Here is a 57,671-nt window from a genome sequence, read left to right as displayed (position 1 = left end):
ATTTGACAAATCTGGCCTCACTACCATCGCCGGACAGGCTTTGCGCTTACTCGACTAAATTCCTTTCTTTAATAGTTTAAGTCAGTTGAAAAATAGTTTTGACTGATCGGTCTATACTGTGTATATTTAAACCGACTGGTTTATACCAGCCTGATTTCTGCTAACCCACTGGAGAGCTATTATGACTGAATTTACTTTACATACCGAAGACAGCGCGCCTGAAGCCAGCAAACCATTGCTTGCTCACTCGAAGAAATCATTCGGGATGTTACCGGGTCTACACGCGGTCATGGCCGAAGCGCCCGGGCTTCTGGAAGGCTACAAAACAGTTCACGATCTTTTTTTGAACTCCAGCTTTGACAAGGATGAAATTACCGTGGTCTGGCAGACGGTCAACGTAGAACATGCCTGTCACTACTGCGTTCCCGCCCATACCGGCATTGCCAAAAGCATGGGTGTTAGCGATGACATTTCGAATGCGCTACGTAATAAAACGCCGTTGCCCAATGCCCACTTGGAGGCTTTGCGCACCTTTACCCTAAGTGTGGTGCGCAACCGTGGCAATGTGGATGATAAGGTAGTGCAGGCGTTTCTGGACGCCGGCTTCAGCAAACGCCAGATTCTGGAGGTGATTCTTGGCGTCTCACAGAAAGTGATGTCGAACTACACCAACCACCTTGCCCGCACGCCGGTTGATGATGTATTCGCCAAGTATGTCTGGTCCCCGGTTGATAGCGCAGCAGCATAAACATCCATCGGCGGCCGATGACGGTCGCCGCACTACGCATAAAAGGAGACATTCCCGAAGGTAGGGGTCAGGCGTAAGAGTCATTTTTATATTTTACCTAGTAAATTTTATACAAAAAACTAACCTACTGATTATATAATCCTTTACTCATAAAGGGCGCTGCCCTTTTTTTGATAAATATGCGTTGTTTACAATACTGGAGGGTGTGTGCCTGATAACAAAAAAATAAATTGGGATCATTATATTGCCGCAATATGGCGGAGTAATCGTAAAGCGCTCAAACCAATTTCAGATGTAGACCTAATTGACTTTAACGTCTTGGTTGGCGTTGAAAAACAAATTGAAAGTGTATGTTTAAATACAGAACGATTTTTAGCAGGTAATCCGGCTAATCATTGTCTACTTTGGGGAGCAAGAGGTATGGGAAAATCCTCATTAATAAAAGGTTTGCTCAACAAATACCACCAACAAGGCTTGCGTGTTATTGAAATACCAAAAGATGATCTTGTCAATATCATAGATATTACCGACGACATTCGTGGTATTGCCAAAAAGTTTATTGTTTTCTGTGATGACCTTTCATTTGAAGACGGCGACAATAGTTATAGAGCATTAAAAACAAGCTTGGAAGGTTCTCTTGAAAAACCACCAGAAAATGTTTTGATTTATGCCACATCAAATCGCAGGCATTTCTTACCAGAAAAAATGAGTGATAATTTATTACGAACTCATATTGATGGTGAAATTCATGAGTCTGATACAGTTGAAGAGAAGCTTTCTCTAGCAGACCGTTTTGGCTTAACGATATCGTTTTATGCTGTGTCACAAGATACTTATTTAAAAATGGTTGACACTTACTTTATAGGTGTCAATGTTGATAGAGAGAGGCTACATAAACAAGCTATTTCTTTTGCAACACAAAAAGGGATTAGAAGTGGCCGAGTCGCGAAGCAATTTTATCAAGATTATGACTATTTAGTCAGCCCTGAATAACAGGACATCCAATTGAAATAAAAGGAAATAGTTTATATCAACGGTGAACAAAACGACCAGAAATGTTAAAACAGTCGCTTAATTTCTGGTCGAAAAGTTGAAAATGTTACTGTCTACCAATACAGCTCATCAAACTAATTTATTTGGTACCGACCTGATTCAGCAGTTGAATTTACTGGACCCACTACTTCAACTCGCTGCCGTGATTCCCTGGTCTGCTTTTGAACAAGAATTTGCACAATATTACACCCCTGATGTAGGCCGCCCGGCTAAACCGATTCGATTAATGGTCGGATAACAGCTACTGAAATACGATGAAAAGGTCGTGGTGCAATTCAAACGCAATTCTTACTATCAGGCCTTTTGTGGACAAACAGAATTCAGTCTTGATTTACCTTGCGATAGTACGGAACTGGTTTACTTCAGGAAGCGGATTGGAAAAGGAGGAGTTGAGAAAATCTTTCAGGTCAGTGTCGGTTTGCATGGGAACAAGGCGTTAGAGGAAATGGTTAACATTGACACCACCGTACAAGAAAAAAACATCACCTATCCAACCGATGCAAAACTGGCCATCAAAATCATCAACCGCCTGACCTTTTGCGTGTTCAAATCATTGGGCGAGTAATAGCTGTATATATGCTTAATATCTTTAGCCATGATCTTTAATTTCCTATATAAATGGAGTCAGGGGTGAATGGCACTTACTTAAGATATAAGCTACTGAAAATATTAAAAAAGGCAGGTTCGATGATAAACTGATTGCGACAAAACAACTTAGCCATCACCGAGAAACCTGCCTTAATGTTTATTAATAACAAATTTTTACGCTGCCAACAACAAAGAATAAAAAAATGTGCAGAAAAGACAGATTCGTATCAATTTTTTAACCTGCTCACCTGCCCTGAACTGCTATCAAGAATTGACACCTTATTACCTGAACATCGAGAGCGACTTTATCCGCCCACAGAAACACTTTCAATTTTTTTAGCACAAGCCTTGAGTGAAGATCGCTCCTGTCAAAAAGCGGTCAATGATGCAGCAATAAAACGTATCATTGGTGGCCTTGCACCTGTTAGTACCTCTACGGGTGGTTATTGTCGAGCAAGACAGCGTTTGCCATTAGCAATGGTTTCTGACCTAGTTTGCCAGACAGGTGAGCTCATTAACTGTCAAATCCCTGAGCAATGGCGCTGGCATGGAAGGCGTGTACATTTAATTGATGGAACCACTGTAACAATGCCCGACACCGTTGAAAATCAGGCAGTATATCCTCAGCAGAGTGGTCAAAAACCAGGACTTGGTTTTCCAATTTGTCGGTTGGTTGGCGTTATCTGCCTTTCAAGTGGGGCCGTTTTAAATGCGTCGATAGGACGGTTCAATGGAAAAGGCTCAGATGAGCAAAGTTTGCTTCGTAATATTATAGACACCTTTGATACGGGAGACCTTGTTCTTGGCGATGCTTTTTATGGTACCTATTTTTTGTTAGCTTCACTGCGTGAAAAAGGCATTGATGCCGTCTTTGAGCAAATGGGCGCGCGTAAACGGGTAACTGACTTTAGGAAAGGCAAACGAATAGGCACCAGAGATCACTTAATCGAACTAACCAAACCAAAGATCAAACCAGACTGGATGACACAAGCGCACTATGATGTTGCACCGAAAACGTTACTTATCCGTGAGTTAAGCACTCATGGCAAGATACTCATAACAACATTGCTATGCCCTAAAGAAGCATCGAAACCAGAACTCAAGGTTTTGTATAAAAAACGCTGGCAGATTGAAGTTGATTTCCGGAATATAAAAACGACGATGGGCATGGAAACGCTCAGCTGTAAAACACCCGAAATGAGTGAAAAGGAGATATGGGTCTATTTTCTGGCCTATAATCTGATTCGACTATTGATGGCTCAAACGGCTTTATTAGTCGATATATTACCACGCCAGCTTAGCTTTAAGCATACACTACAATTGTGGTTGGCATGGACTCAACAGACGGCTCTTACTGGTACAGGAGTCATTGAAGAATCATTATTTGTATTAATTGCTCAGCAGCGGGTTGGAAATCGTTCTGGTCGAATAGAGCCTCGTGCAGTAAAAAGAAGACCAAAGCCTTTTTCCTTGTTAATGAAACCTAGAGAAGAAGCAAGAGCAGTGATTAGAAAGAATGGACACCCGAAGAAAATAAAGTAACTCACTATGATTTATGTGTTTTATTCTTAAGTAAGTGCCATTCGAGTCAGGGGTAAAATTAAATTTTACCCCTGACCTCAGTTATTCGCCCCCAGTTATTTCGGAGTAATAATGTTTTTGTTGAAATTGAGCGAGAGCTGACGATTCTCATTTGTAGCTTATTTGTCAATAAATTCGCAATTCGGGACCTGACCCTCTGCTTTCTCAATTCGGGACCTGACCCTCTGCTTTCTCTCTGCTTTCTTGACCCTCTGCTTTCTCCTCTGCTTTCTTTCAGCTCGCGGTTCAATACATACGGAAACCCGGCGGTACCGGCGTCATTGCCGATGCCGTCGTCCTAGGCGCCTGGATCGGCGCTTCCTTCTAGAAATCAAAGGGGTGTGCGGCCCGAGCAAGGTCGATAATTCCAGCGGGTGAAAGTCTCTCTCTGGCAAGGTAGGTCAACCACCAGATAGTTAACATCGGGCAGGCGGAGGAAACTCCAAATGTTAAGCACGATGGGCACAAGCCAGCAGGCCGTATGCGAAAGTTGAAATGATTTAGCCTCGAAATGATTTTACGTAAGCAGGACGACAGAGTTCCCCTTCTGAAGTCCCCATTCTATGACGCGCATGACAAGTATCATAGAGCTGCTTCGGGGTTGTAAGCATGGCATGCTGAAAGGCAGGGGGCAGGTCTTTGATATATGATAATCTACGTAGGTAATCAAAGATCAAAGACCTGACCCTCTGTGCTTCAGATTTAACCGGTTACCGTTCAATAGCAGGTTTAGGTAACTGAATTTTATATCCTGCTCAAATTATCAATCAATGCCAGCAATTCCGATTTTGCTGATGTCTGATGCGAATATATCGCATAAACCTGGCGACTGATTTCAGGGTCAACAAGATAGCGATAATTGATGTCGCTTGCATCCTTGGGCAAAGTATATTCCGGCATTAATGCAACGCCGATACCCGCCTTCACCATACGCAAAATCCATTCTTCGCTGTTACTGCGGTAAGCTGCATAAAGATTAATTTCCTGGTTTTGACAAATACCTTTCAAATCTTCTCTTAATTCACAATTTAGCCTGTCTAAATAAGGCACTGACTGTATGGCTTTCAGATCGATTTTTTGCAATTGATTAAAGCGATGTGCCGTGTTGAAAGCGATCACATAGCGTTCTTCATAGAGCCATGTCGATTGGTACGGTAGTGCCGGTGTTTGTGTCGGTGCACTGATCACGAGATCAAGCATTCCTGAATCCAGTTGCTTTAATAAATCCGCTTCGCTATCGATAATTAATTCCAATTCGATATTCGGGAAGTCTTGCTGATACTCTGCCAAACAAGGACATAGGCGTTGTGCACCTATGGTTGTCATCAGGCCGATGCGCAAGGGAATGGTATTAAAGCGGGTAAAACGGATAGCTTCCGCTTTGGTTGCCTGAAGGTCTTTATACGTTTTTCTGAGCTTAGGTTCAACCATACGACCTAACGGCGTTAACTGGCAACCGGCGTGCGTGCGCGTAAACAATGCCCCGCCGATTTCATCTTCCAGTTTCTTTATGGCCTGCGTCAACGACGGTTGCGAGACATAAGTACGTTGCGCGGCATGTGTGATAGTGCCTTGATCGCAGACGGCCAAAAAATAGCGGATTTGCTGCATTTCCATGAGAATAGCCCTGATAGGTATAGATAAAACCTATTGTTCCATAGAAAGTTAGTATGATACAAACGCTAATTTTCTATATAAACTAGCCACTCACTAAAAAAACCATTTGAGAAAACTATGAAAACAGCAAAATTGATTGTGATGTACCCAACGCCTGCTGATGTCGAAATATTTGAGCAACGCTATGAGCAGGAGCATGTGCCGATGGCGGTAGAAAAACTGGCCGGAAAAACCCGCTTTGTCGCGTCGCTGATTAAGTCCAGCGTAGGACAGGAACAAGCACCTTTCCATCGCATAGCCGAAGTTTACTTTCCGTCTATGCAGGACTTGGAAACCTGTTTAAATTCGCCGGGCGGACAGGAAACCGCACAGCATGCCGTAACTATTTCGACCGGCGGTGCGCCATTGTTTTTAACCGCGGAAGTTGAAAGTTTCGATTTCTAATGCAATGGTGGTTTAACAAGCCAAGGGTGGGCACCATCGTGGCCACCCTATTTTAATCTCGCTTTTGGGTCGTCGACAGACCTTCAATCAGAAAGATACACCTTTATTGGCAATTGGATTAGCTCTGATTTTTATTTGCAGATAATCTGATTTGAAAAATTCGATGTTTGCAGTTTCTAGCGATGATGTTTTCAGTTCGCTACCATTATTGCCGCACTTGAGTCGGGTGATTTCCACGTACTTCCTGACACGATGTCGCCTGGCAGCACTAATACCACTACTTACCCTGACGCACAGACTGATGGTAGTCCGCGATAGGGGCATAGTTCAACGGCTTGTTCATCAAGCCCATTATAGTTATGACAAAACCAATAGGACATTCACACATGAAAATCATTAACGCAAAAACGCACGGCATTCTAGATTACGCAATAGTCGCCATATTTGCTTTGGCACCAACTATCTTGAATCTTAGTGAAGGCCCGATGTTGCTTGCATATTTGCTAGCTATAGTACATTTATCAATGACCTTGCTTACCGACTTCTCGATGGGCGTAGCAAAGATTATTCCCTTAAAACTGCATGGAACCATAGAGTTTATCGTCGGTATCGCCATTCCAATAGCCCCCTTTGTACTGGGCTTTGAAGGTGTAGCGCTATATTTCTACCTGATCACCGGAATCGCCATCTTTATTATAGGTAATATGACGGATTATCAAGAGCAATCGTAAAGCGTTCAATGAAACGCACGCAGTAATCGTGGTCGACGGGGCAGGAGTTTGATAAGCTTGTTTCCAGACCTGTTGATATCAGCCATATCGACTCCGGATAGGTTCGCTGCTGGAGAGGGCACCTGACCCTTTGTGTGCTTAGTTAAAGGTTTCATCACCGTTATTTTTAAATTATGATTAGAATTGTTATTTTATTGGCCTTTTTAGCAGCCTTTGCACCCGTTTCAACGGATATGTATTTACCTGCCATTCCCGATCTTGAGGCGAGTTGGCATGAACCTTTGACGTATATTAATTTGGCATTGTCTGGTTTTTTTGTTGCCTTTTGCTTATCCATATTAATGTTCGGTCCGCTATCCGATCATTTCGGTCGAAAAAAACCATTGTTAGTCGGGATTGCCATCTATTGTGTCGCAAGCATTCTTTGCGCTACTGCAAATGATTTAGATCATTTTGTTATCTATCGAATGTTGCAGGGATTTGGTGCCGGCAGTGCTTCAGCAATTAGTCTGGCGATTGCAAAAGACCGCTTTACAGATGCTGTTCAACGAGGCCAAGTGCTTTCGTATATCGCTGTTATCATGGCGATAGCACCCATGGCAGCGCCAACAATGGGCGCGGTATTATTACAAGTTTCTGACTGGCGAATGATTTTTATTGTTCAATTTCTTTTTGGCCTATTTTTATGGTGCATGGTGGCCGCAATGAAAGAAAGCCTTTTAACAAAAGAAGCCATTTCTACGGGTGAAGTGATATCTCGATATTTTTCCTTTTTATCGAAAAGAATATTTCTTTCTTATTGCGTGATCTCTAGTCTTTTATTGGCGCCACTGTTTGCATTTATTGCGGTTTCTTCCACGATTTATCAGGAAACGATGAAACTGGGAGCGGTAGAATATGGATTACTCTTTGCCTTCAACGCCTTATCAATTATGTTGGGTAATTTAGTGTATTTGAAATTGCAGAAAAAGATGGGAGATAGAAAACTTATCATATTAGCGATAACGGTCGCCATGACGGGTGCCTGTATTCAATTGTTACTTTCATCATTTCATCATATTCTGGCATTTGCTTTGCCGATGTTTATTATTACCTTTGGTGTGGGCATCGGTCGGGCGCCGTCAGTTAACTCTGCGCTGGAACAAATTAATCAGCATACAGGTATTGCATCATCGATTATTGTGTTTAGTAATTTTTTTATTGCCAGTATCGCGATGTTAATCGCATCCATTGAAATGGAAAATCGAATCGCATTAATTGCCATTCTTGCACTTTGTGCAAGTAGTGTGAATGCAATGCTCATGTTTGGCCTGCATTGTTATCGTATTGCCCAGAAAATTTAATCGTGCTCAAGATAGATACGAATAAATAACAACTATCGCCATGTACTGACACTATTGTTATTAAAAGGAAAACAGCTTAGCTTACCTGTCAAGCGAACGTGTCATTCTATTATTTTGGTAACGAAAGGTGGGGGGCAGAAGGTAGGAGTCAGGTCTTTGATCTATGGTCTATGATAATCTACGCAGGTAACCATAGATCAAAGACTTGACCCTTCTGTGCTTCTGTGCTGAAAGACTTGCCCCCTCTGTGCTGCAAACGTCAACCACTGAACTTGATAAGGAGATAACCATGTCTAAACCCAAAGTTCTTATCTTTGATGTAAACGAAACTTTGCTCGATCTCACTCCATTGAAAATCTCTGTTGGCAAAGCGCTCGGCGGACGAGAAGATCTGCTGCCGCTCTGGTTTTCAACGATGCTGCACTACTCGCTTGTGGAAACCTTAAGCGGAAACTATCACAGCTTCGGAGAAATCGGCACCGCCGCTCTAAAGATGGTGGCGGAAACGCAAGGTATTGAACTCGAGTACCAAGACGCCAAGGTCGCAGTTGTCACACCGCTTCGATCGCTGCCGCCACATCACGACGTTGCTGTTGGGCTGAAAATGCTTTCCGAAGCCGGTTTTCGGATCGTAAGTTTGACCAACTCGTCCGCCGAGGCGGCTGAAACTCAATTAAGAAACGCGGGGCTAACTGACCTGTTTGAAAAACGGTTCAGCAATGAGAGTGTCAAGAAGTACAAGCCCCATCCGGACACTTACCGCATGGTTATCGATGATCTCAGCGTAAGACCGGAAGAAGTCTTGATGATTGCCGCACATGCCTGGGATTTAGCGGGAGCCAAGAACGTTGGGCTTCAAACGGCCTTTATCGCGCGACCGGGCACGGCGTTATACCCGAATGTTGCAAAGCCAGACTATGTCGTGAACGATCTGCCAGAACTCGTGAAACGTCTGCGGGAAACGGATTAAATAATATTAACCTCGGAGCAGCAATTGGAAGTCCACTTGAACGCAGCCCTCGAAGCCAGGTGCAAGTCTCATGAACTGATTGTTGAGGTGGTCTTACAGACATTTATCTTCTGCGGCTTTTCTGCCTCAGTTAGGTATGAAGGTGATCAACTGAGTGTTCGCTGAACGCGGCATCACTAGGGCAATCGGCACAGAACAATAGGTCATGATAACAAAAGGTAGAGGTCAAAGGTAGGGGTCAGGTCTTTGATCTATGATTACCTACGTAGATCATCATAGATCAAAGACCTGACCCCTTGTGTGTGTGACCCCTTGTGTGTGCTGTATATATATCCAATGACCGGCAAACCGGGTGTACCTATCCCGGATGGGTGGGCTGAAATACCTGGTGCTGCTGGCTGCACACCACAGTCGTGTTCATATCGAGACAATTTCGATGAATTTCAGGCGCTTGGTGTTACGATTTATGGAGTAAGCGCACAACCGACTCTTGACCAAGTAGAGGCAGCGAAAAGGTTGAACCTTCCGTATGAATTGTTGAGCGACTCCGAGCTAAAATTCGCGAGCTCCCTCAATCTACCAATTTTCGAAGTTGCCGAGCTTAAGTTGCTCAAACGAGTTACCCTAATTTGCTCTGACGGTGTGATCAAAAAGCTGTTCTATCCAGTTTTTCCCCCAGATAAGAATGCCTTCAATGTTATTGAATGGCTGAAATATCATGCGCATAACGAGCAAATCCAGCCGACGCCAAAAAACGGCGCGGCTGATTAGAACGTGTGTGTCGGGCATGGCACAGAACTAGAGAGGTGCAAGTCCTCTTGCCAGGTATTTGTGAAGCCGAAGGCTAGCGAAAGGACAAGGTTAATATCGTGAGGTATTGGCTGAAGGAAGTACAACGCAAAGTTGCGGGGTGACGAACAGGAACTGGATATAAGGTGTGACGTATTCGAGACCAGTGGGCACGTGACCATGAAGTCTTCCACTCACGCAAGGGATACGTTTTATAAATCCAGCATCTACGCAACGAAAGCTCTGTGCCTTACCCCGAGAGATCTGTTATATGTGCAAGGAAAGCACTGAAATCAAAGCAATTTGATTTGATCGTATAACAGAAGTCAGCAGAAGACATAGTAGGTGGTTCCTTCCTTGTACCACTGAAGGTCAGAACATTATTGGAGAATGAATAAGATGAAGTATTACGCCGTTTTCACAGACCAGTGGACGCAATCTTTCAATTAGAAAGGCAAACCGTAATGGGAAAAGCTTATACTCATAGCTCCAGCGAAGAACTATCATTGATGGCGCAAGTATTAGAAAGAAACAATCTACTGCAAGCGCTAAAACAAGTTGTCCGTAACAAAGGTGTTGCTGGTGTTGATGGAATGACAGTAGAAGAACTGCCTGACTATCTTACACAGCACTGGCCAGACATCAAAGCCAGACTGGAGACAGGAATATACAGTCCACAGCCTGTACTGCGAATAGAAATTCCCAAAGCAAACGGCAAGAAGCGAAAATTGGGTATCCCGACGGTCATAGACCGAATGATACAACAAGCCATCGCCCAAATTCTTAGCCAGCGATGGGAGCTGCAATTCCATCCCAACAGCTATGGGTTTCGTCCACTGCGGAGTGCCCAACAAGCGGTATGCACTGCACAAAGCGAAATAAACAATGGCAAGCAATGGGTGGTTGATCTTGATCTTGAATCCTTCTTTGACCGTGTGAATCATGATAGACTCATGAATACATTAAAGAGCGAGATCAAAGACAAAACACTGTTGCGATTGATCAATAGCTACCTCAAAGCAGGCATTGAAATTAATGGACAGTATGAGAAAACAACAGAAGGCGTTCCACAAGGAAGCCCGTTATCTCCATTACTAGCCAATATAGTGCTGAATGAGTTAGATTGGGAGCTGGAAAAGCGAGGCCACATCTTTGTTCGCTATGCCGATGATTGTCAAATCTATGTAAGCAGTCAGCGAGCAGGTGAACGGGTAAAACAGAGTATAACGTACTTTATAGAACATACCTTAAGACTCAAGGTCAATGAAAGCAAAAGTGCGGTAGATCGCCCATGGAAACGAAAGTTTCTGGGTTTTACCTTTAGCCCACGCCGAGGACATAAATTGAAAGTCTCCGAAGCAGCATTGGAGAAGCTCAAATATACGGTGAGAGGGCTATGTCGTCGAACACGAGGAAAATCACAAATCAAATTATTGCGGAGCTAAGAAAGTCCCTGCTTGGTTGGAAAGCATATTTTGGTATAGCCGAAGTAAAGAGTCCGCTACGTGATATAGATAAATGGATAAGACGGAAGTTACGGTGTTATTTATACAAACAGTGGGGTAGGTCAGGCTACCGAAAGCTCAGGAAACTAGGTGTCAAACGGCAATTGGCTTGGAACACTGCTAAATCAGCGCATGGCCCTTGGCGATTGAGTAATAGTCCAGCTTTGACTTACGGCTTGTCGAATAAATACTTTACAAACTTGGGGCTACCTTCATTGGTAGCATGATATGAAACGTAATAATGAACCGCCATGGTACGTGATCCGTATGCCTGGTGGTGTGGGAGGAGAGGTGCTGTGAAGCATCTCCCTATCCCGATTATATTTCATTGGAATTTTTAAAGATCCATTTTTGACGGTAGTCCTTTGGAGACAAATCGTATTGCTGTTTGAAAACCCGGCTAAAATGAGACAAATCGTTAAATCCCCAACGAAAAGCAATATCAGAAATTCGGTCTCCAATATTGGTAGGGTCAAGTAAATCATTGCGACAATTTTCAAGCCTACGTCTCCAGATATAACGCATCAATGAAGTCTCTTCCTTTTTAAAGAATGTATTAATATATCGAGAAGACAGCCCAATATCGTTGGCTACTATAGTGGGGTTTATATCTGAATTGGAGAGGTTCGCCTCGATATATACTTTGACCCTTTTAAGGGTAAGAGAGTGACTATTGGATAGGTTGAATTTTTCTGGACGTATTGTTGCTAAAGTTAAAGTTAACAGGTCGAGTGAAGAGTCAGACAATGCGGAAAACTCAGATATAGATAACTGGTTTGTCTGGTTTAAAGTGGAACGAATGAAATTTGTTGCAATGGCACCTGTTCCAGAATTTCCAGGAATACGTATTGCAGTACAGTGTTCAACCCCCGAAAATCTGTCTCTAAGTATGGCGCGTGGAATAGAAATTATCAGTTTTTCAAAACTTTTAGAACAACTGATTTGATGTGCTAGCGTCGCATCATATATTGACATATCCCCCGGCTGTAAAAAGACTTCTTTTCCATTTTGCTGTAAACGGTAATCACCGGAAACAAGAACAACCAAAAAATAGGCATCTTGACTGTACAAATTGGGTTCGTGAGCTTTTCGCTTAAGCCCTATTGCATTAGATCGAACGGAGGACAGCCGAAGATCTTTCCATGGATAAATAGTGACTTCGTTAAATAAGTTGTCATTAATAGCGGGTGGGGTAATTTCAACTTTGGCATATTCTCGATTAATAAATTCATGTAACCTGTCTCGCCTTTCATTTACCGGAAAATCATGAGTCGTGTATTTAACGCCTAGCGTTGATGCTAAATTTTCCTTTGCTTGAGAGTGTTTTAAATGGTCTGTTTTCATTGCTTGGATGCTCAAACAAAATTTATCTGTCTGGCAATGATAGGAGCAATCTAACTTGAGGTAAACAAAAACATAACCGTATCAATCAAATAATCGTTCCGTTACAGACGAGCAGTGCAGAGTCAATCATTATATAGTTTGACTTGGCGAAATTGATAGCGTGATGCTTTGTGTATTTTTGATAAAAAAAGGAAATAAAATGAACCAAGATTCAAGACATTCAGGAAATGTACTTTTACTAAGAGGGGCTGCACTATGGTTGCTGATGGCTTTATTTTTGGCATGGTGTTTAGTCGGTACCAGCTTAGGCGTACCATTTATGACGATGATATTTAAAGGCTTTCATCGGTTACTGCAAGCGCATATTGACTTTTTGTTAATGAGTGCCCTTATTTTCGGTGTTTACTCAGCAAAAGTACCTCTACCCTGGCATGTGAGCTGGTCAATGGTTATCGGTGCATTTACCAATTCAAGTATGTTTTTATTTATGTCTATGTTCCCGATATTACTCGATGCCAAGGCAGATAATTTTGCTCCTGAAGGGATTTTCCCCATGTTTTTTCATTTTTATTTATTTACCAGTATTAGCGTTACAACTTATGGCTTTGGCATGGCAGCTATTATTATTTTCCGGTCAACATTTGCTACGTCTCAGAAAAATTTAATATCGGAGGACTTATGAGTGAAATATACGGTAAACAACATAAAAATATGCAGGATAAATTTGATACAAAACAATTAGCTGACTCTGTCGGTGAAAACATTGTTCAATCTGAGATTAGCGATGAGAACAAAGTTTTTATTGAATCACGAGACATGTTTTTTCTGACTACGGTTGATCACCGTGGCTATCCTACATGCTCCTATAAAGGAGGTAACCCTGGATTTGTGAAGGTCATAGACAGCAAGACACTGGCGTTTCCAAGTTATGATGGAAATGGAATGTTTCTGTCAATGGGAAATATTACTGCCTGTAACAAAATCGGAATGCTATTTATCAATTTCGAGGTACCGCATCGTGTTCGTGTGCATGGAACAGCAACCGTAAGTAGTGATGATGCCTTAATCGCAGATTTTCATGAGGCAGAGCTAATTGTGCGTGTCAATATCACTGAGATTTTTGAGAATTGTCCACGTTATATCCATAAATACAAACGGTTAGAAACTTCAAAATATATTCCTCAGGCTGAATGCAAAACGCCCGCAGCACAATGGAAACGTATTGATGTATTGCAAGATGCATTACCCAAACGAGATCAGACAATTGCTGATGAATCAGGGGGAACCATTACACCTGAGGAATATGGAGAGTTAGTAAAGAAAGGTAATGCTTGATAAGTTACTCGTTAATAAGGAGAGCAATTTTTATTCATGGTTTGCTTAAAATTAAAAATTAAAAAAATTATTAAATATAATTGCAGGAAAATGGTTGGAAGCTCTAGTCTAAAAAAATATAACGAACAAGGTTAGATTGTGATCGCGAAGCGGTGTGACTGGCATGATAGTCAGCTAGCTGGTGGAAGTCCAGCCTTTGCCCTGTGAGAAGGGAAAAAGTAGGCGAAAGCAAGGGTGTCCAAAGAAACTCCCGGTAGCTACCCAACAGGGAAACACGGTTATTGGGAGCCAATGCGGAATCTGAAGGAAGCTCTAGCCAAATCGATCACCTAAACGAAAGTGAACCTTCGTAAGGCGGCAACAAGGGGATAAGGTGCCCGCGGCCACCGAAGTCCAATATTCTCACCGTAACGTGTTGTTGTATTTGTAGTGGTCTAATAATCCTGTACTAAACGATAGGAGTTTATAATAACCCCTTAATCAAAGATGCAGACCAATGAGTAAACGAAAAAGTTATACAACAGAATTTAAACATGAAGCGGCCAGTCTGGTATTAGATCAGGCATATTCCATAAATGATGCTTGCGAAGCTATGGGCGTTGGAACTACAGCAATGCGCCGTTGGGTCACTCAATTAAAAGAAGAGCGTCATGGTGTTACGCCAAAAGGAAGCCGAGCGATTACTTCTGATCAGCAAAAGATTCAAGATTTGGAAAGTCAGATAAAGAAACTAAAGAGGGAGAAAGAGATTTTAAAAAAGGCTTCAGCTCTCTTAATATCGGACGTGTATCAATTTTAATGCTAATTGATGAGTTAAGAGAGCAATACAAACAATGCGAATTATTGCAAACATTTGAGATGAGTCGTAGTAGTTACAACTACCACCGTAAGCATGCAAACAAGGCAGATCCTGAGCGAGACAGGTTAAAATCCAAGGTTATTGCGTTACATGAAGCGAGCCGCAGTTCAGCGGGGAGTCGTACCCTTTCTGCTCAATTAAAACAGCAAGGTGAATCTGTTGGACGCTTCAAAACACGGAGTTTAATGCAAGAAGCGGAGCTGACAAGTAAACAGCCAGGCGCACATCGTTACAAGGTGGCTGAAAAGCCATCAAACATAGCGGATAACCACTTAAACCGTGAATTTTCTACCGAACTGGCTAATCAAGTTTGGTGTGGTGATGTCACCTATATTTGGTCGGGTACAGGCTGGATATATTTAGCATTGGTGATTGATTTAAATGCGCGCCGTATCGTGGGGTGGGCTTGCTCAACTAGTCCTGACTCAGTATTGACTACACGAGCGTTAAAATTAGCTTATGCGGCTAGAGGAGAGCCCAAGAACTTGATGTTTCATTCTGATCAGGGGTGCCATTACACCAGTAAGGTATTCCAGCAGCAATTGTCGGAATATGAGATCAAGCAAAGCATGAGTCGGCGTGGTAACTGTTGGGATAATGCACCGATGGAGCGTTGTTTTAGAAGCTTTAAATCTGAATGGATGCCTAAGACTTTTTATTCATCTTATGAACAGGCAGAGAAAGATATTATGCAATACATCAAGTATTACAATAGTTTCCGTGTACATAGTGAAACTTCTCATTATCCACGGGAAAATATTAAAAAGTTGCTTTACAATATATTCTATGAACTCGCCTAAACCTGAATTACCAGAGATAAACAAAGAAGATCGCACACCGCTAGTCGATGTGTTATTGGAAATGCTTGCCTGGCAACAAAAGCAGATTGATGAGTTAGCACAAGAGATACTCAAGCTTAAAGGCGAAACCACAAAGCCTAAAATCAAACCGAGTACAATGGATAAGGAGGGTGCCCCAGGAAGTGATGACTCCTCATCAAAAAGGAAAAAAGGCCCAAGGCGCAGTAAAAAAGGCAACCTCAAAATAGATGAAACCCAAATTATTCAGCCGGATGAAATCCCAGAGGGTTCACGCTTTAAAGGGTATCAGGATCGTGTTATTCAGGATATTACCTTTCAAACTCATAACATTCGTTATCGTTTAGCAGAATATATAACGCCAGAGGGTCTTACGATTTTAGGTCAGCTTCCCGAAGACATTCAGGGAGGTAGCTTTGGTAAAAGCCTTATTGCCTTTATTCTCTATCAATACCATCACCAACATGTCACACAGCCATTACTACTGGAACAAATTCGTGATTTAGGCGTCGATATTTCGAGCGGTAAGCTCAGTTATATACTAACAGAAGATCTGGACGACTTTCATGCCGAAAAAGATGAATTACTGAAGACGGGATTATCCGTTTCTAAATATATTCATACAGATGATACTGGCGCACGGCATAAAGGGCAAAATGGCTATTGCACACATATTGGCAATGATTTTTTTGCCTGGTTCAGTAGTACAGAAAGTAAAAGCAGAATCAATTTTTTAAACTGTCTATCACAAGGCAAAACAACGCTTTATACATTGAACACAGGTGCCATTGAATACATGGCACAAAATAAGCTGTCTGTTGTAATCTTGGCGACACTGGAAAATATCAGTGTCTGCATTAACACGGCACCTGACTGGTGCGAATGGCTGGATCAGCAAGGCATCGTTAAACCTCGGCACAGAAAAATAGTCACGGAAGGTGCTTTGATGGGAGGGCTGCTAGACCAAGGCATTTCCTCTGACTTTTCAATTATCAGTGATGATGCAGGGCAGTTTAACGTCTTTGATCATGCCTTGTGCTGGATCCATGCCGAACGAGTGATTAATCGCCTGATTCCTTTAAATGACAGCCATACCAAGGCAGTAGATGACGCACGCGACCAGCTTTGGTCGATTTACCATGACCTGAAAGCTTATAAACTTAATCCTGTTACCGAACAGGCGAGCAGTATCAGGCAGCGCTTTCAAATCCTATGCAGTACCAAAACCTGTTACGAAACGCTTAACCAGGCCCTCGGGCGAATGGGGAAAAATCAACATGAACTCCTCCGTGTACTCGACAAACCCTACCTCCCACTTCATAACAATTTAAGCGAACGGGATATAAGGGATTACGTCAAGAAACGAAAAATCAGCGGGAGTACACGAAGTGATGCAGGGCGGAAAGCCCGTGATACTTTTGCCAGTCTCAAGAAGACCTGCCGAAAGCACGGCATGTCATTTTGGGGTTATTTAAAAAGTCGCTTACTGAAGTTAGAAGGGATTCCTCCGTTATCGGAAGTCATTCGTGCGGCCGCTGCCAGTGGATAATGAGAAGTTACTACATAGTTATAACAATTATTTAACCCCAATCCAAGCGGAGAAAGAAGCCGCTTAAAAAACCGATCGTTATGTACGAATTTACTTGACCACTACACACGAAGGTAGGTAGATCGAGAGATAGTTGACTATCTTACCCAGTGAAGAGCCGTCGGCTTTGGGTCGGAGTAACTGCGACTCCTTAAGCCCTAAGCGCTACAGTAATGCAGACGTGATGAAGCGAGGGTTTTCAGATGAAGCCATAGTAATCGTAAAGTTTGGTGCCGATGAATTCATGGTGACATGGAGGAGGGCAAAACATCAAATCAGCAACAGGACGTTGGAGGTGAAGGGCGGAACACGAAGGTAGGGGGTCAGGTCTTTGATCTATGATAATCTACGTAGGAAATCATAGATCAAAGACCTGATCTTTTTTTTGCTTTTTTTTCTTGGAATTTGTTTTAATTCTTCAATAATTTGTTCTTGTAATATCATTGTGTATTCCTATTGCATCGTGAATACATTAAGTCGTGTAAATTTCATAGCGCGTAGGCTGGGTTAGCAGCTCCACCGCGTAACCCAGCTTATCTGCATACATGCTGAGTTACGTTTTCCGCGCTCCGCTTGAAAATCTAACCCAGCCTACGGGTTGATTTTATTTGCATATTGACTCCTTGTTATTTACGTGAAACTTTAACTTGCCTAGAACACAAACCCAAGCTCTATATATGATAAGAATACAAGCTTAATTAGTATGGCTTGGGTATTCTTCATTGATTACACCATTTTTCATGGTAACAACAGCCGTGCCAGACATTTCTGCCAATTTCCTCCCTTTAATGGCTGCCCGTTTTATTGCCACTTCTGCATTGATTAAATCAGGGTCTCTTTGTTTTTGCTCAGTTATACTAGCTTTGTTATTACTCATATTTATGCACTCTCCTCCAAAAGTTCTGGAACTTCATTAGAATTTTCATAAACTGCCCATTCATTCACAAGAGGCTTATATAAGGTTTCTGAAGGTAGGGGGCAGGTCTTTGATCTATGGCCTATGGTAATCTACGCAGGTAACCATAGATCAAAGACCTGAACATCCCTCTGTGTTGCTGCCCCCTTTTCTCCTTTGTGTTTATGTGTATGTTAGGCTTTGACAATTAAATAGCTCCCAGCGCCTAGCATAAAACCACCAGCTGTTTTTCTAGCCACGTTATCAAGCTTTTTACCTGTTACAAATGTTACTACCTTAGCTGCTGAAACCGCATATAGAATTTTTACGCTACCAAGACTGACAACCATGACAGATATTATAATTAGAACATCTGACGCCTGGAGTATAGAAAGATTAACAAATACTGGTAATAAACTTGCGTAAAAAATAATTGCTTTAATATCACCCAGAGTCAAAATAAAGCCTGCAATAAAACTTGTAACTAAATTTTGTTTTTTTACAGTTTTATCTACTGTTATTGTGGTCGTGCTTTTGAAGGCGATTAATGTGTAGCCCAACCAAAGAAGATATGTGGCTCCGAGATACTTAACAATCATAAATAGACTGCCCATTGTTTCTGCTACAACCGATAAACCAAAAATAGCAAGCAGGATAAATACCAAATCACCTAGTATGATACCGGCAGTTACCGCAACACCATTAGCTACACCGAATGTAGCTGAACGTGTAATCACTAAAGCAACACTAGCACTTGGTAACGCTGCAAGTGCAATCATTATTCCGAATAGCGTAATAATATCAATAATGCTCATTTTTTATTCGCCTAACGTTTGAGTTAACTTGACAGTGCGTTGTTTGCGTCGGTCAAGTTGGACGATTTGTTAACTGCCAGCTTTGCAATGAAGATGATAGAAGCGGGCGTTTTTGTTTGGGGGTTTATAGGTTCAATTAGATCGCTAAGATCAAGGCCGCTATGATGAAACAATGCTTTCCATGTCTCAAGTGTTCTGAAATACCATGGTGCGGGGTTACTAAATTCATTGCTAAAACCAGCCCATGAGCCTTTTCTCCAACCGTCCTCATATTTAGCATCTCCGCACTTTTCAATAGGGTGAATAGTTTGAATAATAAAATATCCATTATCATTCAGCATCCTAGGTATATATTGGAATATATTTGTGACAGTGATATCACCGAATAGGGAAAAATTGCAAACAATAGTATCAAATTTCTCTTTAATAACACCCTGAGCCAAATCTTCATATGATACTAGTTCAAATCTACCACCACCTTCTTTTTTAGCAGCCTCAATTAGGTCAGGAACTATGTCTATACCGAGTATATTAATTCCTGATTTACGTAGCTCTCTAGCCAACCATCCTTCACCGCAGCCTATATCAAGCACGCTTTTAGGTGACGTTTGTAAAATAGTATCTATTATTGCCTTATTTGTAATCAGCGATCTACTTTCTATTTCATTATCACGAATGGCGGTAATCCATGGCTTTGCGTTTTGCAGCCATGAATTAACAATATTTTTATCAGTGTAGGAAGGCATCACGCATTATTATTTTTTGGTTAGGCTCTTTAGCCTCATATTTAAAAACATAGTCACCTTCATCTAATTGCCCCCTGTGTGTTAAAAACTCTCCTATAAATTCATTACACTTAGAAAAGTTGTAGAAAAACCTCTTTAATCTATAAAACCACAATTTAGATAAAAATATTATCCTTAAATATCAGTATCTTAAAAATTTCAATTTTTGCGAAATTACTGAATTTTAAGTTTTCCTACAGCTTCACCGCGTCCATTTGATTTTCGGATTATGTTTTTATTTTATGAAATTCAGCTTGGCCTTTTGATGATAAGCCATAAACTTTTTGACTATATTTTTCAATCTCAACTACATAGCCATGCTCAATGAGTCCTGTTAGTTTGTTTTTTGTTGATTCTAAGGAAAACCCAGAATCTTCAGCAATATCTTTTAGATGCCTCCATGCGTATTCAGTATTTCCGATACTTTTTATGACTAAATTTAATGTTTCATCAGTTATTTCGTCAGGTTCAACTAATACAAACATAGGGAGGATCGCTTCAATTGAAATATTACATATCCCACTTAAATAGCGAACTTCATTGAGTGATTAACAAAGCTTAGAGCATTATCTGTACTGATGCATTTCAACCCTTCGGCATAAGCTTGATATAACGCTTCAACGGTTCGTGGTCTTTGTTTGCGTAAGTACTGTTTAATTTTATTCCATGCTAATTCAATCGGGTTAAGGTCAGGTGAGTAAGGCGGTAGATAAATAAGCTTTGCTCCTGTCTTTTGAATAAGATCCTTAATCTCATCTACTTTATGAACTGAGGCATTATCCATCACAACATAGTCACCTTCAGCGAGTAAGGGGCAAAGAAAATGCTTCAAAAAGTAGAGGAATACAAGTCCTGTCATGGTTCCTTCAAAATTTAAGGCGGTTTTCATACCGGCTGATGTCATTGCCCCGACCATACTTATACGCTGCCCTCTAGCAACCGGCGCTTCATCATAAACACGCTGATCTGACGGTGCTCGCCCATAAAGAGGTGAGAGATTCAGTCCTGCGCCCATTTCATCAAGAAAAATGAGCTTATCGAGCGATATATCGGCGATTTCAGTGCAATAGTCTATTTTTAGCTTTTTAGTTCGGTCACAATATTTAGCTGGATCGTACGGACTTTTTTTTATATCGAATATTCATACGCTTAAGAGCTCTATCCATTGAACTTTTCCCCATGCTAATACCAAAGTGTTCAGCATATCGGTCACAAAGATCATTTAGTGTCAAATCAGGCTTTTTTATTAGCCATTCTTTTATCTCAAGAGCACCCGCTTCATCTACTTTTGGTGCAACATGCCCGCCTACTTTTTTGGCTGCAATCATGCCAGTTTCCTGGTAATGTTGCCATAAGGTATAAACAAAAGAATAAGAAACAGCGAAACGTTTAGCTATATCAGGTTTACTTTGTTTGTCTATCTCAATAGCATTGAGCACTTTTTTTCGAATATCGACTGAGTAAGGGGCTGGCACAAAAATATGATTGATAACGGAGAACTGGGAAAGCTATAGTACATTAAAATTCAGTTCATTAATACGGGAAATGTAATACCAGCTTTTGCAAGCGTAACATTAATAACATTTCGTGTCATTTTCAGACCACGCCAACTAATATCAAGGGTTTCCAAGGAATCTCTATATAAGAACACTATAATTAAAACTACAAAAGGCCATTCATTTATGAAATCATTTAAATAAGTAGAAATGATAAAAACATACCTATATTAGTTAGAGAAACAATATTTGCGCTTGCTTCCCTGATTGTATTTATGTCCATTGTTCTTTCTCCTGTTTCATGGTTTCTAAGACGTCTTGGGATTAAGCTTCCGTATGTTAAGGTTGAAAACATAACTATATTATTAACAAGCACATTCGCCCTGATATTCCACAGTATTCACCGACAAATCAGGCACATTTGCCTGCTATCCAATTTATCCTGTCAAATGCCCTGATAAATCATATTAACCAGCTATTCAGACATTCGAATAAATTAACACTGAAAGTAATTCTTTTTAATAACCCTGTCAACTTAAGTTGTTTATTAAAAATCAATCAAGCTGGCTTATAGAGAAACCCATAAAACAGGTATCAATTAAAAATCATCTCTTATTTTTTACGAATGTAAAAAACATGTCTGCTTTCCTGTTTAATATATTGCAGCATTTCATGACCGCTTTGTTCGACATACACCCCGATATCCAGGTGCGCGGCTGGGTCAGTCGCAATGACACGGACAATCTCATCTGCCTGCATTTTGCTTATGATTTTTTTTAGACGCAAAAGAGGTAAAGGGCATTGCAGGCCGCTAGCATCTACTTCAGTATTAAATTCTATCATTTTCCCGGTTTCTCAATTTTGTGACATAGTGGGACACCTCGTAGCTCATATCCTGTAGAGGGTTCATGTTGTCGTGAGCAGTTATTGTCAAAGCAAATGCTCATAAGCAGGCAAGGTTTGAATACGTGTGTCTTCCAGAGATTCACCGACGGTGAAATGATACAGGCTTTGTAGCGTATCATCTCCATCCGCAATACCTAATACACCATGCACATCATCATCAAAAAAGCAGCCTATGCCTGTGCCACGTATACCAGCCGCTTCCGCTTCAAGGTAAAGAATTTGACCTAATAATCCGCACTCCCAAAATAAGCGACGGTAATGCCAGGATTGCTCGGCAACAAGGTCTTTAAATTCAGCCAGCATGGCTAAGCTAAACACACCGTCAGAGGCAATGGGTTGGTGGCAGGATAAAGTTTTTATGGTTTGCTTTAGATTAGTCGCTGTTGCATACAGTAAGTACAGCGATGGAAATGCTTCAACGGGCTGCCATTTGAAGTCCGGGCTCAGTTGCGCCTGTAATAGAGCCAAGCCTTGTTCTGAGCGTGGCAAGCAATACAGGCCGGGCACTAAGCCTTCTACTTTATGGACAAATAAACATAAATGTACCGCAGGTGACCAATTCCACGCGTTAAATGGAGCAGAGTTATGCGTTGTTAGTGCGGCTAGCATTCTAAAGAAAGCCTGCTGACTTATTGCTGCGGATTTTGCATTAAAATTTTGTGCGCTACGCCGTTGTCTGATGAGTTGACTCGCGGGAAGCGTGCAGTGTGATGTAACAGCAACAGGGAGCTGTGCTTGACTATGGCTTGTTTGATGAGTAACTTTTTGTGCTGTTTGTGACACTGCATCAATAACCGGCCAGTGAAACATATGGTAAGCCTTCAAGGATTGCGCTTTACCCAGCCAGGATGAAGATTGCAGGCTGTTTATCAGTGCTTCTCGTTCCAGCTCGGTGTCCATAGCACTATCATTGTAGTGAATACGACACAGAAGATCGGCTGTTTCGCCTTCCCTGGCGACAAAATCATCTTGATGATTTAAGCCTAATAAAGCACTAATATCCGCATCAGAATAATCACTTAACAGCTCTACTCGCCACCCTAATACACTGGCTGCATAACTGAGTGCGGCCAGTGCATGTCCAATATCTAACTGGCAATAGCGAAAAGCACGCTCGCCATATTTCCATGCCTCACGCCAATGTATCGAGCTAAGACCTATTAAAAGAGAGTGGGGTACTTTTGCATTTGCAAAGGTACAACGCTGTTCTAAATGGTGGTCGTGGCTTACATAATGATAGACACCTTGCGGTAATAAATCCGTCACGCCATTAATCACATACACTTCAGTTGGATGCAGGTTGCCACTGGAAGGATTGCAACGCAATGCCCAGCGGTTTGGACCAAACTCTTTCCAGGCCGATAAGCCAAAAGCCAGTTCTAGTAATAAGCCTATATTATCCAGGTTAAGGGATTCTGAGGGTATATGAGATTGTTGATCCAGTTCTGCCCACGTCGTTGCGAGTTCTCTGCCTGGTTTCGGTAAAGCATAAACAGGGCAACCTTCGAAACGGCGAAAAGGGTCAGGTTGGTCATCCCAATCCAGGGTTTCCGGGCCTTTGGCATAGCCTTTTTTCAAGCTATGCTTTGTACGTTGATGATAGGCGGTGACGGTATTCATTTTATTCCTGTTCGAGTACTAAATCTTCAGCTAAACATCCGATAGGGCGACCAAGGTCTAGATTTTCATCTTCAAAACGGATCAGATAAATGTCTTGCTTGGGTACTTCTTCGGTGTGCCCCAGCATAACAACGGCACCACGTGCACCTGCTTTTGCCAAAATATCACCTGCTTTATTGTCGGGCATAGAGCCGTCATCAATTATATCGTGAGCGGCATAAACGACATCACCCATGTTTAAATCTTCAATCTTCATAATATTCTCCAAAATTGTAGTAAACCTTACAAAAAAAACACCTGGTTGTTATTAACCTGCCCTGAAAATAATGCTTTATAAAAAATAAATATCTTAAAAAACAATGAATTAAATTCATTTATAGAAAATGGCATGCAGGTTGCTAAATATATTTACAAAAACAATGCCAAGCAATCTTGCAGGAGACACAAATGATCACATTGACCGAAAATGCTATTAGCGCAGTTGGCCGGTTTATAGCCAATTCTGAAAAACCCACAGCAGGATTGCGTATCGCAGTAACTGATGGTGGATGTTCTGGTTTGCAGTACGGCTTAAAATTAGAACAACAACAAAACGATGATGACACGGTTATCGATTGTGGCGCAGTAAAACTTTTTATTGATGCCGACAGTTTTCCAATGCTGGATGGTATATCAGTTGATTTTCTTGATGGCTTAGATGGCTCTGGTTTTAAGTTTACTAATCCCAATGCGACTAAGAGTTGTGCTTGTGGCACTTCATTTTCTACCGAAGCAAACGGCGGTTCAGCCAAAACCTGTTCATAAAAATTTGAGGAAATAGCTATGTGGGATTATTCAGAAAAAGTTAAAGATCATTTTTTCAACCCTAAAAATGCAGGTGCAGTAGACAATGCTAATGCAATAGGTGAGGTTGGATCAATTAGTTGCGGGGATGCGTTACGCTTAACATTACGGGTTAATGATGATAGTGAAATTATCGAAGATGCAGGTTTTCAGACCTTTGGTTGTGGCTCTGCGATTGCTTCCTCATCTGTTTTAACAGAAATGATTAAAGGGATGACCATTGATGATGCACTGAATGTGTCGAATCAGGATATCGCCTCGCAACTGGATGGCTTACCCCCGGAAAAAATGCATTGCTCTGTTATGGGCAAAGAAGCATTACAGGCGGCTGTCGCAAATTATCGGGGTGAAGTCTGGAAAGACGATCATGAAGAGGGCGCTTTAATTTGTAAGTGTTTTGCGGTTGATCAGCCGATGATTGAAGAAATGGTCTGGGCTAATAAATTACGTACCGTTGAAGATGTCACCAATTTTACTAAAGCGGGCGGGGGATGTTCATCTTGTCATGAAGCGATCGAAGAGATTTTAGCTAAAGTGATGTTAGAAAGAGGTGAAGAATTTGATCCTAATGCAGCGCCGGTTGTACCCACTGTTTCTGATGCACCAAAAGCACCTTTAACCAGCGTGCAACGCATAAAACGCATAGAAATGGTGTTAGAGGCTTTACGCCCGCAATTGATGGCCGATGGGGGTGATGTTCAGTTGGTTGAAGTTGCGGGTAATACGGTTTATGTCAATATGACAGGGGCTTGTAGCGGCTGTCAAATGGCCGCAATGACGATTGCCGGTATTCAACAGCGTCTGATGGAAGAAATGGGTGAATTTATTAAAGTTGTGCCTGCTTCTCAAATGCCAGTTGCGGAAACAATGGTACAAATTGAGACTGAAGGAGCCTAAGCGTATGACTGATATTTATTTAGATAATAATGCCACGACCAAGGTTGATCCTATGGCTGTAGATGCCATGATGCCTTATTTTAGTGAACAGTTTGGTAACCCGTCATCTATTCATAAATTTGCCGACGGGGTTGCTCGCGGCATTAAAAAAGCACGTAAACAGGTTCAGGACCTGATCGGCGCTGAACATGATTCGGAAATTATCTTTACGTCTTGTGGCAGCGAATCGGATTCCACCGCTATTTTATCAGCGCTGAAAGCACAGCCTAATCGCAAGGAAATTATCACGACTGCAGTCGAGCATCCCGCTGTATTGAGTTTATGTGATTTCCTGGAAAAAGATGGTTACACCATACACCGTATGCCGGTTGATAAAATAGGTCGTCTTAATCTGGACGCTTATCAAAGTCTGCTGTCAGATCAAGTCGCCATTGTTTCAGTAATGTGGGCAAATAACGAAACCGGCACTATCTTTCCGGTGGAGAAAATGGCCGAAATGGCTCATGACGCGGGTGTCATGTTTCATACTGATGCAGTACAGGCAGTCGGCAAAATCCCCATGAATTTACAAGACACCAAAATTGATATGTTATCAATTTCGGGCCATAAATTACATGCACCTAAAGGCATTGGCGTGTTGTATTTACGTCGTGGTACTCGTTACAGACCTTTATTACGCGGTGGACATCAGGAGCGTGGACGTCGTGCGGGTACTGAAAATACAGCATCTATTGTTGCTTTAGGTAAAGCCTGTGAGCTTGCGCAGGAATTCATCGAGTATGAAAACATTGAGGTAAAAGCCATGCGCGATAAGCTTGAGCAAGCAATTATTGCCGCGGTGCCACACAGTTTTATTACCGGTGATGTTAGTAATCGTTTACCTAATACGACGGATATTGCTTTCGAATATATTGAAGGTGAGGCGATTTTAATGCTATTGAATAAAGCGGGAATTGCTGCTTCCAGTGGTTCTGCCTGTACCTCGGGTTCTTTAGAACCGTCGCATGTGATGCGCGCTATGGATATACCTTACACTGCGGCACATGGCACCATTCGGTTCTCATTTTCGCGTTATAACAGCATGAGCGAAGTAGACGAAGTGATCAAAGTGATGCCGCAAATTGCAGCAACTTTACGTAAACTTTCGCCTTATTGGGACAGTAAAACCAATCAACCGGTTGAAGATCCTGAAAAGGCTTTTGCACCCACTTACGCCTAAATATCGCTATGAAACGTCAAACTCGCTCGATCATTATTGATGACACGACGCTTAGAGATGGTGAACAATCTGCCGGTGTGGTTTTTTCCTTAGAGGAAAAACTGTTGATTGCGCAGAGTTTGGCTAATATGGGTGTACCTGAACTGGAAATTGGTATTCCAGCTATGGGAGCACAGGAACAAGATGAAATCAATGCAATTGCTGCGATCAAGCTACCGTGTTATTTGCTGATATGGTCGCGGATGTGTGAGCAGGATTTGACTTTATGCAGGAATATGCAAGTTGATATGGTAGACCTGTCCATTTCTGCATCGGATCAACATATCAAACATAAGCTGAACAAAAGCCGTAAATGGGTATTAAAAACCATTCATGAGTACGTTAACAAGGCATTAGACTTTGGCCTGGATGTTTCCGTCGGTATGGAAGATGCCTCGCGTGCTGACCCTGACTTTTTGGCATTAATAGCCGAAACAGCCCAGCAAGCGGGTGCAAAAAGAATTCGTTTTGCCGACACGGTCGGCATTATGGAGCCTTTTGGTGTTCTCAGTGCGATTCAACACCTGAGAAGTGTCACTGACCTGGATATTGAAATGCATGCCCATGATGATTTAGGGCTGGCGACCGCAAACACTTTGGCGGCTGCCGTTGGCGGTGCAACGCATGTAAATACGACGGTCAACGGACTTGGAGAGCGTGCAGGTAATGCCGCCCTGGAAGAAGTGGTTGTTGGTCTGAAACAGCTATACGGCATAGAAACGAATATTGATTTGTATAATTTCAGTATTTTGTCAGAGCAAGTTGCACAAGCATCAGGCGATACGATTGGTAGCCGCAAAAGTTTGATTGGCCGTGATGTGTTTAGCCATGAAGCGGGCATACATGTGGATGGTTTTTTGAAAAATCCGCTCAATTATCAAGGCATAGATCCTGCCATTATGGGCCGACATCATCAGCTGGTGTTAGGTAAACATTCAGGCAGTAAAGGTGTTATTTATGCTTATCAGCAAATAGGTATTGAATTAAATCGACTCCAGGCACAAAGCTTGTTACCTGTGGTGCGACAGTTTGTACAGCAACATAAACGTACGCCCATGAATCAGGAACTCAATCAATTTTTACAAACTATCTAGAGGTAAATATTATGCAAGAGCTAAAACAAGATCTTCAATCTTCTGACGTTGATGTAAAAGAACAAACGCAAATAAGTGCGCCTAGAGAAGACTTACCTTTTGAGGATGAACGTTATCCCGGTTCTTTCTTTAAAGTACCAGGAGCGCCTATTTCAAGTAAAACATCCTGGCGTATATCATAATTAAAATGGGTCAGTTCGATGAAGCAAGTTAAGCATAAGCAAACTTTATGGCAGCAGTGGTCAGAAGATGTTCAGTGCGTTTTTGCACGTGATCCTGCTGCGCGTAATACGCTGGAAATTTTACTCACTTACCCGGGTGTTCACGCATTATTAGTACATCGTGTCACCCATCGCTTATGGATATCTGGCGCTTATACTCTCGCCAGAATGCTGGCTTTTATCAGTCGAACAGTCAGTAATGTCGACATTCATCCGGGTGCTACCATAGGCAGACGCTTATTTATTGATCATGGGGCAGGTGTCGTTATTGGTGAAACGACAATCATTGGCGAGGATGTCACTTTATATCATGGCGTTACTTTAGGGGGGACCACCTGGAACAAGGAGAGACGCCACCCTGCATTAGGCAATAAAGTACTCATTGGGGCCGGCGCAAAAATTTTAGGGGCTATTACCCTGGGTGATAGTGTGAGAGTAGGCGCTAACTCCGTCGTCGTAAAAGATGTGCCACCTTGTTGCACGGTGATTGGTATTCCTGGGCGTATTATTCAAAGTAAAGGCGTAAAAATTCAACTCAATGACGGTATTGATCTTGATCATCATTTAGTGCCTGATCCCATTGGTAAAGCAATCACGTGTTTAATAGAGCGTATAGAGCTATTGGAATCCGAACAAAAAACATTTGCTTTAAAGCCACAGGAATCATGTGCTGAGTGCGAGTCAGATAATGTCTGTAATACCGAGCACAGCGCTCCGGAATTAAAACAAGCGGCAGGCTAAAAATGGATCTACTTGATTTTGACCCTGAAGAGCTGTATTTCGAGCAGGAGGATACGCTAGAGGTACAAGCGCTTATCAATCAGGCAGGCTCGTTGTATGAAGACGGGGATGCTGAATTACCTTTATTACAGGCGTTTATGCGTACGCCGGATTCATTAAATGTACTGGTGGCCTTGAACCGGTTTTATTATTATCAGCATCGCTTGGATGAAGCCTTGTTAGTGTCTGAGAGAGCCTTGAATATAATCAATGCAAAATTACCTTTTACTAATGATTGGCAGATTCTGGCATTGGAAGATATTAGCAGTACGCCAAAAGAGAGCCTTAGTTGGGTCAGATTATATTTATTTACTTTAAAGTCTATCGGGTTTCTAAAAATGCGTTTACATGATTTAGAAACCAGTAAAGCAATTTTTGAAAAGCTAGTGAGTTTAGATAGTGAGAACAGAATTGGTGCTGTAGGACTACTAGAAATTGTCACTCGAAAAATCGATGAAAATAACCATATATTCCAACTTTACAAATGAGCTACTGCCATGATTTTTAAAAAAATAACTGAGTTTCTGCTGCCACTCCTATCCGCTGTGATCTTTTTGATGTTAACTATTTATTTAATAACTAGCGATCTTGGTGTCGCTGGTCCTTACTAAAGGTGGATGTAATGATGAGCTTTGAAGAAGAACTGGAAGACCTGGAATCAGCTGAAGACTTTTTGCAATATTTTGAGCTCGATTATGATCAAAGTGTGGTTCATGTTAATCGCCTGCATATTTTACAGCGTTTTCATGATTACCTTTCCCAGTCTGCTGCTGAAATGCCGGAAGACGAGGATTTGAAAAAAGTTATTTACACTAAATTCCTGCAACAAGCGTATCAGGATTTTGTGAGTTCAGATGCCCAAACTGAAAAAGTGTTTAAAGTTTTTAAAATGGGTGAGCCAACGTCGGCTTTTGTTTCCTTAGCAGACATTGAGTCATGAACCTGGATGGCCCAGATGAGGGCCGCTTCGATTTTGGCGAGGAAGTTCGGGTTACGCGTAATGTGCGTAATGATGGAACCTATCCCGGTAAGGAAGTCGGTGATATTTTAATTCGCCGGGGTTGTGTGGGTAACGTAGTAGAGGTGGGAACCTTTCTACAGGATCAGGTTATCTACACAGTCCATTTTATTAAAGATGGCTGCATGGTGGGTTGCCGGGTAGAAGAATTAATCGGTATTGATGAACCCTGGAATCCAAGCCGGTTTGAATTTAGAGACAAGGTGGTTGCTAAACTTAATTTAGCTATCAAAGGTAAGATAGCAGTGCCTATTGGAACGGAAGGTGAGATTGAAAAAGTTGTGCGCGATACCGATCCTGTTATTTACCACGTCCGCTTTCCCGGTATAACACTGCAAGTACCTGAGGCATCATTAGGACCCAGAGACACAGATCAGAATCAGGAGATTACGGAGGTAATATGAGTCATTCGGAAACGTATGATATTGAACCCTATGCACTTCTGCGCATAGCACTTGCCGCTTTTGAAAAAACACCACAGGAGTTAAGTTCTGATGAGCTGGCTCAAATCGCCGTTCAGGCGCGTAATGAGCAGGATCTTGAATGCCGTGTTTTGAGTTCACCCGAAGCAGCAGGCGTGATTGTCAGTGATCAGGAGTTAGAAAATGCAGTTAAAGCAATATCTGACCGCTTTGAAGACGAGGAAAGCTTTCTTAATGAGTTAAAAAAAAATGGTTTAACTCCAGATTTATTGGCGAGCGCCTTATCCAGACAATGCAAGGTTGAAAATATTTTAGAAAGTGTAGCATCAAGAGCAAACAAAATTTCTGAGGTAGAAATAGGCGTTTATTACCATATGCATCCTGAGAAGTTTGTTATTCCCGAGCGGCGCACGGTGAGGCATATTCTGATTACCATAAATGATGACTACGCTGAAAATACCAGAGAAAATGCTTTGCTGCGTATTCAGGATATTGGAGAAAAACTGCGCCGCAAGCCGTATAAATTTTCTGAGCTGGCAATGCAACATTCGGAGTGTCCAACAGCTTTACAAGGCGGTGAATTGGGAGCTTATCCAAAAGGTCACCTTTATCCGGAAATTGATGCAGTGCTGTTTCATATGAAAACAGAACAGCTCAGCGATGTGATAGAAACCGAGGCGGGCTTCCATTTGATCTTATGTGAAAAGATACAATATGGTGAAACAATGTCTCTAAAAAAGGCCACCCCGAAAATTCTTCAGCTAATGGAAGGGCGTTCCAGGCTAGCATGCCAACGGTCCTGGCTTGCTAGTTTGCCAAAAGTAACAAAGATTGATTCCAAATAATGGAAGTGAAATATCGGCTACCAACTGAAAGCTGGACAGCTCCACATATAAGAAAGTAGGGTGGGCAGTTTTTTTGCCCACCATAAAGGCCACACCTTGGTGGGCAGAAGAGATTGCCCACCCTACGAGTTATGCTGTCCCGTTTTAAATTCGTAGCCACAATATCGAACTGGATTTGTAGGGATTTTGAATTGTAATTCCTGTTAACGGTTAATACATTTTTATAGGCAAAATTATGGCTGAAAAAGAACTTAAACACTGTTCATTTTGTGATCTTGAACAAGCTCCATCTGCTCCTTTAATAGCGGGCACTAATGGCTATATCTGTGAAGCCTGTGTGGTTCTGGCGAGTCAGGTAGTGAGTAGTTGGGGGCGTAAAAAGGCATTGCAAGAAATACAAGGGCCTTTATCCAAACCCCGGGAAATAAAACAAAAACTTGATGATTATGTGATTGGTCAAGATCTCGCCAAGGAAATACTTTCAGTTGCGGTTTATAACCACTATAAGCGCTTAAAATTTGAAAGCGGTGAGTCAGGTTTAGGTAATGCCAGTGAAAATATTGAAATTGGCAAATCCAATGTGTTATTAATTGGCCCATCGGGTACTGGAAAAACCTTATTAGCCAGTACGTTAGCAAAAATTGTAGGCGTACCTTTTGTTGTTGCTGATGCAACAACACTGACACAAGCTGGTTACGTCGGTGATGATGTAGAAAATATTCTGGTACGTTTATTAGATACTGCCGAAGGCAATATTGGTAAGGCCGAATGGGGTATGGTCTATATTGATGAAATAGATAAAATTGCGCGTAGTTCTGAACAATCGTTTGGTGCGCGTGATGTGTCTGGTGAAGGTGTTCAACAGGCTTTATTGCGTCTGGTTGAAGGTTCGCAGGTTAAAGTATCCAGCAAAGGCCGCCGGAAGGATAATGATAGTTCAGATCAGGTTTTGATCGATACTCGAAATATATTATTTATAGCAGGCGGAGCCTTTCCTGGATTAGAAAAACACGTCCAAAAAAGGCTATTACCTAAGGATTCTGCTATTGGTTTTCATGCTGCAGTCAGTAATTCAGAAATCAAACCCGACCTGGAAAGCATGTTAAATGCAACTGAGCCTGATGATTTAAAGCGTTTCGGTTTGATACCCGAATTTATCGGACGCTTCCCCATTCTTGCTCCTTTAGAACCGCTTGATATTGACGCACTGATACAAATATTAACTGAGCCCAAAAATGCTTTAGTAAAACAGTATCATCAATTATTTGCTTATGAAGGTGTGGAGCTCGATTTTGAGCAACCGGCATTAGTCGCCATTGCTGAAAGAGCGTTAGCCAGAGATACAGGAGCTAGAGGCTTGCGCAGTATTATGGAGCAAATTTTGCGTAAAACGATGTTTGAGTTACCTTCATGTGAAGGCATCGAACGCTGTGTTATTAATGAAGACGTCATCAAATGTGACGGAGAAATAGAATTAATTAAACGTGAAGCTCCAAAACAGGAAGCGGCACAATAAGGAGCGGGTATTGTTAAACCCTCGCTCCTAAGCTTTTAATCTTTTACGGAAATAAGTATGAATACTGACGAACGAATTCAACAACAATTAAGCGAAAATCCGATCATTCTGTATATGAAAGGCGTGCCTGAAAACCCGGAATGTGGTTTTTCAGGTAAAACAGTTGTTGCTTTAAAATCGACAGGCATTCCATTTGCATTTGTGAATGTTTTAGCCTCTCCCTTTATACGCGAAAAATTACCCAAAATTTCCAAATGGCCTACTTTTCCACAATTATTTGTTAAAGGTGAGTTAATTGGTGGCTGTGATATTGTTGAAGCGATGACGGCTGATGGCTCATTGCTGCCGATCTTGCAAGCAGCTATTGCCGATCAAGCTGTCAGTGATCCAGGTGCCACAGTGAGTCATGCCGAGGTAGAGCAGTTGATAAAACAGGATTACCCGGATTCTACTGTCTATATAGAAGGTGAAGGCTGTGATCTATTAATTACGGTGATCAGCGATAAGTTTGATGGTTTGAGTATGGTCAAGCAGCAGCAAGGTGTTATGGCAACGTTAACTGAGCCACTGGGTAATGGCCGTTTGCATGCCGTGAGCATTAATGCTTTTACAGTCAATCAGTGGCAGGAAAAGCAGGCTGCAGGTAGCAGTAATGGTTTATTACAGATTAATGTGTAATCGGTAAAAGGTAGAAGAGGGTTCTCTTTGTTGCAAACGCCATCATGACAGGTATTTACATGACTAAAATAGATATGTTTTTCGGTACTGATACGGGTGCTGCACCGAATATAGCCAAGTTGACTGCCAGCTCTTCAAGTGTTGACGTTGCTGAGAAACCATTTGATATCAGCAACGCTGAAGTACCAGAGCTGATTTAAGATAATGATAGAAGAACAGGCTTTAGTCACACGCGTAAATGGCAATCAAGTTTACATTCATAGTATGCAAAGTAGTGCTTGCAAACAATGTGTACAACAAGATTCCTGCGGTACGGCGCTTTACGCAAAAATATTACCGAGCAGAGAACTCGCTTTATACAGTCATTTGCAATTGAATGTAGGTGATACCGTTATTGTCGGTATAGAAGAAAATCATTTATTACGCGCCTCTCTTTTTATGTATCTATTGCCGCTGTTGATTATGTTATTGACCGTTGGTTTTTTTGAAGGCAGTGAAGAAATGACGGCTTTACTGGCCATTTTGAGTCTGACAGCAGGTTTGTACGTTGTGCACAGGTTTCAGCAAAGCTTTACTAAAAACCTAATGGGTCCGCCGCAGATAATCAGGAAAACGTAATATTTATGAATATTTGGGCCATTGAGAAAGACTTAAATATTAAACATTTTCTTGTAGAGCTTGTGTGTCGTTATGGGGAAAATACTTTTTCTTTGCTCGAACACCCGGACCAATATCAGGCAGTTGAAATTTTTCTCGGAAATGATAATTCCCTCAGTGCCTATATTTACACTTTTGCCCAGGCACCTGGAAAATATGGTGTAGATATAAAATACCCGATCTCTACTCACAATATTATAGGTGAAAATGAAAACCTGAGCCTTGAGCAGGTATTTTCCATTTTATGTGTTCATTTCGAACTGTAAAAATGGTGCAAACTGTCAATTAGCAAGAGGAATTCAAATGGGTCAATACCTTGATTGGGAATGTAAAAAATGCTTTAGCAGGAACTTATTATTCCGTTGGTAAAAAGCACTTACCACAGTATTTAGCAGGGTTCTGCTATCGCTTTAATCGATGATTTCAACTGGAAGATATGATCCCTCGATTGGCGTATGTTGATTTACATCGCAGCATGTAAGCTTAAAAATTTCGAGTATAGGACATGCATAATTTTGCAAAACAAACTGCTGTTACTTTTAATCGGGTAATAAGTCTGATCCCGGAAAAATTACGCAGAATCGTTTCACAACCAAAGAGGTACTATTAGTGCTTCAATTTAATAAATGAGGTATTTAATATGAAAGCAAGTGCACGTAATCAGTTTACCGGAACTGTTAATGACGTACTTATCGGCGCGGTAAATGCCGAAGTTCATGTTGGTCTGAAGGGAGGAGATACCATCGTCGCCACGATTACCAAGGAATCTGTCGAAAAGTTGGCAATCAAGAAGGGTCAGGAAGTCATTGCTCTGGTGAAGGCTTCACAAGTCATTATTGTCACAGATTTTGGTGGCTACCAGACTTCGGCGCGCAACCAGTTAGTAGGCGCAGTGGCTGTGGTCAAGCCCGGGACGGTCAATACCGAAGTTGATATTGAACTAAAAGGTGGCGAGCAGGTTACCGCCTCCGTTACCAACGATAGCGTCGATACCCTCGGCTTGCGTAAGGGTCAGTCTGTTACTGCTATCTTTAAGGCTGGCGCGGTGATTTTGGCTGTAGCTGGTTGTGATGATTAGTGTAATGCGACCGCAACTGGAAGCCAGTTATGATCGCATTGCCTTTTATTGACAGAGAGGAAACTATGTTGTTGGAAATGAATATAAAAAGGATATAAAAACATAGTTGTATTTTTATCGGCAAGTCGGTCTATACCAAACCGAGCGTGTTATTGTTCATGACTTTAGTGACTGCCGCCGCTCTTGTCGGAACACCGAGTTTTTCAAATATATGTTCCAAATGCTTGTTAACTGTTCTGGGGCTGGTATCTAATATTAATCCGACATCTTTATTAGTTTTTCCTCTTGAAATCCACATAAGGATTTCAGCTTCTCTTGCGGTAAGTCCGAAAGATGATTTCAAGGAAGCAAGATCCCAGTCTTGCGCATTTTTCTGGATCAGTAGCAGATATTCGCCTATTTGCTGACAGGGGATTACTTTTCCGCTAAAACGCTTACCTACCTGAATATCATTAATGATAGTTTCAATATTTGAAGATGTTTTTTTGATGCGGCTATTAACCTGATCCAAGATCTGTTTAGGTAAAATATCTCCACAGCCTACATCATAAGCTGTCGTTTCGGTATTTGGCATACAAGCATGTAGTGCTTTAACAGCGGTTGCAGTTAGCCAGGTAATCAGACCTGAGTTATCGAAGGCTAACGCAGCAAAAGCAATCTGATCCAAAGTGTCTTCAGCTCTGCGTAAGTTTTTAGTTTGTGCTAATTGAGCCTGGATTCTGGCGAGCACTTCGTGAGGTCTAATCGGTTTGACTATATAATCGACTGCGCCTTCATCAAAACCTCTAAGTAAATTCTCTAAGTCACTTAAGCCGGTCATAAAGATGATCGGAATAAAAGCGGTTAACGGATTTTTTTTAAGTTGGTGACAGGTTTCAAAGCCATTAATTCCAGGCATCATGACGTCTAGCAAAATAATATCGGGACTTAGGTATTGAATCTGTTCCAGAGCAGATAGTCCGTCAGTAGCTACCAGGATGCGATAGTTTGATTCTGAGAGTATGTCGGATAGCACGGCCAGGTTTGCAGGCGTATCATCAACGATTAAAATGGTGCCGTTATGCGTTTGAGTATCGTAGTTAGTATTCTTCATTAGATGATTTTTCGTTGTCGGGCGATAGGATTAAGTTGTCATAAAACTGAGTAAGTTTTCTGAGGATATTTAATGCGTATCATTTTGGACGTTAAGTATTTTTTTTATTTCTCCAATACGAAATTCAGTGGCTAATGTTCTAATTCGCAGAGCAAAAGCCTGATAACCGGAGTCTGATTTAATTAACTCATTCAGTTCTTGTTTGAGGCCCAGCAAATCACCAATACGTACAAACTGAATCAAGTCATTAATAATATTGGGAGGAGGTATGATCATGGGCGCGGTTGTGGTGATAATGGATTGATGTGTTTTGTTGCCTTGGTAAATCCAATTCAGTGATAGATGCAGTTTTAGTTTGCTCAGTAAGTCCTGCATTTTTAGCGGTTTCGATAAAAAGTCATTACTGCCTGCTTTTATGGCGGCTTGTCGATCGGAAGGATAGGCATTGGCACTTAATACAATAATAGGCATACGATAATTTTGTTCGCGTAATTGGCGTGCTGTCTCTATGCCGCATAGGCCGCTCATGGCTAAATCAAGCAAGATAAGATCGGGCATAAAATCAGGGACTTTGCTTAGGCATTGTTCACCTGATTCAGAATTTTCAACATGGAACCCTAAAGGTCCAAGCAAGGAAACTATCAGGTTGCGCTGTTCATATTGATCGTCAACAACTAATATTTTTCTAGTTTTTCCTTGAAAGCCTACTATATTTTCCTCTTCAGGAATGTCAATAACATCTTTTAGATTAGGCAGCAAAAGTCGAACGGTAAATATAGAGCCCTTGCCCTTTTCACTGCTTACCGTTAACTCGCCACCCATCAGTTCAGTTAAAATTTTACTGATAGTGAGTCCTAAACCACTACCATCAACCGCATTGCCCGTTGATTGACTTAAACGAATAAAAGGCAGAAATATCTCTTCAATATTCTGTGTCTCAATTCCTTCACCGCTATCAATAATCTGAAAGGTGGCCACTTCACTGCGGTAATTTATACGTAAAACTATTTCACCAGTAGAGGTGAATTTAACAGCATTATTGAGTAAGTTAATCAGCACCTGCCTGATGCGCTTTTCATCACCACGAATTTTCTGTGGTAAAGGGTCAGCTATCTGGCAGCGAAATAGCAGCCCTTTGTCTTCAGATAAAGCACTATAAATACTAACCAGATGATCTATAAATTCAGGAAAATTAAGCGGTTCATAACGTAGATCAAACTTGCGGGCTTCTATACCTGCGATATCTAAAATATCTTCAATGAGTGAGGACAAATGTTCGCCACTGCGTTTGAGTATTTCCACAGCCTCAAGTCGGTGTTCAGGTATTAAGGGGTCTTTATGGAGGATATGAGAGTAGCCAACAATGCAATTTAGAGGGGTGCGAATTTCGTGACTCATATTGCTGAGAAATCGACTTTTAGCACTATTGGCATTGTCTGCGGCTTGCATGGCCTGTTGTAATTTTGCATCGGTTATTTTGTGTTGTTCTATTTCCATTAATAAACGCTGCGTTTGTTTTGCCATCTCTTCGTGTGCAACCTGTCTGCTCTCGCCATTTAAAACTAACCACCAGGTACATAAACCAATAAATACCAGTAGTGAAGAGTAAACTTTGATGAAATTTTCAAATAATAAATCAAACGAAGGCGGATAAGTTTCTGCGATGAGCAAATCCTGATAATAGATGATGCAGATAAAGATGCTGGTTAGAGTGCTTAAAAATACAAACAACAACGTGAAGCGTAAAAGCCTTAGTTTTGCCTCTAGGCGCATTTGCTTTGGTAATAAGTATTCAGCAAAATTTTCTAAGTAATCGTTCAGTCTAGCGCCTGGTTTGCACTGGTCTAAACAGCGTGCATCAAGCGTACAGCATAATGAGCAAATACTCCCTTGGTAAGCAGGGCAAAAAGCAATGTCTTCATGCTCAAAACTATTTTCGCAAATACAGCATTGTCGTTGAACAATCTCGTGTTTGTAATGTCTGGCGCGGGCGAGGTAATGCCTGTAGCTAGTAAAGCAGGCAATACTAGGCGTTAGTATGAAGGCCAGTCCTAAAGAGATAAATGCTGAAAATGCCTGGGCGTAGTCACCGAATAGGCCTAAATACGTTAAGATTGAAATTAACGAAGCAAGAAAGGTTGCAATCAGTCCGACCGGGTTTAAGTCGGGTAGATAGGCGCGTTTAAATTCAATTATTTTGGGGCTGAGTCCCAGTGGCTTATTAATAAGCAATTCAGCTGCAACGACGCTAATCCATGCGATGGTAATATTAGAAAACAACCCTAATACTTTCTCCAGTGCACCAAATACGCCAAATTCCATTAATAATAAGGCGATAGACACATTAAAGATTAACCAGATAACGCGTCCTGGATGACTATGAGTGATACGAGAGAAAAAATTTGACCATGCTAACGAACCGGCATAAGCATTGGTGACATTGATTTTAATTTGAGAAATGATAACAAATAAGGTGGTGATGCCTAGAGCAATATCGGCATTATCAATTAAGGTGCTGTAGGCAACGAAATACATTTGCGTTGGTTCATGGGCGTGAGCCAGTGAAACGCCTTTATTAATCGCTAAATGAGCCAGCATGGCTCCACCTAATTGCCGAGCGACACCAAACACAATCCAGCCCGGGCCAGCAACAATAGTGGCTGTCCACCAGCGAAAGCGGTTTGTAGCGTTTTTCTCGGGCATAAAGCGTAAGAAATCAACTTGTTCTCCGATTTGCGCGACCATCGAAAAAGCAATGGTTGTGGCACTACCAAATAACAGCCAATTAAATCCTTGACCACTTGCGGCGATACCAAAATAGGCTTTTGCAGTTAATAAAGCTTCAGGTTCGCGGGTGATGACGGCGAAATAAGGGATAAACAACAACAATAACCATAGCGGCTGGGTCCACAACTGTAGTCGACTAATGGTGGTGATGCCAAAGGTTACCAGGGGAATAACAATAATGGCGCTAATAAGGTGTGCCCAGGCAATGGGGATAGCAAAATACAGTTCGATAGCCTGCGACATGATTGAGGCTTCGAGCGCAAATAGAGTAAAAGTGAACGAGGCGTAAATCAGTGAAGTAAGGGTTGAACCGAAGTACCCGAAACCTGCGCTACGGGTAAGCAGGTCGATGTCGATACTATAGCGAGCGGCATAATAACTGATGGGAAAGCTGATAATAAAAATTATCAGGCCAACAATAATGATGGCCCAAAATGCGTTAGTGAATCCATAGTGTAGAGATAAAAAACCACCGATCGCTTCCAGCACCAGAAATGAAGTAGACCCAAATGCGGTGCTGGCAACTTGAAACTCGGACCATTTACGGAAAGATCTAGGTGCAAAACGTAGCGCATAGTCTTCCATCGTTTCATTAGCAACCCAGGAGTTATAGTCACGACGAATTTTAGTGATGCTTTGATGAACTGTTGTACTCATAGTGACAATGTTTGTTTAATCTACATTTAGTGTTAGATTTTTTCATGAATAACCAGGTATGTATTAAACAGGCTATTGTGATTATTACTAGTAAAAAGCTTAAGCTTTTTTGCTCCCTAACAGTTTACACCAATGTAGTAACTATCTTCGGTCATAGCCCATTTCCAGAATCACCGGAGTACCTTCGTTGTGAATGATAATTTGCTTTCTGTGATGATTGCTATTGGGTACCTCATCAGCGGATAAGCCATTTGCATCTTCTCCGAGGGCATCATTGACGATTATGAATGATGGCATCCAGCTTGATTCCAGTGTGTTTTCAGGAGTTGGTGTAGCAACGGGCTGGTTTTCTGTGTCTGGAACGGGAGTAGCACCGTTTTGCTGTTCAGGGCTTGGCTCTGGATTTGTGCTTTCAGGATATTGACTTGCTGCATTAGAGCCTATAGCCGGACTATCAGTATTTTGACTCTCTGCATTTGGAGTCGGGCTGTCAGGCGCCTTATATTCAGGGCTTGGGGCCGGTTCAGGACTCACATATTTCTGACGGGTTGCGCGGGGAATTAAACTCATGCTGTTGCGCGTTTGTGTTTTGATTTTTAAATTACTCAGTAAATTAAAGCAGGTGGTACTTATATCATCAACCAGTAGAGCAATAAGTTTTGTTTGCTCATCTGGCTGTTGTTCATAATGCAAAAATTTTTTATTGGCAAAGTCCAAACTATATTCCACTTGATTATTTTCCGGGCCCCTGGAGGTAAGTGTGCATGTTATAGGTAATACATTGGCTTTTTGGAAGTTTCTGCCGCGTGGGTCTGAATCTCCTGAAGAAAATGAAAAGCCTACGGGTGTCGAACTGATTTTAGTCGTACCGATTTCGGCTGTTAAATCATGGCTATAGAGTGAGTTATTTTCTGTTGATATTTGATAGCCCACATGGACAAGGTTTGCTGCTACCCGCTGGGCAATGTCAGCAGACGGTAAAGACTTTCCCAAAGATTCAGAGCGATTAACAAATCGGAACTGAATTTTACTGACTTGAGCAGGGTCTATAGGGTGAGCATTCTTAAAGGTTGTCGTCGTACAGGCTGCTAAGGAAATAATGAGGATTGATAAAAAGAATGTTCTCTTTAGGCCGGACAAGTGGATAGAGTCATACATAGAAGTTTAATTCCTTATTTGCGTTTTTTATCAATGAAACAATATAACTGACCAGTATGTCATTTGATATACGTCATTTAACTGATTAGTCATATGGCGCATTGTCCTGATTTTTTCATATAACCATAATGCCACATGCCAAATTTCCTGGCTGCACCAATGTTAACGCGGTGCCATTGTAATCATAGCTTTATATTTATCAAGAGAGGCTTTTAACATGAGTGGTTTTATACAACAAAGCGCGGTAAAGCAGGCTAGCAGTTTGTTACCTGCCTTAGCATTAGCTGCCGTCGCATTTACTTATGCACCGGTAAGTCAGGCTGGTGCGACATTTAAAATTGACGATACCAAATGGCTGAGTATTGGCGCTGGATTAAGAACCAGCTTCAGAGCTGTTGAAGGAGCATCTCCTAATGGTGACTGGTCAAATAATTTTAATCTGGACAATATGCGTTTGTATTTGAATGCGCAGTTACATAAATATATAAAAATTGAATTTAACACTGATTGTCAGACCTGTGGTAACGGTGGCGAAGTACGGGTACTCGATGCGATTGGTAAATTTGAAATAGACCCTATGTTTAATGTTTGGGTCGGTAGGATGTTGGTTCCTGCTGAACGCAGGGAGATGAACGGACCTTTTTACAATCCTATCTACAATACTTTTAACCTGGGTACACCTTTTGATCCCGCGGATTTTAATACAGTTATTCAGGATAATGGTACCTCTGCCGGTTCATATGGGCGTGATGACGGGGGGACAATCTGGGGCGAGTTTTTTGACCAGCGTTTGCATTATGCAGTCGGTTTTTTCCGCGGTTTAAGAGGCGGGGCAAATCAGGCGAATAACATCCTGTATGCCCAACGGTTTGAATATATGTTCTGGGGAATTGAGGAAAATCCGGGTTACTACACCTCAGGTACTTACTATGGTAAAGCTGGTGATATTCTTACCCTAGGTATTTCTAATCAGTATCAAAAAACAGGGGCAGGTATAGAAACAGATCCTGGTAATTTTCGTGGCACGTCTGTCGACTTATTGTTAGAAAAAGTCTTACCTGAAGATTATGGGGTTTTTACTTTTAATGGTGAATATAAAAATTACGATATTACTGATGGATATAGCCAGGCTTCACGTGATGCAGGTGGAGGATTTGGTATGTTTGAGGGTAATTCTTTTGATGTTAGCGCGATGTTTCTACTTCCGCAAGAAGTATGGATCGGGCAGTTTCAACCTTATGTTCGTTACGTAGGTGTTTACCCGACTACTAGTGCAGATCGGGACCAGGTCGAAGTGGGCGTCAACTATGTAATTGACGGGCATAATGCATTGATTGCTCTAAGCTGGCAATATGGGGATTTGTTGAGCATGGGGACTGATTATACGTCAGATGCTTCAGGCGAAAATATAAATGCCATCACTTTAGGTTTTCAATTTCAAATCTAGTTTTTTAAATTATTCAGGAATTCAACATGAAAAATATTTTACATAAAACAGGCTTAACCAGTGTTTTCTCAGCACTGATTCTATTGGCAGGTATATGCACAACAGCACAGAGTGCTGAAGAAACTATTAAGGTAGGTGTTCTGCACTCTCTTTCTGGCACGATGGCGATCAGTGAAACAACATTAAAAGACACTATGTTGATGCTGATTGAAGAGCAAAATAAAAAAGGGGGCTTATTAGGTAAAAAATTAGAAGCAGTGGTGGTTGATCCCGCATCAAACTGGCCTCTATTTGCTGAAAAAGCACGGGAATTAATTACTAAAGATAAGGTTGCTGTTATTTTTGGTTGCTGGACATCTGTTTCGCGTAAATCAGTCTTACCTGTTATTGAAGAGTTAAACGGCATCTTGTTTTATCCGGTTCAATATGAAGGTGAAGAATCGTCTAAAAATGTGTTTTACACAGGGGCTGCGCCTAATCAACAAGCGATTCCAGCGCTTGATTATTTAATGAATGACATCAAAGTTGAGCGTTGGGTCCTGGCTGGAACGGATTATGTTTATCCACGTACAACCAACAAAATATTAGAAGCGTATTTGAAATCTAAAGGTGTCAAACAAGAAGACATCATGATCAACTATACGCCATTTGGCCATTCAGAATGGCAAAGTATCGTATCTGATATTAAAAAGTTTGGTTCTGCAGGTAAGAAAACAGCAGTAGTTTCCACAATTAATGGTGATGCTAATATTCCATTCTACAAAGAGTTAGGTAATCAGGGTGTGTCAGCTGAAGATATTCCAGTAGTGGCGTTCTCGGTAGGTGAAGAAGAGTTGTCAGGTATGGATACTAAGCCTTTAGTAGGGCATATGGCTGCCTGGAATTATTTTATGAGTGTCGACAGCACTAAAAATGCGGCTTTTATCAAGCAATGGCATGAGTTCACTAAAGACTCTAAGCGCGTAACTAATGATCCAATGGAGGCGCATTACATCGGCTTCAATATGTGGGTCAAGGCGGTTGAGAAAGCAGGTACGACTGATGCTGATGCGGTACAAAAAGCGATAATCGGTATGAAATTCCCTAACTTAACGGGCGGTGTTGCGCAAATGTTACCGAATCATCATATTAGCAAGCCAGTGCTAATTGGTGAAATTCAGGAAGACGGTCAATTATTAACCGTATGGCAAACCAATACTTTAATAAAAGGGGATGCCTGGTCTGACTTTTTACCGGAAAGTAAGCCAATCATTGCTGATTGGACGGCACCTATTAATTGCGGTAATTACAATACCAATACTAAAAAGTGTTCTGGTCAGAAATTCTAGGGGATAAAGCGTAAATAAGGGCGAAATCCAGGTTTCGCCCCTTTTTAGTGTTAGGAGAAATGATGAAATTTAATGACTCACTAGGACGCATAGGATTGTTTTTTTTGCTGTTAATAATGCCGCTTGTGGGTTTTTCTCAAGACGTAATGTTAGCAACAGAAGAAAATAGCGTATTACCCACATACACCGAGGCATTGTCTGCCATAAAGACCTCATCTCTGTCGCAGCGCGGCATAGCCATCGAAATATTTGCTAAATTTACCAAAAATCCGCAAACAGTTCTTATTTTACAAGCTTTAATGGATGGTAAACTCATGGAATTGAAGGCCGATGGTCAGATAGTGATTGCTGAAAATAATGATGGGCGTTATGCGATTTTTGCCGCTGAAACACAGGCTAGTTTAGGTAGTGTTGAAGCTGCAGCGATAAAAAAAATCAACCTGACTAACCGTTTACGAAGGCAATTAAGGTCATTAATCGCACAAGTGCAATTGAATTCGGATGATGTCGCTATCAGGTTGCAAGCGGTTAAAGAAATGGCTAAAAACCCAACGAGTGAAACCTTGGTTTTATTAACAAACCTTTATGAGAAGGAGACAAATCCAGATATTCAGGAAACCATAGGACTGGTTTTCGCTTTACAGGATATGGATAGCCCTGATCAAGCATTACGTTTAGCTGCGATAGAATCATTAAAATATAAAACCAGCTTAGAAGCATTAAATCGCTTAAAAGCATTAGATGCGCAAGATGCTGAGGGTAATTATATTGAGCCGGATAAAGAGGTGCGCAAATTAGCGCGCTCTGCGGTTGCTAAAATAGAGTCTCGCCTGCAATTATATGCTACTGCAGAAACTTTATTTTTTGGCTTGAGTTTAGGCGCAGTATTAGTCTTGGCCGCCATTGGCCTGGCTATTACTTTTGGGGTGATGGGCGTGATCAATATGGCACATGGCGAGTTGATGATGTTAGGCGCTTATACCACCTATGTTATGCAACAGATTATGCCTAATGATCTGGGTTTGGCTTTGCTATTATCGGTGCCAGCTTCGTTTATGGTGTCTGGAATTATTGGTATCGGTATTGAGCGAGGCATCATTCGCTATCTTTATGGTCGTCCCCTGGAAACTTTATTGGCGACGTTTGGGGTGAGCTTATTTTTACAGCAAACCGTTCGTTCTGTTTTTTCGCCCTTAAACAAAAGTGTCTCTACCCCTGAGTTTATGAGTGGTTCCTGGCAAATAAATGACTTTTTATCCTTTACCTGGAATCGCATGTACATTTTGATTTTCTGTTTTATGGTATTTGCTATGCTGCTGCAGATTCTTAGACGTACGCGCTTAGGCCTGGAAGTAAGAGCGGTATCGCAGAATCGTAATATGGCTAAAGCGATGGGGATTCCTACTGATCGTGTGGATGCCATGACCTTTGGTCTGGGTTCTGGAGTAGCCGGGATTGCAGGCGTTGCATTGAGCCAAATTACTAATGTCGGGCCAAATCTTGGTCAGGCTTATATTGTTGATTCTTTCATGGTGGTGGTATTTGGCGGAGTTGGCAACCTGTGGGGAACTTTGGTTGCTGGCTTCACGCTGGGTATAGCCAATAAAGTCCTGGAACCGTATGCTGGTGCCGTCTTAGCGAAGATATTGGTCCTGGTCTTCATCATATTATTTATACAAAAAAAGCCGCGTGGATTATTTCCACAAAAAGGCCGAGCAGCGGAGTCCTAAGATGAGACTTACATTTCTTGAAAACGAAACAGAAAGTCGTTTAATTTTAATCGCACTGGCGACCATTACTTTGGTCATTCCGCTATGTAATTTAATTTTTCCGGCAGAGTCTGCATTGTATTTTTCTGCTTACAGTATCTCGCTGATTGGTAAATATTTAACCTTTGCTTTATTGGCGCTGTCTTTAGATTTAGTGTGGGGCTATTGTGGTATTCTGGCTTTAGGGCAAGGTGCGTTTTTTGCCCTGGGCGGTTATGCGATGGGTATGTATTTAATGCGCCAAATCGGTACGCGCGGGGTCTATGGTGATCCATTGTTGCCCGATTTTATGGTTTTTCTGAGCTGGAAAGAATTGCCCTGGTATTGGTTAGGGTTTGATCATTTCGCTTTTGCTTTGCTAATGGTTGTCGTGGTGCCGGGATTATTAGCGTTTGTTTTTGGTTGGTTGGCGTTCCGATCACGCGTGACGGGTGTGTACCTTTCCATTATTACTCAAGCATTAACTTATGCTTTATTACTGGCTTTTTTTCGCAACGAAATGGGTTTTGGCGGTAATAATGGCTTAACGGATTTTAAGGATATATTAGGCTTTAATTTACAGTCCGATGCAGTACGCGCTTGCTTATTGATGACGACAGGTTTTGCTTTGATCGCAGCGTTTCTTGCTTGTCGCTGGGTGGTGAAAACCAAATTAGGGCGTGTAGTAACCGCGTTAAGAGATCATGAATCGCGGGTGCGTTTTTTAGGCTATCGCGTGGAAATGTTTAAGTTATGGATATTTGTTTTTTCAGCTGTATTAGCCGGCATCGCAGGTGCGTTGTATGTTCCTCAGGTCGGCATTATTAATCCCAGTGAATTTTCACCTTTAAATTCATTGGAGATTGTCGCCTGGGTCGCTGTCGGTGGTCGCGGATCATTATATGGCGCGATTATCGGTGCGGTGATGGTTAATTACGGTAAAACTGTGTTGACTGGATTATTGCCTGAAATTTGGTTGTTTACGTTGGGGGCAATGTTTATTTTAGTGACGGTGTTTTTACCTGAAGGCTTAGCCGGACTGTGGCGTAGAAAAAGAGGAGTGAAGCCGTCATGAGCGATATTAAGCAAAAACCCTTGATCAATAGATATCAGACCTATGATTTTGTTACCCGAGGCGTTATTCCTGGTGCTATTGATGCGTCGCATGGAACGGTGTTGTATTTAGACGATGTTAACGTTAGTTTTGACGGTTTTAAAGCCCTAAATAATTTATCACTGTTTATAGATGACGGTGAGTTGCGCTGTTTAATCGGCCCGAATGGCGCTGGTAAAACCACGCTGATGGATGTGATTACCGGAAAAACCAGGCCCGATAGTGGTTCAGTGTATTTTGGTCAGACCTTAAATTTATTGGAAATGGATGAGCCTGCGATTGCTCAGGCAGGTATCAGCCGAAAATTTCAAAAGCCGAGCGTATTTGATAATTTAACCGTTTTTGAAAATCTGGAACTGGCGATGAAAACTGATAAAGGCGTTTGGACAACATTATTTGCGCAACTGAATGGCGAGCAACTCGATAATATCGGCCGAGTATTAGAAACGATTGGCTTGGCGGAGCTTTATAGTCAGCAGGCAGGCGTTTTATCGCATGGACAAAAACAATGGCTGGAAATAGGCATGTTATTGATTCAAGAGCCACGGGTGATGCTGGTTGATGAGCCGGTAGCCGGTATGACCCATCAGGAAATAGATAAAACGGCTGAATTATTATTGTCTTTAAGGGGCAAGCATTCTGTTGTCGTCGTTGAACATGATATGGAATTCGTACGTTCAATAGCCAGTAAAGTCACGGTCTTACATGAAGGTTCGGTCTTAATGGAAGGGACTATGGATGAAGTACAGAACGACCCGCGCGTTATTCAAGTTTATTTGGGGGATTGATGTTAAATATTTCATCGTTAAATCAATATTATGGTGGTAGTCACACGCTTTGGGATCTGGAATTGGACGTGCCTGAGGGCGAATGTGTCTGTTTAATGGGGCGTAATGGCGTAGGTAAAACGACTTTATTAAAAAGCATTATGGGCCTGGTGCCAGTGCGCGGTGGTTCGATTATGATGCAGGGTCAATCGATTGCTGGAATGAAAGCAGAAATTCGTGCAGAATTAGGTATTGGTTTTGTGCCGCAAGGGCGAGAAATTTTTTCCTTGCTGACGGTCGAAGAGAATTTGAAAACAGGCTTACGTGCTGCGAGTAAGTTGGGTATTAAAAAAATACCAGAGCATATTTACGATATGTTTCCAGTCTTAAAACAAATGCGTAATCGTCGCGGCGGTGATTTATCCGGCGGTCAACAGCAACAATTGGCCATTGGTCGAGCTTTGGTGTTGAACCCGAAATTGTTGATTCTGGATGAGCCGACCGAAGGTATACAGCCCAATATAGTCAGTGACATAGGTGATGTTATTATGCGCTTGAATCGCTCTAAAGGCATTGCACCACCCAAAATAGCTGCAGCCAAAGCCGAAGTTCATGAGGCTATCGGCCGAATTAATAGGGAGCTAGGTGTTACGGTATTGCTAGTGGAGCAAAAATTACCCTTTGCGCGTAAAGTGGCAACGCAATTTTGCATTATGGAAAGAGGGCGACATGTTGCAACAGGGGCAATGTCCGAATTGAGTGATGATTTGGTGAAACAATATTTAACAGTGTAAATAGGCGAGGTGAATTATGAATAAACAAAAAATTAGTAGCTACTTCAGCTTTTTGATGTTCCTTGGTGCTTCATTTTCAGTGTCTGCACACAACGGAACTAACGCGAGTCATGGCTTTAGTGAAGGGTTAATACACCCTTTATCGGGCTTTGATCATTTACTGATTATGCTGGCGGTCGGTTTGTGGGCTGCTAGCGTAGGTGGTCGATATTTATGGCTGTTACCCAGTGTTTTTCTGATTGCAATGGCAGCAGGAGGCGCGGTAGGTTTTATAGGTGTAGAGGTCGGTGGAATAGAAACCTGGGTGGCTTTTTCAGTACTGGCCTTAGGTATCATTTTGTCAATTAATCAACGCATGCCTACTGGTATTGCGATAGGCTTGGTTGCTGCATTTGCCTGGGGGCATGGTTATGTACATGCAGCTGAATTAAGCAGTGGTGCAAGTGTCCCTGCTTATTTACTCGGTTTTTTAACGACGACAACGGCCTTGCTTGCCATAGGCATGGCGGCAAAATTATCGGGGATGCTGACGCAAAAAGCATTATGCACTAATTTCGGGGCACTCTGTTCAGTGGTGGGTGCAGCTTTATTGTTTGGGATTTAAGGGTATGACTGCTGAACAGGATGTTGCAGAAATAAGTAAATTAATAGTCCACAAAGAAAGTGAGCAACAAGACTGGGCCGCAGAGCTTCACTTGGGTTTTGTACGCAAAGAGAGCAAGACTTTATTGGCACATAGAAGCTATCGAGGTCCATTAACCGTACAACGCCCTTTTTATCCTGAAGGCGGTTTGTGCCATGTGTATATTTTACATCCACCGGGTGGTGTAGTTGCCGGTGATAAGTTGCTCATTAATGTACAGGTGGCAAGTGCTGCAGAAGCTTTGCTTACTACTCCAGCGGCGGGTAAATTTTACCGTAGTGAGGGTAAGCAAGCTGCACAAAGGGTCGCGTTAAACATAGAGCAGGGCGCGGTATTGGAGTGGCTGCCGCAGGAAACGATTATTTATCAAGGCGCGCGGCTCGCCTCAACGGTCAAGATAACATTAGAAAATGATGCGTGTTTTATCGCCTGGGAAATTTTAGCGTTTGGTAGACCTGCTTCAGGCGAAGGCTTTGAGTGTGGCGAAGCACTTTTGAAATGGCAGATTTTTCGTAATGGCCAGGCTTTATATTTAGAAAGCATGCATTTGGATGCACAGGCTTTTAATGCGCGTTGGGGATTGAATAGGCACTCCAGCTGTGGCACTCTATTTGCTTGTCCTGCTACGCCGGAACATTTAGATAAGGTTAGAGTGATCATTGGCGATAGTTCCGGGAGAGGCGTTACTTTAATGGATGATTTATTAATCTGTAGGGCGAGCGACGATAAAACCGAAGCCGTTCGGCGTTTTTTTGAAAACGTGCGTACTGAAATTCGACAAGATATAGTGCGTTGTGCAGATCATACACCGCGTATTTGGGCAACTTGAGAGAAAATTATGCAACTCACTCCACGAGAAAAAGATAAATTATTGATTTTTACCGCTGGCTTACTGGCGGAAAGACGTAAGGCGCGTGGCCTTAAATTAAATTACCCTGAAGCGATTGCTTTTATTTCTGCCGCGGTATTAGAAGGCGCGCGTGATGGTCAAACGGTCGCTGAGTTAATGGAATATGGTCGCACTTTGCTCAATCGTGAAGATGTCATGGAGGGCATCGTTGAAATGATTCACGATGTGCAAGTAGAAGCGACTTTCCCTGATGGGACTAAGTTAGTCACCATTCATAATCCAATTGAATAGGAGTGCGTTGATGATTCCTGGAGAAATGCAGATAGAAGCGGGTGATATTGAGCTTAATGTTGGGCGCGCCGTACTTAATATCAATGTCGCTAACAGTGGCGACCGCCCTATACAAGTAGGCTCGCATTATCATTTTTATGAAACTAATCCGGCGCTTGAATTTGACCGAGAAAAAACCCGCGGTTTTAGACCCGATATTCCTGCGGGTACAGCGATACGCTTTGAGCCAGGACAAGACCGTGTTATTCAATTAGTGGCGTTTGCAGGCAAGCGGCATATTTACGGTTTTCGTCAGGAAATTATGGGCGCGCTGGAGGACCGGGCATGAGTAAAATGAGTCGTCAGGCTTATGCCGATATGTTTGGCCCTACGGTGGGCGATCGAGTGCGATTAGCAGATAGTGAATTATTTTTAGAAGTCGAAAGAGATTTGACCGTTTACGGTGATGAAGTCAAATTCGGTGGTGGTAAAGTGATTCGTGATGGTATGGGTCAAAGTCAGTGTGATTCAAGTACGGCGATGGATTTGGTGATTACCAATGCCTTGATTGTTGATCATTGGGGCATTATTAAAGCCGATGTCGGTATCAAAGAAGGGCGCATTGCACGGATTGGTAAAGCGGGTAATCCAGATACCCAGGCGGGTGTGGATATTATTATTGGCCCCGGTACGGAAATTATTGCCGGTGAAGGCAAGATTCTAACCGCCGGTGGTATAGACGCACATATTCACTTTGTCTGTCCGCAACAAATTGAAGAAGCCTTGATGTCTGGCGTGACCACGATGTTAGGCGGTGGCACTGGGCCAGCAACAGGCACGAATGCCACAACCTGTACACCGGGGCCGTGGAATCTACAGCGTATGTTGCAATCGCTGGATACTTTTCCGATGAACTTTGGCTTAATGGGTAAGGGCAATGGTAGTTTGCCGGGCGCTCTTGAGGAACAGGTGAAAGCGGGCGCAATGGGTCTTAAACTGCATGAAGATTGGGGTACAACACCGGCTTCAATTGATTGTTGCTTGTCTGTCGCTGAGCGTTTTGATGTGCAGGTGGCGATTCATACAGATACTTTGAATGAATCGGGCTTTGTCGAAGATACTTTGGCGGCCTTTAAAGGTCGCACAATTCATACTTTTCATACCGAAGGGGCGGGGGGGGGGCATGCACCAGATATTATTAAAGCCTGTGGTGAAGCCAATGTCTTGCCTTCATCGACCAATCCCACGCGTCCTTACACGATTAATACCGTAGACGAGCATTTGGATATGTTAATGGTTTGCCATCATCTTGATCCGAGTATTGCTGAAGATGTGGCCTTTGCCGAATCGCGTATTCGGCGTGAAACCATCGCTGCGGAAGATATTTTGCACGATTTAGGTGCCTTTTCGATGATCGCTTCAGATTCGCAGGCGATGGGGCGAGTTGGTGAAGTGATCATTCGTACCTGGCAAACTGCGCATAAAATGAAAGTGCAGCGCGGTAGTTTGCCTGAAGACAGTAGTCGCAATGATAATTTTCGCATTAAACGTTATATTGCCAAATACACGATTAACCCCGCCATTAGTCATGGCATTGCACATGAAGTCGGCTCAATTGAAATAGGTAAAATAGCCGATTTGGTTTTATGGAATCCTGCTTTTTTTGGCGTTAAACCTGACTTGATATTAAAAGGCGGTATGATCGCAGCTGCTCCGATGGGTGATCCAAACGCCTCAATTCCCACCCCGCAACCGGTACATTACCGGCCTATGTTTGGTGCCTTTGGTGCTGCCTGCCATGCCACGTCCATGTTGTTTTTATCGCAAGTTGCTGTCGAAAATGGCCTGCCAGCGCAATTAGGTTTGTGCTCAAAAATTGGTGCCGTGTCTGGTACGCGTACGATTGGTAAAAAGGATTTAATTCATAATGGTTATCAGCCAAACATCGAAGTGGATGCACAAACCTACACTGTGCGCGCTGATGGTGTCTTATTAACCTGTGAACCGGCAACAGTTCTGCCTTTCGCTCAACGCTATTTCTTATTCTAATGGTCTTTAAACTAACCGGTTGGGCACCTTCTGCAACGGTAGCCGACGATGTTTTAACCTTGCCTTTTGAGTTGCGCCAAAAAAGCCGGTTATCGGCAGTAACGGATAAGGGGGAACAAGTTGCGCTATTTTTAGAGCGTGGAAAAATATTACGTTCAGGCATGGTGTTAACGGGTATTGATGAATTTAAAGTGCTTATAAATGCCGCACCAGAGCCTGTTTCAGTGATGCGCTGTGATGATCCTTTACAGCTCGCGCGGGCTTGTTATCATCTGGGTAATCGGCATATTTCGGTGCAAATTCTCAGGGGTGAATTGCGTTATCTTAGTGATCATGTCCTGGATCATATGCTTGAAGGTTTAGGGTTTGACATAACACAGGATATCTTGCCCTTTGAGCCAGAGGCGGGTGCTTATCATGGTCACGGGCATGGACACTGATTTAGCATTGCTGCGTTTACTACAATTGGTCAGTCCGGGTTTACCGATTGGGGTATACAGTTATTCGCAAGGTTTTGAAAGCGCTGTAGAGGAGTCCTGGGTCAATAATGCGCAACAAGCAGGTGAATGGATTGCAGGATTGCTGGAGCAGTGTTTGGTACAGGTAGATATTCCTGTGGCGGCGCGTTTATATGATGCCTGGCAGGTAAACGATCTTGAATTAGTGGAGCAATGGAGCATGACCTTACTTGCCTGTCGTGAAACTTTTGAGCTTCGAGAAGAAGACAGGCAGACAGGACAAGCCTTAGCCAGATTATTAACCGATATGCAGCTAGATCTTGCTCAGCCCTGGATCCGTCAACCTATTACGACTTTACCCACGATGTTTGCTTTGGCTGCGGTCAGTTGGGGTATTCCTAAACGTGCGGCATTGGCTGGCTATTTATGGGGCTGGTTGGAAAATCAAGTATTATGTGCAGTGAAATTGGTGCCCTTGGGACAGGTGGCAGGGCAACGCCTGTTGCATGATTTGGCGGCCAAAATCCCTGACCTTTTAGAGCAAAGCCTACAACTAAGTGATGATGATATTGGTGGTAGTGTGTTTGGATTGGCTTTAGCCAGTAGTCGACATGAAATGCAATATTCACGATTATTTCGTTCTTGAGAGTTTATAAATGACAGCAAAACAAGTGTTAAGAATTGGAGTGGGTGGCCCCGTTGGTTCAGGTAAGACGGCATTAGTAGAAGCTTTATGTAAAGCGATGAGCCAGGATTATCAAATGGCGGTAGTGACTAATGATATTTACACGCGGGAAGATCAAGAATTTTTAATTCGTAGTCAAGCCTTGCCCAAAGAGCGTATTTTAGGCGTGGAAACGGGCGGCTGCCCGCACACAGCGATACGCGAAGATGCGTCAATGAATTTAGCGGCTGTTGAAGAATTATGCGAGCGTTTTGGCAATCTGGATTTTGTTCTGGTGGAAAGTGGGGGTGATAATTTAAGTGCGACGTTTAGCCCAGAGCTGGCCGATTTAACTATTTATGTTATTGATGTCTCGGCAGGCGATAAAATTCCGCGTAAAGGCGGACCGGGCATTACCCGGTCTGATTTGCTCGTTATCAATAAAATCGATTTAGCACCTTTTGTCGGTGCATCGCTGGAAGTGATGGATTGCGATGCTAAAAAAATGCGCGGCGCGCGGCCTTTTGTGTTTAGTAATTTAAAAACAGGCCAAGGCCTGGATCAAATAGTGGATTTTATTCTTAATAAAGGTATGTTGGATATTTAGATGAGTACAGCAACCCGTAAGTACAATAGCCCTATCTTAAGCAACCATGCCTTATGGAGCGATTACATTTGTTTGACATTAATCTCTAAGGTTTGTATTCGATATGCAATTTGCCTTGGGGTCATATTAAGCAGCCGGGCTGCTTTGGCTTGTACCCAGCCAGTTTGTTCCAGTGCTGCAATCACTTTTTCTCTTTCATCAAGATTTTCATCATGAAAATCAACTTTAATGGTGTGTTGCGGTGTAGGGCTCATAACTGAGCCATCGTCCAGGCCAGTGCTGATAACGACATCGCGATCAATGACGCCATTATTACTCATAATGGCTGCGCGTTCTAAGCGGTTTTCAAGCTCCCTGACATTCCCTGGCCAACTGTATTTCATGTATATGCGTAGCGCACTTTCTTTTAGCACAAGTGGACGTCCGCCTTGTTGTTTGGAGAGGCGCTTAAGCAGGAAGTCTGCTAAATCTGGAATGTCTTCCAGCCTGTCTCTTAGTGCTGGCATATTAATAGGCATGACATTCAGACGGTAATACAAATCTTCGCGAAACAACCCATCGGCAACATCTTGCTCTAAATTACGATTAGTGGCGGCTACAATTCTAACGTTCACTGTGATGGTTTTTGTACCGCCCACTCGTTCAAACTCTCCTTCCTGGAGAATGCGTAATAATTTTGCTTGAAATGAGGCGGAGATCTCGCCAATTTCGTCAAGAAAGATGGTGCCGTTATCGGCCAGCTCAAACCGACCCTTACGTTGGTTTATAGCACCTGTGAATGCGCCTTTTTCATGGCCAAATAGTTCTGATTCAAGCAGATTATCAGGCAGGGCCGCACAATTTAACTTTACGAAGGTGCCCTGGCTGCAACTAGAGTTAAAATGTATTGAGTTTGCAACCACTTCTTTACCTGTACCTGATTCTCCGCGGATAAGAACGGTGGTATTCCATTTGGATACTTGACGAATGATATCGAACACTTTTAGCATCGGCTCGGAATGGCCAATAATATTTTCAAAGCGGTAATTTTTAACGAGTGCTTGTCTTAGGTTATCTCTTTCATCAAGTAAGTCTTGCTGTTTCCTTTCATTAATATGCAAGGTTTTGACACTTTGGGCAATCAAGTTGGCCACCATCTCTAAGAAACGTGCCTTTTCCCCTAAAAATTCTTTATTGTGCGGTTGAATGGTTAACACACCGACGACTTCAGTTTTATCTACTAAAATAGGTGCTCCAATAAATGATAATTCTGAATTATATAAACCTAGACGACTAATGAAACGTGGTTCGTCAGCAAGTCTTTCAACGACAATGGTACTTCCTGCATCAAGAATTGCGCCAACGAGTCCTTCGCCAATTTGATAGCGTACTGACTTATCCACATCTGTGGAATAGACTTCACAGATACTCAGGCTGTCATTTTCAGTGGTACGTAAAGTAATCATTCCGGATAACATGTGAAAATCTACATGCAGAATTTCCAGAATATTATTTAATTTGCTATGTAAGTCAACCGAGCTGTTTAGAACATTACTCACTAAGTAAAGTATTTCAAGCTCATGTTCAACTAACTCGCTTCTACTCGTCATCCTGTAGCTCCACTTTCGTTATCATGCTTGAGTTCAGGAAAACTGACGATAAAACGACAACCTTCAGTATAGTCAGTATCAAGAGTTAATGTGCCATTAAATTGATGCGCTATCTCCTTGGCGACAACCAAGCCCATACCTGCTTGCATACTGCCATTGCTTTTGGTCGTAAAAAAAGGCAGAAAAATTTTTGCCTGGTTTTCTTTAGCGATACCTGGGCCTGTGTCAGCAATAGAGACAATAACTTGGTTATTATTGTAGTAGCTGTTTATTTTTATGAGTCGTTCTTGGTTGGTGTTATGAGTGAGAGCATTAGTTGCATTATCTATGAGCATTTTAAAGAGTGTGCGTAACTTATTATCCGAGCCAAGAATATTAGGTAATATAGTACTTGGATTCCACTCAATAATGATGCCATTACTCAGGAAGTTAAGATTACTCATCATTAAGACTTCATGCGTTATTTGATTTAAATTAATGGATGAAGCGGTGGTCGGTACTATGCTTGGAACGCAATTATTTAGAGTCGCCAATGTATTTTGTCCACTGCGCCCTAATTCTTTTAGTAAATTTAAGAGTGGCTCCTGACCTTCTTTATTCTCCATAATTTGGATGGCCGCCTGAATTTGATTCAAGGGCTGGCTTACCTGGTGAATAGCGCCCAGCAATGTTTCACGAATACTTCGAATTTGTTCTTCTTCCGCTGTCAGTGCTTTAAGTGTTTGAAAGTGAAATGCCTCCTGTGCTTGGCGCTGTTTAGTGATGTTCGCCAAATTCAACAATAAATAGTCATTATGATTTTCATTAAAGAAACTTTCTGGATCAGTCTCTTTTTCTTGAAATATTCTTCCTGAACAAGAAAACCATAGTGGCTGAAGTGTTGTATTGTCTATGCGTATTTCTATATCGCTAAAGCCGTCTGGGTTGTCATGTAAATAAGCCCAGATATCGCCTAATTCATGAGAAAGAAGCTCCATAAAAAGGTGAGCAGGCTCTTTATCACTCACGCTGCTTAATAGCTTTTTATATTGAAAATTATCTAAAACGACAGCGTTGTCTTTATTTAAAACAGCCATGGCAATCGGCGATGCGTTAATAACCGATTCACTAAAATGTCTTTGATTTTGTAGTTTCTTTTCAATCTTGAATGATGGACTTACATCACGATGCATGCCTAAATAATGGGTCACATTTTTTAGCGAGTCCCGGATAGGCGTGATCATCAGTTCAGCCAGGTAAGGGGTGCCATTCTTGTGGCGATTAACCAGCTGTCCCTGCCATATATTATTTCTACTGATGGTGCGCCATAGGTCGTGGTAGACCGCTCTAGGTGTGGATTTATTGGAGAGGATAGATTCATTTTTACCTATAACTTCATCAATGCTGTAACCCGTAATCAGACAAAAAGCCGCATTGGCGTACACGATGTTTGCTTTTTTATCAGTAATTGATATGGCTAATGGGGCTTGTTTAACCGCTTCCTCAAAAAACCAGGCTGGTAATGCATTGTTGTTGTGAGCATTCTTGCGCATGTGCTGAGATTTGTTTTCTTCAGGAATTTGCATACCGTGATTTAAATCATTGATATTGTCTTGAATCTTGGTATGAAGCTGTAAATATTCAGGAGATTTATTTTTCATAATAAGTTGCTGCCCTCGTTGTGTGTGACACCAGAATTCAAAAATAGTGGCAAGTACTGACCTATATTCAACATAGACAATATGTAATGGTAAGCAATTTAAACGCCATAAATCAAGTTGAGCAGAAAATTTAATGAACTCCTACTATATATACTGCGCGCGGCCACATTTGCGGTTTTCTAGCGAACGATTTTAGCCGCTAGCCGCATTGCTGAAACAGTTGCGTAGCTCGCTATATGCCTGCTTCAAAGTCTTGCTCTTGACTAAAATTAACTCGCTATACAACCGTATTCGTGACCCAGCGAAGTATATATTGTAAAGTCTGTTAAGCGTAATCATGTTACCAAAAAAATTGTCGTGTTTGCTACAATTACCCGAATAAATGAGGCGTAAATGATACAACTGCTACAGATGTGCGTATTTCAATGGGTTTAAAGTGCTTAATTATGGTGCATTTAGAAGGGGAGACTATTTTGGCATGGTTGATGCTGAATGGAATTCATAATAAATAGTAACTTTAAGGTTGAACCGTGACGGATTATTTTCTGCTTATTTTAGGTACTGCATTAGTTAATAATGTGGTATTAGTTAAATTCCTTGGATTATGCCCGTTCATGGGTGTATCCAACAAACTTGATACAGCGCTTGGTATGGGGCTGGCAACCACGTTTGTCTTAACTTTAGCAGCCGCTGCAAGCTGGTTACTGGAGCATTTGGTTTTAATACCACTTAATATTGGTTTCCTGAGGATTTTAGGCTTTATTTTGGTAATTGCCGCTGTTGTTCAATTTACAGAAATGGTGATACATAAAACCAGTCCGGTTTTATATCAAGTATTGGGTATTTTCCTGCCCTTGATTACCACAAACTG

64 protein-coding genes and 1 pseudogene (2 of these 65 running past the window's edge) are annotated in these 57,671 nt (G+C 42.1%); 49 read left to right on the top strand and 16 right to left on the bottom strand.

What is annotated here, in order from left to right; translation table 11 throughout:
* The 6 genes from AU255_RS15395 to AU255_RS15370 form a co-directional block, all read left to right on the top strand.
* Positions 1-58, top strand: partial view of a TetR/AcrR family transcriptional regulator gene (locus AU255_RS15395; protein WP_080523817.1) — the end only. Its footprint begins 524 nt before the window's first position; only the last 58 of its 582 coding nucleotides appear in the window; its start codon lies off the left edge, out of view; it ends in the stop codon at positions 56-58.
* 123 nt (positions 59-181) lie between these two features.
* Positions 182-748: a carboxymuconolactone decarboxylase family protein gene (locus AU255_RS15390; RefSeq protein WP_080523816.1), complete on the top strand. Its 567-nt coding sequence runs from the start codon at positions 182-184 to the stop codon at positions 746-748.
* A gap of 207 nt (positions 749-955) precedes the next feature.
* Positions 956-1,741, top strand: a complete 786-nt coding sequence (locus AU255_RS15385; protein WP_080523815.1) for an ATP-binding protein — start codon at positions 956-958, stop codon at positions 1,739-1,741.
* 103 nt (positions 1,742-1,844) lie between these two features.
* Positions 1,845-2,039, top strand: coding sequence for a hypothetical protein (locus tag AU255_RS21460; RefSeq protein ID WP_080523814.1), 195 nt, complete (start codon positions 1,845-1,847; stop codon positions 2,037-2,039).
* Between the two features lie 6 nt (positions 2,040-2,045).
* Positions 2,046-2,366 (top strand): transposase, encoded by a 321-nt coding sequence (locus AU255_RS21455; RefSeq protein ID WP_080523813.1) that lies wholly within the window; start codon positions 2,046-2,048, stop codon positions 2,364-2,366.
* A 176-nt stretch (positions 2,367-2,542) separates the two neighbouring features.
* A complete protein-coding gene (locus tag AU255_RS15370) occupies positions 2,543-3,931 on the top strand; it encodes an IS4 family transposase (protein WP_080523812.1) in 1,389 nt (462 codons plus the stop codon).
* A 783-nt stretch (positions 3,932-4,714) separates the two neighbouring features.
* Here AU255_RS15370 and AU255_RS15365 read toward each other — a convergent pair.
* Complete coding sequence (locus tag AU255_RS15365; protein WP_080523811.1) at positions 4,715-5,587, bottom strand: LysR family transcriptional regulator; 873 nt, start codon at positions 5,585-5,587, stop codon at positions 4,715-4,717.
* Between the two features lie 117 nt (positions 5,588-5,704).
* On the opposite strand from AU255_RS15365, the gene AU255_RS15360 reads away from it, so the two are divergent.
* From AU255_RS15360 to AU255_RS21450, 7 genes are all read left to right on the top strand, one after another.
* Positions 5,705-6,031 (top strand): EthD family reductase, encoded by a 327-nt coding sequence (locus AU255_RS15360; protein ID WP_080523810.1) that lies wholly within the window; start codon positions 5,705-5,707, stop codon positions 6,029-6,031.
* Positions 6,032-6,417: 386 nt separating this feature from the next.
* The gene (locus tag AU255_RS15355) at positions 6,418-6,762 is read left to right on the top strand and encodes an SPW repeat domain-containing protein (RefSeq protein ID WP_080523809.1); all 345 of its coding nucleotides are present in this window, start codon (positions 6,418-6,420) and stop codon (positions 6,760-6,762) included.
* 173 nt (positions 6,763-6,935) lie between these two features.
* A complete protein-coding gene (locus tag AU255_RS15350; protein WP_080523808.1) occupies positions 6,936-8,105 on the top strand; it encodes a multidrug effflux MFS transporter in 1,170 nt (389 codons plus the stop codon).
* Positions 8,106-8,394: 289 nt separating this feature from the next.
* Positions 8,395-9,075 carry a haloacid dehalogenase type II gene (locus AU255_RS15345; protein WP_080523807.1) on the top strand — a complete coding sequence of 227 codons (681 nt, stop codon included), beginning with the start codon at positions 8,395-8,397 and terminating at the stop codon, positions 9,073-9,075.
* 336 nt (positions 9,076-9,411) lie between these two features.
* Entirely contained in the window at positions 9,412-9,846 is a 435-nt protein-coding gene (locus tag AU255_RS15340; protein ID WP_080523806.1) for a peroxiredoxin, read from the top strand.
* Between the two features lie 482 nt (positions 9,847-10,328).
* Positions 10,329-11,309: a group II intron reverse transcriptase/maturase gene (ltrA, locus tag AU255_RS15335; RefSeq protein ID WP_198942524.1), complete on the top strand. Its 981-nt coding sequence runs from the start codon at positions 10,329-10,331 to the stop codon at positions 11,307-11,309.
* Positions 11,261-11,596, top strand: a complete 336-nt coding sequence (locus AU255_RS21450; protein WP_198942525.1) for a group II intron maturase-specific domain-containing protein — start codon at positions 11,261-11,263, stop codon at positions 11,594-11,596. Before ltrA ends, AU255_RS21450 begins: the two co-directional genes overlap by 49 nt.
* Positions 11,597-11,687: 91 nt before the next feature.
* On the opposite strand, the gene AU255_RS15330 is transcribed toward AU255_RS21450, so the two are convergent.
* A complete protein-coding gene (locus tag AU255_RS15330) occupies positions 11,688-12,713 on the bottom strand; it encodes a helix-turn-helix domain-containing protein (protein WP_080523805.1) in 1,026 nt (341 codons plus the stop codon).
* 199 nt (positions 12,714-12,912) lie between these two features.
* Here AU255_RS15330 and AU255_RS15325 point away from each other — a divergent pair, with 199 nt between their 5' ends.
* The 4 genes from AU255_RS15325 to AU255_RS15310 all read left to right on the top strand — a co-directional run bounded on the left by AU255_RS15325 (position 12,913) and on the right by AU255_RS15310 (position 17,274).
* Positions 12,913-13,395, top strand: a complete 483-nt coding sequence (locus tag AU255_RS15325) for a hypothetical protein (protein ID WP_080523804.1) — start codon at positions 12,913-12,915, stop codon at positions 13,393-13,395.
* A complete protein-coding gene (locus tag AU255_RS15320) occupies positions 13,392-14,048 on the top strand; it encodes a pyridoxamine 5'-phosphate oxidase family protein (protein WP_080523803.1) in 657 nt (218 codons plus the stop codon). Before AU255_RS15325 ends, AU255_RS15320 begins: the two co-directional genes overlap by 4 nt.
* Positions 14,049-14,544: 496 nt before the next feature.
* A protein-coding gene (locus AU255_RS15315; protein ID WP_408606493.1) for an IS3 family transposase occupies positions 14,545-15,707 on the top strand; the annotation gives its coding sequence in 2 pieces (ribosomal slippage) (positions 14,545-14,800 and positions 14,800-15,707; 1,164 coding nt in all).
* Entirely contained in the window at positions 15,694-17,274 is a 1,581-nt protein-coding gene (locus AU255_RS15310) for an IS66 family transposase (RefSeq protein WP_080520980.1), read from the top strand. The genes AU255_RS15315 and AU255_RS15310 overlap by 14 nt, the downstream gene beginning before the upstream one ends.
* Positions 17,275-18,007: 733 nt before the next feature.
* Here the strand turns inward: AU255_RS15310 and AU255_RS15305 are convergent.
* The 9 genes from AU255_RS15305 to AU255_RS15265 form a co-directional block, all read right to left on the bottom strand.
* Positions 18,008-18,190, bottom strand: coding sequence for a hypothetical protein (locus tag AU255_RS15305; RefSeq protein WP_080523802.1), 183 nt, complete (start codon positions 18,188-18,190; stop codon positions 18,008-18,010).
* 212 nt (positions 18,191-18,402) lie between these two features.
* The gene (locus tag AU255_RS15300) at positions 18,403-19,023 is read right to left on the bottom strand and encodes a LysE family translocator (protein WP_080523801.1); all 621 of its coding nucleotides are present in this window, start codon (positions 19,021-19,023) and stop codon (positions 18,403-18,405) included.
* Positions 19,024-19,046: 23 nt separating this feature from the next.
* Complete coding sequence (locus AU255_RS15295; protein ID WP_080523800.1) at positions 19,047-19,769, bottom strand: class I SAM-dependent methyltransferase; 723 nt, start codon at positions 19,767-19,769, stop codon at positions 19,047-19,049.
* Between the two features lie 266 nt (positions 19,770-20,035).
* Entirely contained in the window at positions 20,036-20,293 is a 258-nt protein-coding gene (locus tag AU255_RS15290) for a hypothetical protein (RefSeq protein WP_080523799.1), read from the bottom strand.
* Between the two features lie 38 nt (positions 20,294-20,331).
* Positions 20,332-20,856 (bottom strand): IS630 family transposase, encoded by a 525-nt coding sequence (locus AU255_RS15285; protein WP_269844825.1) that lies wholly within the window; start codon positions 20,854-20,856, stop codon positions 20,332-20,334.
* A gap of 55 nt (positions 20,857-20,911) precedes the next feature.
* The gene (locus AU255_RS15280) at positions 20,912-21,283 is read right to left on the bottom strand and encodes a helix-turn-helix domain-containing protein (RefSeq protein ID WP_158083035.1); all 372 of its coding nucleotides are present in this window, start codon (positions 21,281-21,283) and stop codon (positions 20,912-20,914) included.
* Between the two features lie 633 nt (positions 21,284-21,916).
* The gene (locus AU255_RS15275) at positions 21,917-22,147 is read right to left on the bottom strand and encodes a sulfurtransferase TusA family protein (protein WP_080523797.1); all 231 of its coding nucleotides are present in this window, start codon (positions 22,145-22,147) and stop codon (positions 21,917-21,919) included.
* An 87-nt stretch (positions 22,148-22,234) separates the two neighbouring features.
* A complete protein-coding gene (locus AU255_RS15270) occupies positions 22,235-23,830 on the bottom strand; it encodes a nitroreductase family protein (protein ID WP_080523796.1) in 1,596 nt (531 codons plus the stop codon).
* 1 nt (position 23,831) lies between these two features.
* On the bottom strand, positions 23,832-24,086 hold the full coding sequence (locus tag AU255_RS15265; RefSeq protein ID WP_080523795.1) for a nitrogen fixation protein NifZ: 255 nt from the start codon (positions 24,084-24,086) through the stop codon (positions 23,832-23,834).
* Positions 24,087-24,277: 191 nt separating this feature from the next.
* Here AU255_RS15265 and AU255_RS15260 point away from each other — a divergent pair, with 191 nt between their 5' ends.
* The 17 genes and pseudogenes from AU255_RS15260 to AU255_RS15190 all read left to right on the top strand — a co-directional run bounded on the left by AU255_RS15260 (position 24,278) and on the right by AU255_RS15190 (position 35,137).
* Positions 24,278-24,634: a HesB/IscA family protein gene (locus tag AU255_RS15260; RefSeq protein WP_080523794.1), complete on the top strand. Its 357-nt coding sequence runs from the start codon at positions 24,278-24,280 to the stop codon at positions 24,632-24,634.
* Between the two features lie 18 nt (positions 24,635-24,652).
* The gene (gene nifU, locus AU255_RS15255; RefSeq protein WP_080523793.1) at positions 24,653-25,570 is read left to right on the top strand and encodes a Fe-S cluster assembly protein NifU; all 918 of its coding nucleotides are present in this window, start codon (positions 24,653-24,655) and stop codon (positions 25,568-25,570) included.
* A gap of 4 nt (positions 25,571-25,574) precedes the next feature.
* On the top strand, positions 25,575-26,789 hold the full coding sequence (gene nifS / locus AU255_RS15250; RefSeq protein WP_080523792.1) for a cysteine desulfurase NifS: 1,215 nt from the start codon (positions 25,575-25,577) through the stop codon (positions 26,787-26,789).
* 8 nt (positions 26,790-26,797) lie between these two features.
* Positions 26,798-27,922, top strand: a complete 1,125-nt coding sequence (gene nifV / locus AU255_RS15245; protein WP_080523791.1) for a homocitrate synthase — start codon at positions 26,798-26,800, stop codon at positions 27,920-27,922.
* An 11-nt stretch (positions 27,923-27,933) separates the two neighbouring features.
* Positions 27,934-28,104: a hypothetical protein gene (locus tag AU255_RS20170; protein ID WP_158083148.1), complete on the top strand. Its 171-nt coding sequence runs from the start codon at positions 27,934-27,936 to the stop codon at positions 28,102-28,104.
* An 18-nt stretch (positions 28,105-28,122) separates the two neighbouring features.
* Positions 28,123-28,884, top strand: a complete 762-nt coding sequence (gene cysE / locus AU255_RS15240; protein WP_080523790.1) for a serine O-acetyltransferase — start codon at positions 28,123-28,125, stop codon at positions 28,882-28,884.
* A gap of 2 nt (positions 28,885-28,886) precedes the next feature.
* On the top strand, positions 28,887-29,411 hold the full coding sequence (locus AU255_RS15235; RefSeq protein WP_080523789.1) for a hypothetical protein: 525 nt from the start codon (positions 28,887-28,889) through the stop codon (positions 29,409-29,411).
* A gap of 137 nt (positions 29,412-29,548) precedes the next feature.
* Entirely contained in the window at positions 29,549-29,863 is a 315-nt protein-coding gene (gene nifW / locus AU255_RS15230; protein WP_080524174.1) for a nitrogenase-stabilizing/protective protein NifW, read from the top strand.
* On the top strand, positions 29,860-30,345 hold the full coding sequence (locus AU255_RS15225; RefSeq protein WP_080523788.1) for a nitrogen fixation protein NifZ: 486 nt from the start codon (positions 29,860-29,862) through the stop codon (positions 30,343-30,345). Before nifW ends, AU255_RS15225 begins: the two co-directional genes overlap by 4 nt.
* Positions 30,342-31,208, top strand: a complete 867-nt coding sequence (gene nifM / locus AU255_RS15220; RefSeq protein WP_080523787.1) for a nitrogen fixation protein NifM — start codon at positions 30,342-30,344, stop codon at positions 31,206-31,208. The genes AU255_RS15225 and nifM overlap by 4 nt, the downstream gene beginning before the upstream one ends.
* Positions 31,209-31,443: 235 nt before the next feature.
* On the top strand, positions 31,444-32,724 hold the full coding sequence (gene clpX, locus AU255_RS15215) for an ATP-dependent Clp protease ATP-binding subunit ClpX (RefSeq protein WP_080523786.1): 1,281 nt from the start codon (positions 31,444-31,446) through the stop codon (positions 32,722-32,724).
* Between the two features lie 57 nt (positions 32,725-32,781).
* Entirely contained in the window at positions 32,782-33,402 is a 621-nt protein-coding gene (grxD, locus tag AU255_RS15210; protein ID WP_080523785.1) for a Grx4 family monothiol glutaredoxin, read from the top strand.
* Between the two features lie 59 nt (positions 33,403-33,461).
* A complete protein-coding gene (locus AU255_RS20165; protein ID WP_158083147.1) occupies positions 33,462-33,602 on the top strand; it encodes an NADPH-dependent FMN reductase family protein in 141 nt (46 codons plus the stop codon).
* Positions 33,603-33,606: 4 nt separating this feature from the next.
* The gene (locus AU255_RS15205) at positions 33,607-34,020 is read left to right on the top strand and encodes a SoxR reducing system RseC family protein (RefSeq protein WP_080523784.1); all 414 of its coding nucleotides are present in this window, start codon (positions 33,607-33,609) and stop codon (positions 34,018-34,020) included.
* Positions 34,021-34,025: 5 nt separating this feature from the next.
* On the top strand, positions 34,026-34,325 hold the full coding sequence (locus AU255_RS15200; protein WP_080523783.1) for a hypothetical protein: 300 nt from the start codon (positions 34,026-34,028) through the stop codon (positions 34,323-34,325).
* 32 nt (positions 34,326-34,357) lie between these two features.
* Positions 34,358-34,477, top strand: a pseudogene (locus tag AU255_RS15195) (transposase); the annotation flags it as partial.
* 222 nt (positions 34,478-34,699) lie between these two features.
* The gene (locus tag AU255_RS15190) at positions 34,700-35,137 is read left to right on the top strand and encodes a TOBE domain-containing protein (protein WP_080523782.1); all 438 of its coding nucleotides are present in this window, start codon (positions 34,700-34,702) and stop codon (positions 35,135-35,137) included.
* A 130-nt stretch (positions 35,138-35,267) separates the two neighbouring features.
* On the opposite strand, the gene AU255_RS15185 is transcribed toward AU255_RS15190, so the two are convergent.
* From AU255_RS15185 to AU255_RS15175, 3 genes are all read right to left on the bottom strand, one after another.
* Positions 35,268-36,230, bottom strand: a complete 963-nt coding sequence (locus tag AU255_RS15185; protein ID WP_080523781.1) for a response regulator — start codon at positions 36,228-36,230, stop codon at positions 35,268-35,270.
* A 69-nt stretch (positions 36,231-36,299) separates the two neighbouring features.
* Positions 36,300-39,674, bottom strand: coding sequence for a response regulator (locus AU255_RS15180; RefSeq protein WP_080523780.1), 3,375 nt, complete (start codon positions 39,672-39,674; stop codon positions 36,300-36,302).
* A 141-nt stretch (positions 39,675-39,815) separates the two neighbouring features.
* Positions 39,816-40,832, bottom strand: coding sequence for an RAD23 family protein (locus AU255_RS15175; RefSeq protein ID WP_080523779.1), 1,017 nt, complete (start codon positions 40,830-40,832; stop codon positions 39,816-39,818).
* A gap of 217 nt (positions 40,833-41,049) precedes the next feature.
* On the opposite strand from AU255_RS15175, the gene AU255_RS15170 reads away from it, so the two are divergent.
* The 14 genes from AU255_RS15170 to ureG all read left to right on the top strand — a co-directional run bounded on the left by AU255_RS15170 (position 41,050) and on the right by ureG (position 53,571).
* Positions 41,050-42,279 (top strand): hypothetical protein, encoded by a 1,230-nt coding sequence (locus tag AU255_RS15170; RefSeq protein WP_080523778.1) that lies wholly within the window; start codon positions 41,050-41,052, stop codon positions 42,277-42,279.
* 26 nt (positions 42,280-42,305) lie between these two features.
* Positions 42,306-43,607: an urea ABC transporter substrate-binding protein gene (urtA, locus tag AU255_RS15165; RefSeq protein WP_080523777.1), complete on the top strand. Its 1,302-nt coding sequence runs from the start codon at positions 42,306-42,308 to the stop codon at positions 43,605-43,607.
* Between the two features lie 62 nt (positions 43,608-43,669).
* The gene (urtB, locus tag AU255_RS15160; protein ID WP_080523776.1) at positions 43,670-45,337 is read left to right on the top strand and encodes an urea ABC transporter permease subunit UrtB; all 1,668 of its coding nucleotides are present in this window, start codon (positions 43,670-43,672) and stop codon (positions 45,335-45,337) included.
* A gap of 1 nt (position 45,338) precedes the next feature.
* Positions 45,339-46,430, top strand: coding sequence for an urea ABC transporter permease subunit UrtC (gene urtC, locus AU255_RS15155; RefSeq protein ID WP_080523775.1), 1,092 nt, complete (start codon positions 45,339-45,341; stop codon positions 46,428-46,430).
* Positions 46,427-47,257 carry an urea ABC transporter ATP-binding protein UrtD gene (urtD, locus tag AU255_RS15150; RefSeq protein ID WP_080523774.1) on the top strand — a complete coding sequence of 277 codons (831 nt, stop codon included), beginning with the start codon at positions 46,427-46,429 and terminating at the stop codon, positions 47,255-47,257. Before urtC ends, urtD begins: the two co-directional genes overlap by 4 nt.
* Positions 47,257-48,030 carry an ABC transporter ATP-binding protein gene (locus tag AU255_RS15145; RefSeq protein WP_080523773.1) on the top strand — a complete coding sequence of 258 codons (774 nt, stop codon included), beginning with the start codon at positions 47,257-47,259 and terminating at the stop codon, positions 48,028-48,030. The genes urtD and AU255_RS15145 overlap by 1 nt, the downstream gene beginning before the upstream one ends.
* Before the next feature lie 16 nt (positions 48,031-48,046).
* On the top strand, positions 48,047-48,634 hold the full coding sequence (locus AU255_RS15140; RefSeq protein WP_080523772.1) for a HupE/UreJ family protein: 588 nt from the start codon (positions 48,047-48,049) through the stop codon (positions 48,632-48,634).
* 4 nt (positions 48,635-48,638) lie between these two features.
* Positions 48,639-49,502, top strand: a complete 864-nt coding sequence (locus AU255_RS15135; RefSeq protein ID WP_080523771.1) for an urease accessory protein UreD — start codon at positions 48,639-48,641, stop codon at positions 49,500-49,502.
* 9 nt (positions 49,503-49,511) lie between these two features.
* Entirely contained in the window at positions 49,512-49,814 is a 303-nt protein-coding gene (gene ureA / locus AU255_RS15130) for an urease subunit gamma (protein WP_080523770.1), read from the top strand.
* Between the two features lie 10 nt (positions 49,815-49,824).
* The gene (locus AU255_RS15125; RefSeq protein WP_080523769.1) at positions 49,825-50,142 is read left to right on the top strand and encodes an urease subunit beta; all 318 of its coding nucleotides are present in this window, start codon (positions 49,825-49,827) and stop codon (positions 50,140-50,142) included.
* Entirely contained in the window at positions 50,139-51,842 is a 1,704-nt protein-coding gene (ureC, locus tag AU255_RS15120) for an urease subunit alpha (RefSeq protein WP_080523768.1), read from the top strand. The genes AU255_RS15125 and ureC overlap by 4 nt, the downstream gene beginning before the upstream one ends.
* The gene (ureE, locus tag AU255_RS15115; RefSeq protein ID WP_080523767.1) at positions 51,842-52,282 is read left to right on the top strand and encodes an urease accessory protein UreE; all 441 of its coding nucleotides are present in this window, start codon (positions 51,842-51,844) and stop codon (positions 52,280-52,282) included. The genes ureC and ureE overlap by 1 nt, the downstream gene beginning before the upstream one ends.
* A complete protein-coding gene (locus AU255_RS15110; protein ID WP_080523766.1) occupies positions 52,272-52,946 on the top strand; it encodes an urease accessory protein UreF in 675 nt (224 codons plus the stop codon). The genes ureE and AU255_RS15110 overlap by 11 nt, the downstream gene beginning before the upstream one ends.
* 10 nt (positions 52,947-52,956) lie before the next feature.
* Positions 52,957-53,571, top strand: coding sequence for an urease accessory protein UreG (gene ureG / locus AU255_RS15105; RefSeq protein ID WP_080523765.1), 615 nt, complete (start codon positions 52,957-52,959; stop codon positions 53,569-53,571).
* A 62-nt stretch (positions 53,572-53,633) separates the two neighbouring features.
* Here the strand turns inward: ureG and nifA are convergent, their stop codons facing one another.
* Together nifA and nifL are read right to left on the bottom strand one after the other, a co-directional pair.
* Positions 53,634-55,160, bottom strand: coding sequence for a nif-specific transcriptional activator NifA (gene nifA, locus AU255_RS15100; RefSeq protein WP_080523764.1), 1,527 nt, complete (start codon positions 55,158-55,160; stop codon positions 53,634-53,636).
* Positions 55,157-56,800, bottom strand: a complete 1,644-nt coding sequence (gene nifL / locus AU255_RS15095) for a nitrogen fixation negative regulator NifL (RefSeq protein WP_080523763.1) — start codon at positions 56,798-56,800, stop codon at positions 55,157-55,159. The genes nifA and nifL overlap by 4 nt, the downstream gene beginning before the upstream one ends.
* A 530-nt stretch (positions 56,801-57,330) precedes the next feature.
* Here nifL and rsxA point away from each other — a divergent pair.
* On the top strand, positions 57,331-57,671 hold the 5' portion of the coding sequence (rsxA, locus tag AU255_RS15090) for an electron transport complex subunit RsxA (protein ID WP_080523762.1). 238 nt of this gene lie beyond the right edge of the window; only the first 341 of its 579 coding nucleotides appear in the window; its start codon is at positions 57,331-57,333; the stop codon falls past the right edge of the window.

Source organism: Methyloprofundus sedimenti (assembly GCF_002072955.1).
Lineage (GTDB): Bacteria > Pseudomonadota > Gammaproteobacteria > Methylococcales > Methylomonadaceae > Methyloprofundus > Methyloprofundus sedimenti.
The sequence above is the reverse complement of the archived record's forward strand: the minus strand, read 5'-3'. Positions and strand labels throughout refer to the sequence as shown.

Coding starts and splice junctions, on each gene's coding strand:
- ureA (WP_080523770.1), top strand. CDS start 49,512: ATGCAACTCACTCCACGAGAAAAAGATAAATTATTGATTTTTACCGCT.
- AU255_RS15300 (WP_080523801.1), bottom strand. CDS start 19,023: ATGAGCATTATTGATATTATTACGCTATTCGGAATAATGATTGCACTT.
- AU255_RS21460 (WP_080523814.1), top strand. CDS start 1,845: ATGTTACTGTCTACCAATACAGCTCATCAAACTAATTTATTTGGTACC.
- AU255_RS15325 (WP_080523804.1), top strand. CDS start 12,913: ATGAACCAAGATTCAAGACATTCAGGAAATGTACTTTTACTAAGAGGG.
- AU255_RS15305 (WP_080523802.1), bottom strand. CDS start 18,190: ATGAGTAATAACAAAGCTAGTATAACTGAGCAAAAACAAAGAGACCCT.
- nifL (WP_080523763.1), bottom strand. CDS start 56,800: ATGAAAAATAAATCTCCTGAATATTTACAGCTTCATACCAAGATTCAA.
- AU255_RS15225 (WP_080523788.1), top strand. CDS start 29,860: ATGAACCTGGATGGCCCAGATGAGGGCCGCTTCGATTTTGGCGAGGAA.
- AU255_RS15260 (WP_080523794.1), top strand. CDS start 24,278: ATGATCACATTGACCGAAAATGCTATTAGCGCAGTTGGCCGGTTTATA.
- AU255_RS15190 (WP_080523782.1), top strand. CDS start 34,700: ATGAAAGCAAGTGCACGTAATCAGTTTACCGGAACTGTTAATGACGTA.
- nifW (WP_080524174.1), top strand. CDS start 29,549: ATGAGCTTTGAAGAAGAACTGGAAGACCTGGAATCAGCTGAAGACTTT.
- nifM (WP_080523787.1), top strand. CDS start 30,342: ATGAGTCATTCGGAAACGTATGATATTGAACCCTATGCACTTCTGCGC.
- ureC (WP_080523768.1), top strand. CDS start 50,139: ATGAGTAAAATGAGTCGTCAGGCTTATGCCGATATGTTTGGCCCTACG.
- AU255_RS20165 (WP_158083147.1), top strand. CDS start 33,462: ATGACTAAAATAGATATGTTTTTCGGTACTGATACGGGTGCTGCACCG.
- nifV (WP_080523791.1), top strand. CDS start 26,798: ATGAAACGTCAAACTCGCTCGATCATTATTGATGACACGACGCTTAGA.
- urtC (WP_080523775.1), top strand. CDS start 45,339: ATGAGACTTACATTTCTTGAAAACGAAACAGAAAGTCGTTTAATTTTA.
- AU255_RS15330 (WP_080523805.1), bottom strand. CDS start 12,713: ATGAAAACAGACCATTTAAAACACTCTCAAGCAAAGGAAAATTTAGCA.
- AU255_RS15145 (WP_080523773.1), top strand. CDS start 47,257: ATGTTAAATATTTCATCGTTAAATCAATATTATGGTGGTAGTCACACG.
- AU255_RS15365 (WP_080523811.1), bottom strand. CDS start 5,587: ATGGAAATGCAGCAAATCCGCTATTTTTTGGCCGTCTGCGATCAAGGC.
- nifA (WP_080523764.1), bottom strand. CDS start 55,160: ATGACGAGTAGAAGCGAGTTAGTTGAACATGAGCTTGAAATACTTTAC.
- AU255_RS15360 (WP_080523810.1), top strand. CDS start 5,705: ATGAAAACAGCAAAATTGATTGTGATGTACCCAACGCCTGCTGATGTC.
- AU255_RS15290 (WP_080523799.1), bottom strand. CDS start 20,293: ATGTTTGTATTAGTTGAACCTGACGAAATAACTGATGAAACATTAAAT.
- AU255_RS15135 (WP_080523771.1), top strand. CDS start 48,639: ATGACTGCTGAACAGGATGTTGCAGAAATAAGTAAATTAATAGTCCAC.
- clpX (WP_080523786.1), top strand. CDS start 31,444: ATGGCTGAAAAAGAACTTAAACACTGTTCATTTTGTGATCTTGAACAA.
- grxD (WP_080523785.1), top strand. CDS start 32,782: ATGAATACTGACGAACGAATTCAACAACAATTAAGCGAAAATCCGATC.
- AU255_RS15110 (WP_080523766.1), top strand. CDS start 52,272: ATGGACACTGATTTAGCATTGCTGCGTTTACTACAATTGGTCAGTCCG.
- cysE (WP_080523790.1), top strand. CDS start 28,123: ATGAAGCAAGTTAAGCATAAGCAAACTTTATGGCAGCAGTGGTCAGAA.
- AU255_RS15205 (WP_080523784.1), top strand. CDS start 33,607: ATGATAGAAGAACAGGCTTTAGTCACACGCGTAAATGGCAATCAAGTT.
- ureG (WP_080523765.1), top strand. CDS start 52,957: ATGACAGCAAAACAAGTGTTAAGAATTGGAGTGGGTGGCCCCGTTGGT.
- AU255_RS15125 (WP_080523769.1), top strand. CDS start 49,825: ATGATTCCTGGAGAAATGCAGATAGAAGCGGGTGATATTGAGCTTAAT.
- AU255_RS15200 (WP_080523783.1), top strand. CDS start 34,026: ATGAATATTTGGGCCATTGAGAAAGACTTAAATATTAAACATTTTCTT.
- AU255_RS15350 (WP_080523808.1), top strand. CDS start 6,936: ATGATTAGAATTGTTATTTTATTGGCCTTTTTAGCAGCCTTTGCACCC.
- AU255_RS21450 (WP_198942525.1), top strand. CDS start 11,261: ATGTCGTCGAACACGAGGAAAATCACAAATCAAATTATTGCGGAGCTA.
- AU255_RS20170 (WP_158083148.1), top strand. CDS start 27,934: ATGCAAGAGCTAAAACAAGATCTTCAATCTTCTGACGTTGATGTAAAA.
- AU255_RS15270 (WP_080523796.1), bottom strand. CDS start 23,830: ATGAATACCGTCACCGCCTATCATCAACGTACAAAGCATAGCTTGAAA.
- AU255_RS15265 (WP_080523795.1), bottom strand. CDS start 24,086: ATGAAGATTGAAGATTTAAACATGGGTGATGTCGTTTATGCCGCTCAC.
- AU255_RS15180 (WP_080523780.1), bottom strand. CDS start 39,674: ATGAGTACAACAGTTCATCAAAGCATCACTAAAATTCGTCGTGACTAT.
- urtA (WP_080523777.1), top strand. CDS start 42,306: ATGAAAAATATTTTACATAAAACAGGCTTAACCAGTGTTTTCTCAGCA.
- AU255_RS15140 (WP_080523772.1), top strand. CDS start 48,047: ATGAATAAACAAAAAATTAGTAGCTACTTCAGCTTTTTGATGTTCCTT.
- nifS (WP_080523792.1), top strand. CDS start 25,575: ATGACTGATATTTATTTAGATAATAATGCCACGACCAAGGTTGATCCT.
- urtB (WP_080523776.1), top strand. CDS start 43,670: ATGAAATTTAATGACTCACTAGGACGCATAGGATTGTTTTTTTTGCTG.
- AU255_RS15295 (WP_080523800.1), bottom strand. CDS start 19,769: ATGCCTTCCTACACTGATAAAAATATTGTTAATTCATGGCTGCAAAAC.
- AU255_RS15355 (WP_080523809.1), top strand. CDS start 6,418: ATGAAAATCATTAACGCAAAAACGCACGGCATTCTAGATTACGCAATA.
- AU255_RS15185 (WP_080523781.1), bottom strand. CDS start 36,230: ATGAAGAATACTAACTACGATACTCAAACGCATAACGGCACCATTTTA.
- AU255_RS15345 (WP_080523807.1), top strand. CDS start 8,395: ATGTCTAAACCCAAAGTTCTTATCTTTGATGTAAACGAAACTTTGCTC.
- AU255_RS15320 (WP_080523803.1), top strand. CDS start 13,392: ATGAGTGAAATATACGGTAAACAACATAAAAATATGCAGGATAAATTT.
- AU255_RS15175 (WP_080523779.1), bottom strand. CDS start 40,832: ATGTATGACTCTATCCACTTGTCCGGCCTAAAGAGAACATTCTTTTTA.
- nifU (WP_080523793.1), top strand. CDS start 24,653: ATGTGGGATTATTCAGAAAAAGTTAAAGATCATTTTTTCAACCCTAAA.
- AU255_RS15390 (WP_080523816.1), top strand. CDS start 182: ATGACTGAATTTACTTTACATACCGAAGACAGCGCGCCTGAAGCCAGC.
- urtD (WP_080523774.1), top strand. CDS start 46,427: ATGAGCGATATTAAGCAAAAACCCTTGATCAATAGATATCAGACCTAT.
- AU255_RS15235 (WP_080523789.1), top strand. CDS start 28,887: ATGGATCTACTTGATTTTGACCCTGAAGAGCTGTATTTCGAGCAGGAG.
- ltrA (WP_198942524.1), top strand. CDS start 10,329: ATGGGAAAAGCTTATACTCATAGCTCCAGCGAAGAACTATCATTGATG.
- AU255_RS15340 (WP_080523806.1), top strand. CDS start 9,412: ATGACCGGCAAACCGGGTGTACCTATCCCGGATGGGTGGGCTGAAATA.
- ureE (WP_080523767.1), top strand. CDS start 51,842: ATGGTCTTTAAACTAACCGGTTGGGCACCTTCTGCAACGGTAGCCGAC.
- AU255_RS15275 (WP_080523797.1), bottom strand. CDS start 22,147: ATGATAGAATTTAATACTGAAGTAGATGCTAGCGGCCTGCAATGCCCT.
- AU255_RS15170 (WP_080523778.1), top strand. CDS start 41,050: ATGAGTGGTTTTATACAACAAAGCGCGGTAAAGCAGGCTAGCAGTTTG.
- AU255_RS15370 (WP_080523812.1), top strand. CDS start 2,543: ATGTTTATTAATAACAAATTTTTACGCTGCCAACAACAAAGAATAAAA.
- AU255_RS15310 (WP_080520980.1), top strand. CDS start 15,694: ATGAACTCGCCTAAACCTGAATTACCAGAGATAAACAAAGAAGATCGC.